Origin of the sequence: Streptomyces corallincola (assembly GCF_019104725.1) — a bacterium.
Taxonomy (GTDB): Bacteria; Actinomycetota; Actinomycetes; order Streptomycetales; family Streptomycetaceae; genus Streptomyces; species Streptomyces corallincola.
Window position 1 is genome coordinate 1 of record NZ_JAHRXF010000004.1, and the last position, 56,794, is coordinate 56,794.

Genomic DNA, 56,794 nt, shown 5'->3' on the forward strand with positions numbered 1-56,794 from the left:
GAGGGGGGGGGGGGGGCGGGGGGGGGGGGGGGGGGGTTGTTTCCCGGGGCGGCCACCGCCCGCGTCCGTCAGGACCTCACACGGCCGTCGGCCGCAGCCGCGGGGTGTCCTGCGCCGGGGTGTCCGCCGTGTTGGTGCCGGTGCCGTTCAGAGCGCTGCCGGTGCGCCACTTCGCCCAGTCCAGATTCCAGTCGCCGAAGCCGTTGCCGAACGGCTCCATCGTGTCGCCGTTGGAGTTGACGACCCGGACCACGTCGCCGGGGCGCACGTGGTCGAAGAACCACTCGGCGTTGGCGGTGCTCATCCCGACGCAGCCGTGGCTGACGTTGGCGTACCCCTGGGAGCCGACCGACCAGGGCGCCGCGTGCACGTACTCCCCGGACCAGGTGACCCGTGTCGCGTAGTAGACCGGCAGGTCGTAGGAGTCGGAGCTGCCCTCGGCGATGCCGACGGTGGTCCCGCGCATGCGTACGAAGGACTGCTTCTCCAGGACGACCTTGACGCCGTTGCGGGTCTCGAAGCCGGCCTTGCCGGTGGTGACCGGGATCTGCTCGACCTGCTGCCCGTTGCGGTAGAAGGTGAGCTGGTGGGCGGAGGCGTCGGTGACGGCCTCGACGCGGTCGCCGGTGGTGATCCTCAGGTCCTTGGACTTGCCGCCCCACAGCCGGTCCCCGACCTTGACGCCGTCGAGGTTGGAGTGCACCTGGACGGTGGCGTGGGCGGGCCAGTAGTCCTTGGGGCGGTAGTGCAGTTCCTTGTCGCTGACCCAGTACCAGGAGCCCTGCACCACCGGGGTGGAGTCCACCCGCAGGGCGCGTTCCACCACGGCGCGCTGCGCCTTGTCCTTGACGGGCTCGCCGAGCATGGCGGTGACGGGCTGGCCGACGCCGTACTCCCCCGCCTCGGGGCCGAAGGTGACGGCGAGCCGCTTGGTGGTGGCGGGCTTGGTGGTGTCGAAGACGATGACCTTACGGCCGGGGGCGCCGTCTTCGTCCTCGGTGCTCACCGCGACCGTGTAGTGGGCGTCGGCGGCCAGCGGGGAGGTGCTGTGCCAGCGGCTGCCGTCGGCGGAGAGTTCGCCCGCGACACGGCGGCCCGTGGCGTCCTGGGCGGTGACGTCCGTGATCCGGCCCTCGCCGCTCTTCGCGGTGATCTCCAGGGGCTTGTCCGGGTCGGCCGGTTTCCCCGCCTCGGTGGGGCCGCTGAACGAGATCTGGCCCGCCGCGTCGAACGGCTTGGCCGACAGGGGGTCGCCGTCCGCACCGCAGCCGGTGACACCGGCGCCGAGGGCGGTCACCAGCAGGGCGCAGCCGAGGACGGCGCGGGTCCGCGGGGTCTGATTCATGTGATCAAGCTATGAGACGGAGACCTTACCGGCGCGGTACGTACCTCGTACGAGGTACCGACACGGCGGCCGAACGCACGAGCCCGGACCCTCCTGGCGGAGGGTCCGGGCTCGCGGTGTGCGCCGTGCGTGTGGCCGGGTCGCGTGCTACTGGGTGCGGTTCTCACCGCGGTAGTACTCGAAGACCCAGCCCCACAGGCCGACCCCGATGACGGGGGCGGCGAAGTAGATCAGCCACCAGCCGATCGCGATGCTGAGGAAGGCGAGCGCGCCGCCGATGCCCAGCATGAGCGGCTGCCACGAGTGCGGGCTGAAGAAGCCCAGCTCGCCCGCGTCGTCCGCGACGTCGGCCTCCTTGTCGTCCTGCGCTCCGGCGTCCACCCGCCTGGCCGTGAAGCCCAGGTAGAAACCGATCATGATGCACAGGCCGAAGGCCAGGAAGAGAGCGGTGGTACCGGCCGGCTCCTTCGACCAGACGCCGTAGACGGCCGCCATGATCAGGACGAAGAGGCTCAGCCAGACGAACATCCGGCCCTGGATCTTCACTTGCCGACCTCCTTGGTGGCCGTCTTGGCGTCGCCGTGACCGGCGTGCTCAAGCTGCTCCAGGGCGGCGATCTCCGGGTGGTGCAGGTCGAACGCCGGGGATTCGCTGCGGATACGGGGCAGGGTGACGAAGTTGTGGCGCGGGGGCGGGCAGGAGGTCGCCCACTCCAGCGAACGGCCGTAGCCCCACGGGTCGTCCACCTCGACCGGCTTGCCGTACTTGGCCGTCTTCCAGACGTTGTAGAGGAACGGCAGGATCGACAGGCCGAGCAGGAACGAGCTGATCGTGGAGATCGTGTTCAGGGTGGTGAACCCGTCGGCCGCCAGGTAGTCGGCGTACCGGCGGGGCATGCCCTCGGCGCCCAGCCAGTGCTGGACCAGGAAGGTGCCGTGGAAGCCGATGAACAGCGTCCAGAACGTGATCTTGCCGAGCCGCTCGTCGAGCATCTTGCCGGTCCACTTCGGCCACCAGAAGTGGAAGCCGGAGAACATCGCGAACACGACGGTGCCGAACACCACGTAGTGGAAGTGCGCCACCACGAAGTACGAGTCGGAGACGTGGAAGTCCATCGGCGGCGAGGCCAGGATGACACCGGTCAGACCACCGAAGGTGAAGGTGATCAGGAAGCCGGTGGCCCAGAGCATCGGTGTCTCGAAGGACAGACTGCCCTTCCACATCGTGCCGATCCAGTTGAAGAACTTCACGCCGGTCGGGACCGCGATGAGGAACGTCATGAAGGAGAAGAACGGCAGGAGCACACCGCCGGTGACGTACATGTGGTGCGCCCACACGGTCACGGAGAGACCGGCGATGGAGATGGTGGCCGCGATCAGACCCATGTAGCCGAACATCGGCTTTCTGGAGAAGACCGGGATCACTTCACTGATGATGCCGAAGAACGGCAGGGCGATGATGTACACCTCTGGATGGCCGAAGAACCAGAAGAGGTGTTGCCAGAGCAGGGCCCCGCCGTTGGCGGAGTCGAACACATGGGCACCGAACTTGCGGTCCGCCTCCAGGGCGAACAGCGCGGCGGCCAGCACCGGGAAGGCCAGCAGCACGAGCACACCGGTCAGCAGCACGTTCCACACGAAGATCGGCATGCGGAACATCGTCATGCCGGGGGCGCGCATGCAGATGATGGTGGTGATGAAGTTGACCGAGCCGAGGATCGTGCCGAAGCCGGAGAAGGCCAGACCCATGATCCACATGTCGGCGCCGATGCCGGGGCTGCGGATCGCGTCCGACAGCGGGCTGTAGGCGAACCAGCCGAAGTCGGCCGCACCCTGCGGGGTGAGGAAGCCGCCCACGGCGATGAGCGAGCCGAACAGGTAGAGCCAGTAGGCGAACATGTTCAGCCGCGGGAACGCCACGTCGGGCGCGCCGATCTGGAGCGGCATGATCCAGTTCGCGAAGCCCGCGAACAGCGGGGTGGCGAACATCAGCAGCATCACGGTGCCGTGCATCGTGAACGCCTGGTTGAACTGTTCGGCCGACATGATCTGCAGGCCCGGACGGGCCAGCTCGGCGCGCATCAGCAGCGCCATGACGCCGCCGATCAGGAAGAACGCGAACGACGTCGCCAGATAGAGCGTGCCGATCGTCTTGTGGTCGGTGGTCGTCAGCCACTTCACCACGACACTGCCGGGCTGCTTGCGCCGGACCGGGATCGCGCCCGGTTCCTCAGCGGCGGCGGCACCCTGAGGTTCGTTGAGGATGCTCACAGGTTCTTCGTCTCCCGGTTCTTCTCGTGCGGCGTCTGCGCGATGCCGGCGGGAATGTAACCGGTCTGCCCCTTCTTGGCGAGGTCCTTGAGGTGCTGCTCGTAACGCTCCGGGGAGACGACCTTCACGTTGAACAGCATCCGGGAGTGATCGACACCGCACAGCTCGGCGCACTTGCCGAGGAAGGTGCCCTCGTGGTTCGGGGTCACCTGGAAGGCGTTGGTGTGACCCGGAATCACGTCCTGCTTCATCAGGAACGGCACCACCCAGAAGTCGTGGATGACGTCACGTGAGGTCAGGATGAAGCGGACCGTCTTGCCCTTGGGCAGCCACAGCGTCGGACCGGGGTTGCCGGTCTGCGGGTTCCGGGTGGCCGGGGTGCCGACGTCGTAGACGCCGCCCGCGTTCGCCGGGAACTGGTCCTTGAACCGGGTGGGGATGGTGTCCAGGTTCGGGGCGGTCTTGGCGTCGCCCGTCGAACCCGGCACGTTCTCGATGTAGTTGAAGCCCCAGCTCCACTGGAAGCCGACCACGTTGACCGTGACGTCCGGCTTCTTTTCGAGGGAGAGGAGCTTCGACTCGTCCCGTGCGGTGAAGTAGAACAGCACCGCGATGATGATGATCGGGACCACCGTGTACAGGGCCTCGATGGGCATGTTGTACCGGGTCTGCGGAGGTACCTCGACCTTGGTGCGGCTGCGCCGGTGGAACACGACGCTCCACAGGATCAGGCCCCACACCAGCACGCCGACGGCGAGCGCGGCAGCCCAGGACCCCTGCCACAGGGAGAGGACGCGGGGGGCCTCTTCCGTGGTGGGGGTGGGCATACCAAGGCGGGGGAAGTCCTTGTATGTGCAACCGGTAGCGGTCGCCAGGACCAGGCCCGCGGTCATTGCCTGCAGCAGCTTCCGCCGCATCGGGCGCCGCGGCGAGCGGTCGGAGCCGTTGGGACTCACGTAGCGCCTTCCCGAGAGTCTCGCCCGCGCTGTCGGCTGCGGCCTTCTCGCTGGTCGGTCGCCGCCCTGCGTCGGGCAGGGGTTTGGATGTTTATGCGGACCAAACCCTAGCCGACGCCCTCCGGGGGTTCGCGGGGAGGGGGGCATACGCGCCGCGGGTCAGCCCGAAGGGGTGGGTTTGGGCGGAGGACTCCCCGGATTCCCTCCCGACCTTGGCCGCTTTCCCCGGTCGGCGCGCGGGCGTTCGGGACCCGCGGGGTCCCCGGCGCGCGCGGAGGGCGGCCCTCCGCATGGTCCCGGCGGGGCGGAGAACTACCGTTGCCGGGTGCCCTACTTCGACGCCGCCTCCGGCGCTCCCCTGCATCCCGTGGCCCGTCAGGCCCTGTTGGCCGCCCTGGACGACGGCTGGGCCGACCCGGCGCGGCTGCACCGGGAGGGCCGCCGGGCGCGGCTGCTGCTGGACGCGGCGCGCGAGGCGACGGCGGAGGCGGTGGGCTGCCGGGCCGACGAGGTGGTGTTCACACCGTCCGGGACCGCCGCCGTACACAGCGGCGCGGCGGGCGCGTTGGCCGGGCGGCGGCGCGTCGGACGCCACCTGATCGTGTCAGCGGTCGAACATTCCTCGGTACTCCATTCGGCGGAGGCGTTCGAGGCGGCGGGGGGTACGGCGGTCCGGGTGCCGGTGGACCGGGCCGGGCGTGTCACCCCGTCGGCGTACGCGGAGGCCCTGCGCGCGGACACCGCGCTGGCGTGTCTTCAGTCCGCCAACCACGAGGTGGGGACGGTCCAGCCGGTCGCGGAGGTGGCCGAGGTGTGCCGGGCGGCGGGCGTGCCGCTGCTGGTGGACGCGGCCCAGTCGCTGGGCTGGGGGCCGGTGGAGGGCGCCTGGTCCCTGCTGGCGGCGAGCGCGCACAAGTGGGGCGGGCCGCCCGGTGTGGGGGTGCTGGTGGTGCGCAAGGGGGTCCGGTTCGCGCCCCCCGGCCCGCTGGACGAACGGGAGTCGGGCCGGGCGCCGGGCTTCCCGAACCTTCCGGCGGTGGTCGCCGCCGCCGCGTCGCTGCGGGCGGTGCGCGCGGAGGCGGCCCAGGAGGCGGTACGGCTGCGGGAGCTGACGGAGCGGCTCCGGGCGCGGGTGCCGCTGCTGGTGCCGGACGCGGTGGTGGTCGGCGATCCGGAGCACCGGCTGCCCGGCATCGTCACCTTCTCCTGTCTGCACGTGGACGGGGAGGCGCTGCTGCACGCCCTGGACCGGGCGGGGTTCTCGGTGTCCTCCGGGTCGTCCTGCACGAGCAGCACCCTGACGCCGAGCCATGTCCTGAAGGCGATGGGGGTGCTGAGCGAGGGCAATGTGCGGGTGTCGCTGCCGCCGGGGACGAGCGGTGAGGACGTGGACCGGTTCCTCGCGGTGCTGCCGGACGCGGTGGCGGGGGTGCGGGCGCGGCTCGCGGGCGCGGACGTCCCGGCCCCGGTGACGGAGCCGGGTCCGGCGGGGCTGGTGGTGGACTCCCTGGGCAAGCGGTGCCCGATCCCGGTCATCGAGCTGGCCCGGGTGTTCCCGGAGGTCCCGGTGGGCTCCACGGTGCGGGTCCTCGCGGACGACGAGGCGGCCCGGCTGGACATCCCGGCGTGGTGCGCGATGCGGGGCCAGGAGTACGTGGGCGAGGAGGCGGCGGAGCGGGGCGCGGTGTACGTGGTGCGGCGGGTGAGCTGACGGGGCGACCGGCCGCCGGGGTGCGGGTGCGGGTGCGGAACCCGCGGGTCCCGCACCCGGCGCCGGGTCAGCCGAGGTGGACGCGGACCTCGTCGGCGGCGTCGTCGCCGTACGCCTTGGTGAAGCGGTCCATGAAGTGGCCGCGGCTGAGGCGGTACTCCTGGGTGCCGACGGTCTCGATGACGAGGGTGGCGAGCATGCAGCCGATCTGCGCGGCGCGCTGGAGGGTGACGCCCCAGGCGAGCCCGGAGAGGAACCCGGCGCGGAACGCGTCGCCGACACCGGTCGGGTCGGCCTTGCGGTCCTCCTCGGCGCAGCCGACCTCGATCGGGTCCTCGCCGCTGCGCTCGATGCGGACACCGCGCGAGCCGAGGGTGGTGACCCGGTGTCCGACGCGGGAGAGGATCTCGGCGTCGGTCCAGCCGGTCTTGGCCTCGATGAGCCCCTTCTCGTACTCGTTGGAGAAGAGGTAGGTCGCCCCGTCCAGCAGTATCCGGATCTCCTCGCCCTCCATGCGGGCGATCTGCTGGGAGAAGTCGGCGGCGAACGGGATGGCGCGCGAGCGGCACTCCTCGGTGTGCCGGAGCATCGCCTCGGGGTCGTCGGCGCCGATCAGGACGAGGTCGAGGCCGCCGACGCGGTCCGCGACCGTCTTCAGCTCGATCTGCCGGGCCTCGCTCATCGCGCCCGTGTAAAAGGAGCCGATCTGGTTGTGGTCGGCGTCCGTGGTGCACACGAAGCGGGCGGTGTGCAGGGTCTCGGAGATGCGCACCGACTCGGTGTCCACGCCGTGCCGGTCCAGCCAGGCGCGGTACTCGTCGAAGTCGAACCCGGCCGCGCCGACCAGGATCGGGCGGGTGCCGAGCTGGCCCATGCCGAAGGCGATGTTCGCGCCGACACCGCCCCGGCGCACGTCCAGGTTGTCCACCAGGAACGACAGCGAGACCGTGTGGAGCTGGTCTGCGACGAACTGGTCGGCGAACCGGCCGGGGAAGGTCATGAGGTGGTCGGTGGCGATGGAGCCGGTGACTGCGATGCGCACGAGGGCGTTCTCCTGCGGGGGAGGCGGATTGACAGTTCACGCTACCCGCTCGGCGCGGCTCCCCGAAGCCCGACGCGGGCCGGGCCCTGCTCGGGCGCCGGCCGGGTGCCGGCCGGACGATGGCGGGGTGCGGCGGCAAAACTACCCGATAGTAGCTCTTTCTTCGCGCCCGCCCGCGTGCCTACGGTGCCGTCATGACGAACCTCGACGCCCGTACGCCCGCTCCGGCCGATCTGGAGGGCGATCTCGCCTCGCTGCGCGGTGACTGCGCCCGGATGGCACCCCGCTGGCCGTCCCGCCACGACCGGGAGACCGCCGGGTCACCGGCGCCGCTCACCGGGGTGACGGTGCCGGACCGGTCGGCGCGGCTGCTGGACTCGATGTCCGACTACGGCGACTGAGCAGCGCGGGAACCTCACGAGGGCCCCCGGGGAGCCCGGGGGAACCGCTCGCCCGTCCGGCACGTCCCAACTCCGTCCCCCGCGTGGGGGCGTGGGACACGACGCGGTGAGGAGCGATGCGGTGGACACCGAACGGGCCGAGGGTGCCGGAGAGCCGGAGGAGCGGGCGGGGAGCGACGCCCCGGTCGCCGGGGGCGGGCGGCGGCGGTCGCGCACGGCCGTCCTGTCGGTGGCGACGGCGGTCCTGCTGGTCGGCGGCGGGGGCGCCTACCTCGCCACGGCCGACGGACCGCACGACCAAACCTCGGCGGCGGGCGCGTCCGGCTCCACTCCCCCGCCGCTCACCCTCGACGACGGCACGGGCGGCGGCACGGGCGCTGGTACGGACGGCGGTGCGGGCGGCTTCGCCCCCGGTGAGCCGAACCCGTACGGCCGGACGTACACGGCACCCGGCACGCTGCCCGCCGGACCCGACCGGGCGGCGGTGTACGCCCCGCGGGGCGATGTCGGCCGGGACGCGGTGTTCCGGCTGGCGAAGGCGCTCGGCGTCGAGGGCACCCCGGTGGACGAGGGCACGTCCTGGCGGATCGGCGGCAAGGACGGTACGGGTCCGGTGCTGCGGGTGGACCGGACGGCCCCCGGCGCCTGGACGTACTCCCGTCTCTCCCCCAGCACCGACAACTGCCGCAAGGTGACGGCCTGTCTCCAGGACCCCGGCGGACCGGCCGCCGACCCGGTGGACGAGGGCAGGGCCCGCGCGGTCGCCGCCCCGGTGCTGGAGGCGCTCGGCCAGCGGGGCGCCCGCGTGGACGCGAGCGCGGTACAGGGCGCGCAGCGGGTGGTGAACGCCGACCCGGTGGTGGACGGGCTGCCCACCTACGGCTGGACGACCGGGCTGACGGTGGACCGGAAGGGCGCCCTGGTCGGCGGCCACGGGATGCTGTCGGTGCCGGTGAAGGGCGCCACGTATCCCGTGCTGAGCGCGCGGAGGACGCTCGCGCTGCTGAACGCGCGGGAGACCGGCCCGACCGCGTCACCCCCGGTGGGCGCGCCGGGCCACCGGATGGGCATCGGCGGCTGCGCCGAGCCCGTACCGCTGAAGGACCGGCTGGAGCAGCCGTGCGGCACCGGCCCGTCGGGGAGCGCGGCGGCGTCCGCCACGACGGTGACGAAGGCGGAGTTCGGGCTGGCCGCGCACGCGGTGTCCGGGCGGCTCGCGCTGGTGCCGTCCTGGCTGTTCCACGCGGGCAGCGGCAGCGAGGCGTTCACGATGACGCACCCGGCGGTGGACCCGGCGTACCTGCGCGGACCGTCCGTGCCGTCCGGGCGGCCCACGCCGTCCGGCGACCCGGGCACCCGGCTCTCGGACACCAGGGTCGAGGGGTACGGCGTCCAGGGGCGCGAGCTGACCGTACACTTCACCGGCGGCGCGTGCACGTCGTACGCGGCCCGGGCGCGGGAGAGCGGCGGGCGGGTCACGGTGCGGGTCACCGGCAGGTCCGCGCCCGGCACCTGTATCGCCCTCGGGGTGCTGCATACGAAGACGGTGCGGCTGGACGCGCCGCTGGGCGGGCGGAAGGTGGTCGGCACCGACGGCGACGCGGTGCCGGAGGCGAAGCCGGGCCCCGTGGAGCGTACGGCCCGCTGAACCGGCGTACACGAAGGGCGGCGGCCCCCCTCGCAGGGGGCCGCCGCCCTTCGGTGTGCGCGCGGACCGGGTGATCCCGGCCGGGACGACTAGCTGAACGAGTCGCCGCAGGCGCAGGAGCCCGTCGCGTTCGGGTTGTCGATGGTGAAGCCCTGCTTCTCGATGGTGTCAACGAAGTCCACGGTGGCGCCGCCCAGGTAGGGGGCGCTCATGCGGTCGGTGACGACCTCGACCCCGCCGAAGTCCTTCACGACGTCGCCGTCGAGCGAACGCTCGTCGAAGAAGAGCTGGTAGCGCAGGCCGGAGCAGCCGCCGGGCTGGACGGCGACGCGCAGCGCCAGGTCGTCCCGGCCTTCCTGGTCCAGCAGGGCCTTGACCTTGGACGCGGCGGCGTCGGTCAGGATGATGCCGTCGGTGACGGTGCCGGTCTCGTCCGATACGGACATCTACATCTCTCCCGGTGTGTACGGAGACTGCTTTACCGACCAGTGCAACCGGTGCGTTCGCGGATTCATTCCGGGCCGGATGTGAGCGTGGTCGCGTTTTTCTCTTCTACCGCTTTCATGCTCGCACATGCCCGCGGGGGACGACAGGGCGACGGTGGCCGGGTGCCGGGCGGCGGGACGCGGATCACATGCGGGGCATCCGGCATCGTCAAAGTGACGTGAAGCGGTTATCATAGATAGCGTCAGTTAGACGAAAACTAGAAAGGGTGCGTGTCGTGACCACCGCCCCGCAACAGGACCTCGACGTGTCGCCGAGTCCGCTCGCCCTGCTGCTGCTCGGCCGTGAGGCCGACCCGAGGAGCGAGCGCGGCGTCGAGTGCCCCGGTGACCTGCCCTCGCCGTCCGATCCGGATCTGGTCGCGCGCGCCCGCGCCGCCAAGGAGAAGCTCGGGGACAAGGTCTTCGTCCTCGGCCACCACTACCAGCGCGACGAGGTCATCCAGTTCGCGGATGTCACGGGCGACTCCTTCAAGCTGGCCCGCGACGCGGCGGCCCGCCCGGAGGCCGAGTACATCGTGTTCTGCGGTGTGCACTTCATGGCCGAGTCGGCGGACATCCTCACCTCCGGCGACCAGAAGGTCGTCCTGCCGGACCTGGCGGCCGGCTGCTCGATGGCCGACATGGCCACGGCCGAGCAGGTCGCCGAGTGCTGGGACGTGCTCACCGAGGCCGGGATCGCGGACCGGGTGGTCCCGGTGTCGTACATGAACTCCTCGGCGGACATCAAGTCCTTCACCGGGCGGCACGGCGGCACCATCTGCACCTCCTCCAACGCCGAGCGCGCCCTGAACTGGGCGTTCGAGCAGGGTGAGCAGGTGCTCTTCCTGCCCGACCAGCACCTGGGCCGGAACACGGCGGTGCGGGACCTCGGCATGTCCCTGGAGGACTGCGTGGTCTACAACCCGCACAAGCCGAACGGCGGGCTGACCGCCGAGGAGCTGCGGGCCGCGAAGATGATCCTCTGGCGCGGACACTGCTCGGTGCACGGCCGGTTCAGCCTGGAGTCGGTGAACGACGTGCGCGAGCGCGTGCCGGGCGTGAACGTCCTGGTGCACCCGGAGTGCCGCCACGAGGTCGTCGCCGCCGCCGACTACGTCGGTTCGACGGAGTACATCATCAAGGCGCTGGAGGCGGCCCCGGCCGGTTCCAAGTGGGCGATCGGCACCGAGCTGAACCTCGTCCGCCGACTGGCGAACCGTTTCGCCCCGGAGGGCAAGGAGATCGTCTTCCTGGACCGGACGGTCTGCTTCTGCTCCACCATGAACCGGATCGACCTGCCGCACCTGGTGTGGACCCTGGAGTCGCTGGCCGAGGGCACCCTGGTCAACCGCATCGAGGTGGACCCGGAGACGGAGAAGTACGCCAAGCTGGCGCTTGAGCGGATGCTGGCGCTGCCGTAGCCGGTTGCCGGTGCCGGTCGGGGCCGGTCGCCCAGAACGCCCACGAGCCCGTGGGTCCGGATCGCTCCGGGCCCACGGGCTCGTGTCGTACGGGGCTCACCGAGTACGGCCGCGCCCCGGCGGGGTCAGACCCGCGCGGGCTCCGCGCCGTCCTCGGAGCCGGACTCGGCCTCCGCCGTGTCATCGGACCCGCGCTGCCCGGGCACCGGGGTGCCCTGCCTGGCGGCGCGCTTCCCGGCACGGCGCTCCTTGCGCAGCTCCAGCATCGCGTAGAGCGTCGGCACCAGCAGCAGGGTGAGCACGGTCGAGGAGATCAGACCGCCGATCACCACCACGGCCAGCGGCTGGGCGATGAAGCCGCCCTCGCCGGTGACGCCGAGCGCCATCGGGAGCAGGGCGAAGATGGTCGCCAGCGCGGTCATCAGGATCGGCCGGAGCCGGTGCCGCCCGCCCTCGATCACGGCCTCGACCACGCCGTACCCCTGGGAGCGGTACTGGTTGATCAGGTCGATCAGCACGATGGCGTTGGTGACGACGATGCCGATCAGCATCAGCATGCCGATCATCGCCGGGACACCCAGCGGGGTGCCGGTGGCGACCAGCAGACCGATGGCGCCGGTGGCGGCGAACGGGATGGACACCAGCAGGATCAGCGGCTGGGCCAGCGAGCGGAACGTCGCCACCAGCAGCAGGAACACGATGGCGATGGCCGCGAGCATGGCCAGGCCCAGGTTCTTGAACGCGTCGCCCTGGTCGGAGGTGACACCGCCGATCTCGGCCGTGGCGCCCGCCGGGAGCTTCAGCGCCTTGATCCGGGACTGGAGCTGGGTGCTGACCGCGCCGGTGTTGTCACCGGTGGGCCGGGCGGTGACGGTGGCCGCGCGCTGCCCGTCGATCCGGGTCATGGAGACCGGGCCGTCCACGACCTTGACCGTGGCGATGTCCCCGAGCTTCACCGGGCCGAGGCGCAGCGCCCTGAGCTGGGCGACGGTGGTGGCGGGCTTCGGCGACGTGATGACGATGTCGCGCTCGGTGTCGTCCAGGACGGCCGTGCCGACGGTCGTACCGCGTACGGCCTGGGTGACGGCCGCGCCGAGGCGGGCGTTGTCGAAGCCCGCGGCGGCGGCCTTGGCGGTGCCGGTGACGGAGACGCGCGGCACGCTCTGCGACAGGTCGCTGGAGACGTCGGCGACGTCGTCCAGCCCGGCCACGGTGGCGCGGACCCGCTCGGCGGCCTCCGCGAGCGCCTTGGGGTCGGCGGACTTCACGACGACGCTCAGGTTCTGGCTGCCGAAGCCGCCGCCCGCGGAGACGGTCGTGGTCCCGGCGCCCTTCAGCGTCCGCAGACCGTCCTCAAGGCGCCGCTCGACGCGGTCGTAGTCGGCCGCGTTCTTGAGCATGACCTGGTAGGACGCCTGGTTGGTGTCCGTGCCGCCGCCGAAGGCGGCCATGAAGCCGGAGGAGCCGACGGTGACCTGGTAGTCCTTGACGCCCTCGGTGGAGGCGAGCAGCTTCTCGACCCGCCGGGCCTGGGCGTCGGTGGCGGCGAGGCTGGTGCCGGGCTTCAGCTCCTGCTTGACCGTCAGCACCTCCTGGTCGCCCTGGTCGAAGAAGTTGGTCTTCAGCAGGCCGGACATGCCGAACGTGACGACGAGGACGACGAGTGCGATGAGCACACTGGTCAGACGGCGCCGGGTGGCGAACCGGAGCACCGGCACGTAGAAGCGCTGGAGGCGGCTGCGCGACTCCTTCTCCTCGGCGCGGCGGCGGGCCTCCTCGGCGTCCTCCGGAGTGCCCTTGGGGGCGCGCAGGAACCAGTACGACAGCACGGGCACGACCGTCAGCGACACCACCAGCGAGGCGAGCAGGGCCGCCGTCACGGTGATGCTGAACGAGCCGAACAGGGCGCCCACCATGCCGCCGACCAGGCCGATCGGCAGGAACACGGCGACCGTGGTGAGGGTGGAGGAGGTGACGGCTCCGGCGACCTCGCGGACCGCGCCGAGAATGGCCTCCTTGCGCTCCTCGCCGTAGCCGAGGTGCCGTTTGATGTTCTCCAGGACGACGATCGAGTCGTCCACGACCCGGCCGATGGCGATGGTCAGCGCGCCCAGGGTGAGCATGTTCAGGGACAGGCCGCGCGTCCACAGCACGATCAGCGCCAGCACCACCGACAGCGGGATGGAGACGGCGGTGACCAGCGTGGAGCGGACCGAGGCCAGGAACACCAGGATGATCAGGACCGCGAAGAGCAGACCGAGCGCGCCCTCGGTGGTGAGGCCCTTGATGGACTTGGAGACCGCCGGGCCCTGGTCGCTGACCACGGTGATCCGCGCGCCGGAGCCGAGGTCCTGACGCAGCTCGGGCAGCTTGTCCTTGACCGCGTCGGAGATGCTGACGGCGCTGCCGTCGTGGTCCATCGTGACGGCGACGGAGAGGCTGGGACGGCCGTCGGTGCGGGTGAGGGAGTCGGCCGGGGCGGGCCGCTCGGCGACCGTGGCGACCGAGCCGAGCCGGACCGGCTCGCGCACACCCTGCCCGGTGACCATCAGGTCCTGGATCTGCTTCAGCGAGGTGTAGCCGCGGCCGACCTGGACGGTGCGGTTGGCGCCGCCCTCGTCGAAGGAGCCCGCCGGGACGGTGATCCCGCCGGTCTTCAGCGCCTCCCCGAGCGCGGCGGCGGGCACGCCCGCCTTCGCCAGCTTCGCGTCGTCGGGGGTGACGGTGACCTGGAGGTCGCGTACGCCGGTGACCTGGACGCGGCCGACGCCGTCGATGTCCTTCAGGGTGGGCACGACGGTGGTGTCGAGCCGGTCGGCCAGCGCCTGCTGGTCCTGGCCGGAGGTGACGGACAGGACGACGGTCGGGATGTCGTCGGTGGAACCGGAGACGACCTGCGGGTCCACCCCCTGCGGAAGCTGGTTGCGGGCCCGGTTCACCGCCTGCTGGACGTCACCGACGATCGTCTTGGAGTCGTTGCCGTAGTCGAAGGACGCCATGATCACGGCGTTGCCCTCGCTCGCGGTGGACGTCACGCCGCTGACGCCGTCCACGGCCCGGAGGCTGTCCTCGATGGGCTCGACGACCTGCTTCTCGACGACGTCGGGGGCCGCGCCCCGGTACGGGGCGATCACCGACACCATCGGCAGGTCGATGGTGGGCAGCAGCTGCTGCTTGATCTGGGGTATCGCGATCAGCCCGAAGACGAGCGCGATGAGCGACATCAGGCCGATCAGGGCCCGTTGCGCGAGGCTGAATCTCGACAGCCAGGACATGGGTCAGGACATCCTTCGGAGGGGCGGGCGGGAGCCGCGGCGGAACGCACGGCACGGCCACGGGGCGACCGCGGACAGCGGCCACCCCACACACCCTGGTCCATCCCGGACGGCCGATCCGTAGGCCGCAGGTCCCGTTCCTGACCGCCGCCCTACTCCGCGCGCAGTACACGCGGGGTGGAGAGGGGGCGTACGGAGGAGGGGGGAGGGACCGTACGCCCGGGCGATCAGTCGGTGCGCGGGCGGACGAGGCCGGACTCGTAGGCGATGACGACCAGCTGGGCGCGGTCGCGGGCGCCGAGCTTGGCCATCGCCCGGTTGACGTGCGTCTTCACGGTGAGCGGGCTGACTTCGAGGCGTTCGGCGATCTCGTCGTTGGAGTGTCCCCCGGCCACCTGGACCAGCACCTCGCGCTCCCGGCCGGTGAGGGTGCCGAGGCGTCCGGCGCGCTCGGGGTCGGGTCCGTCGCCGTCGTCGCCGCGCGCCAGGAAGCGGGCGATGAGGCCCTTGGTGGCGACCGGGGAGAGCAGGGCGTCTCCGGCGGCGGCGACCCGGATGGCGTTGAGCAGTTCCTCGGGTTCGCTGCCCTTGCCGAGGAAGCCGGAGGCGCCCGCGCGCAGCGAGGAGATCACGTAGTCGTCCACCTCGAAGGTGGTCAGGATGACGACCCGTACGGCGGCGAGCGCCGGGTCGGTGCCGATCTGCCGGGTGGCGGCGAGGCCGTCGGTGCCGGGCATCCGGATGTCCATCAGGACGACGTCCGGGGCCTTCTCCTTCGCCAGCCGGACCGCCTCGGCGCCGTCGGACGCCTCTCCGACGACCTCCATGTCGGGCTCGGAGTCCACCAGTACCCGGAACGCGCTGCGCAGCAGCGCCTGGTCGTCGGCGAGCAGGACACGGATGGTCACGCGGTCTCCCCCGGTGCGGTGGTCGTACGCCCCTTGACCGGCAGGATCGCATGGACCCGGAAGCCGCCGCCGTAGCGGGGTCCGGTGGTCAGGGTGCCGCCGAGGGCGCCGACCCGCTCGCGCATCCCGAGCAGTCCGTGCCCGCCGCCGGTGCCGGGTGCCGCGTCCGCGCCCGCTCCGTCGTCCAGTACGGACACCTCGATGTGCGGGCCGACCCGGACCACGCTGACCTCGGCGCGGGCGTCGGTGCCCGCGTGCTTGCGGACGTTGGTGAGGGCCTCCTGCACGATCCGGTACGCGGCCAGGTCCACGGCGGCGGGCAGGTCGGTGCCGTGGTCGGCGCGGGCCACCTCCACGGGGAGCCCGGCATTGCGGAACGTACCGGCCAGGTCCTCCAGGCGGTCCAGGCCGGGGGCCGGTTCGGTGGGCGCCTCCGGGTCGTCGGACTGCCGCAACAGGCCGACGGTGGCGCGGAGTTCCTCCAGCGCGGACCGCCCCGCCGCACGTACGTGGGCGAGCGCTTCCTTCGCCTGGTCGGGCCGCTTGTCCATCACGTGTGCCGCGACCCCGGCCTGTACGTTGACCAGCGCGATGTGGTGGGCGACCACGTCGTGCAGGTCCCGCGCGATCCGCAGCCGCTCCTCCGCGACCCTGCGCCGCGCCTCCTCCTCCCGCGTCCGCTCCGCGCGTTCCGCCCGCTCCCGGATGGCGCCGACCACCGCCCGGCGGCTGCGCACCGCGTCCCCCGCGGTCGCCCCGATACCGGTCCAGGCGACCAGGGCCAGGTTCTCCTGCGCGTACCAGGGCAACGGCCCCGCCAGCATCGCGGTCGCGGTCAGCACGGCCATCGTCAGCAGGCCGACCCGCCAGGTGGTCGTACGGTCCGTGGTCGCGGCGACGGTGTACAGCGCGACGACGGCCGACATCGCCACGGGCGCGCGGGGATCTCCGGTCACCGACTCCACGACGGCCAGCGTCCCGGTGAACGCCAGCACCGTCTTCGGCGCCCGCCGCCGGAACACCAGCGCCGCCGCCCCCAGCACCATCAGCACCAGCGCGAGCGGGTCGGGCACCCGCACCCCCCACGCCACCCCGTTCGCCCCTCTGGGCACCACGAACGAACCGGCGACCATGCAGACGAGCACCCCCGCCGCGATCGCCGCGTCCAACGCCAGCGGGCGCACGGTGAGTCGCTGCCTGATCCGGTCGAGGGGGGTCACGCTGTGCAGCGTACGGCGCGAGGGCTCCCCGGGAACGCGCGACCGGTCACGGTCGGCCCGCACCTGAACGCACGCGAGGTGGGGCCGCGCGACCGGCCGGAGCGGGCCCCCGCGGTTCAGCCGGGGATCAGGCCGTCGTCGCCGAGCATGTCCCGGACGTCGTCCAGGGACGCGTCCGGGGCCGGAAGGATCAGCTCGGAGGGTTCGAGGGAGTCGTCGGGGAGGGGGACGCCGAAGGAGCGGACCGCGTCGAGGAGGGCGCCGAGGGTCCGGCGGAAGCCCTCCTCGTCCCCGCTCTCCACCTCGGCGAGCAACTCGTCGTCCAGCGCGTTCAGCTCGGGAAAGCGGGAGTCGTCCAGTTTCACCTGGCCTTCCCCCATGATCCGTACGATCACTTCGCCTCGCCCTCCTCGGCTACTGCTTGTCGAACCGGGGAGCGTCCTGCGCCTTCCCCTCGCCACCCTCGATGGCCTGCTGCGGGGACCCTCCGGCCAGCTCGGCCTTCATGCGCTGGAGCTCCAGCTCCACATCCGTACCACCGCTGAGCCGGTCCAGCTCGGCCTGGATGTCGTCCTTGGCCATGCCGGAGGGGTCGTCGAGGGCGCCGGAGGCGAGGAGTTCGTCGATGGCACCGGCCCGCGCCTGGAGCTGGGCGGTCTTGTCCTCGGCGCGCTGGATGGCGAGGCCCACGTCGCCCATCTCCTCGGAGATGCCGGAGAACGCCTCCCCGATCCGGGTCTGCGCCTGGGCGGCGGTGTAGGTGGCCTTGATGGTCTCCTTCTTGGTGCGGAAGGCGTCCACCTTGGCCTGGAGCCGCTGCGCCGCGAGGGTGAGCTTCTCCTCCTCGCCCTGGAGGGTGGAGTGCTGCGTCTCCAGGTCCGTCACCTGCTGCTGGAGCGCGGCACGGCGGGACAGCGCCTCGCGGGCGAGGTCCTCGCGGCCGAGGGCGAGCGCCTTGCGGCCCTGCTCCTCCAGCTTGCCGGACTGGGACTGGAGCTGGTTGAGCTGAAGCTCCAGACGCTTGCGGGAGGTGGCGACGTCGGCCACGCCCCGGCGGACCTTCTGCAGCAGTTCGAGCTGCTTCTGATACGAGTAATCGAGGGTCTCGCGCGGGTCCTCGGCCCGGTCAAGGGCCTTGTTCGCCTTCGCGCGGAAGAGCATCCCCATACGCTTCATGACACCGCTCATGGGCTTCGCGCGCCCCCTTCTGACCGTCCTACCGGCTCACAGCTCCTGCGACAGAACCCACAGTACGGGCCCTGACTCCATTACCGCACTGTTCGGGGACCGATGCGCTCATCCCCGAGGACGACTGTGCGACCTCGCCCCTCCCGCGTGAGGAGGAGGCGGGCCCCGGCGGGTACCGCCCGGACCCGGTGGAGGCGTCCGCGTCGTCCCCTCTGTCCCTTGTAGACGCGCGGCGTTGCCGGATCGTTCCCCGCCGCGCCGGGGTCCACGCGGGGAAAGCCCGTACCCTTGGTGTTTGTGTTCCGAAGCCGTGCCAAGGATGAGAAGGCCCCCGCCGACAAGGCCCAGGTGACCGACTCCAAGCAGACCCGCGACCCGCAGGCCCCGAAGGGCAGGCCCACGCCCAAGCGCAGTGAGGCCCAGTCCCAGCGGCGGAGCGTCGCCCAGACCCCGACGAACCGCAAGGACGCCGCCAAGCGCCAGCGGGAGGAGCGCCGTCAGGCGCTGGACCGGCAGCGCCAGGCGCTGGCGTCCGGCGACGAGCGGTACCTCCCGGCCCGCGACAAGGGCCCGGTCCGCAGGTTCGCGCGCAACTGGGTGGACTCCCGGTTCAACGTGGCGGAGTTCTTCCTGCCACTGGCCGTGATCATCCTGGTGCTGAGCGTGGTGAAGATCGCGCCGATCCAGAACATCGCGCTGCTGCTGTGGCTGATCGTGATCGTCCTGATCGTGCTGGACGGCGTGGTCAGCGGCATCCGGCTGCGCAAGCGCCTCACCGAGCGCTTCCCCGACCAGAACCGGCGCGGCGCGGTCGCGTACGCCCTGATGCGCTCCCTCCAGATGCGGCGGCTCCGGCTGCCGAAGCCGCAGGTCAAGCGCGGGGAGAAGTTCTGAGCGCGGACGCGTTCACGGGGGGTGCCGTGTCGGCCTGGCTGGACCGCGTGGGCGGTCTGCGGGATGTCGTACGGCAGGAACTGGTGGCCCGGCAGCTGGACGAACAGCTCGCCGGGCGCTTCCCCGTGGGGCAGCGGCTGCGGGTGCTGGACGTGGGGATGGGCCAGGGCACGCAGGCGCTGCGGCTGGCCCGGCTCGGGCACCGGGTGACCGGGGTCGAGCAGGACGCGACCATGATCGGGGCGGCGCGTACGGCGCTGGCCGCCGAGCCGGAGGGCATCCGCGAGCGGGTGCGGCTGGTGCAGGGTGACGGCCGGGACACCGGGGTGCACTTCCTGCCGGGCAGCTTCGACGTGGTGCTCTGCCACGGCGTACTGATGTACGTCGAGGAGCCCGATCCGATGGTGGCCGGGCTGGCCCGGATGCTCGCCCCCGGCGGTCTGCTGTCGCTGCTGGTGCGCAACGGCGACGCGCTCGCCCTGCGCCCCGGCCTCTCCGGCGACTGGGCGGGCGCGCTGGCCGCCTTCGACTCCACCTCCTACCGCAACCGGCTCGGCCTCGACGCCCGCGCCGACCGGCTGTCCGCGCTGACCGCGACCCTCGCGGGCATCGCCGCGCCGCTGCACGCCTGGTACGGCGTACGGGTGCTCAGCGACACGGCGCCGGACGACGCGGAGATCCCCGCCGACCTGGAGACGCTGCTGGCCGCCGAGGAGCGGGCCGGGCGCACCGATCCGTACCGGGGTGTGGCGGCGCTGCTGCACCTGTGCGGGGTGCGGGGCTGACGGACGGGCCCCGACGACGGCTCCCCGCTGCGGGAGCCCGCGCGGCCCGTTCGGGCGTATCCGGCGGGCCGGGGGCCGGGGCGCGGCCGAGACTCGGGGCATGGACGCTTCCCGTACCCCCTTCGGCGTGCGGTGGCGTGCCGCGGCCCCCGTGTTCGTGAGTGCCGTACTGCTGGCCGGGCTGACCGGGGCGTGCACCGCGCCGCTGCCGAAGGCGGACGCGGCGGTGGCGGACGCGGCGGAGGATCTCCAGGCGCGCTATCTGCGGGTCGTCGAGGAGGTCCTGCCGTCGGTCGTGCAGATCCAGGCGAGCCGGGACCTGGGCTCCGGGGTGGTGTTCGACGGGCAGGGGCACATCGTCACCAACGCGCACGTGGTCGGGGACGAGAAGACGTTCCAGGTGACCACGGCCCACAGCGAGCAGCCGCTGACCGCGCGGCTGGTGTACTCCTACCCCGAGCAGGATCTCGCGGTGATCAAGCTGGACCGGGTTCCGGCGGGGCTGCGCGCGGCGCGGTTCGGGGACTCGGCGAAGGTGCGGGTCGGGCAGATCGTGCTGGCGATGGGGTCGCCGCTCGGGCTGTCGTCCAGCGTGACCCAGGGGATCGTCTCCGCGACCGGGCGGACGGTCAGCGAGAGCGGTGACGACGGGGGTACCGGCGCGACCATCGCGGACATGGTGCAGACCTCCGCCGCGATCAACCCCGGCAACAGCGGGGGCGCGCTGGTGGACCTGGACGGGCGGGTCATCGGCATCCCGACGCTCGCCGCGACCGATCCGCAGCTGGGCGGCAGTGCGGCGCCGGGTATCGGGTTCGCCATCCCCGGCTCGTTGGTGAAGACCGTCGCCGATCAGATCGTCCGTACCGGGCGGGTCGTGGACTCCGGGCGCGCGGCTCTCGGGGTCACGGTCCGCACGCTCGTGGACGCGGAGTACCGGCCGGTGGGGGTGGCCGTCGTCACGGTCCGGCCCGGTGGACCGGCCGCCGTCGCGGGGCTCCGGGCCGGGGACGTCGTCGTCCGCCTCGGGGACACACCCGTCACCAGTACGACCGCGCTCGCGGAGGCGCTCGCGGCGGCGAAGCCGGGGCAGCGGGTCGCGGTGACCTTCCGGCGGGGCGGGGCGGAGAAGACGGCACAGGTGACCCTGGGCGAGCAGTGACGCCCCGCCGGGGCCGACGGGGTCTCCCCCGTACGGGCCACGACGGCCGGTCGCGGCTGCGCCGATCCCGCCCCCCGCGGCTCACGCGCGTGGGCCGCGGGGGGATCGGGGGGGTTACGACGCGTCGGCGTGCAGGCTCATGGGGCCGTAGATCTCGTCGGTCTCCTCGTAGAGGCGGACCTGGTCGGCGCCGCCCTCCTGGAGGGCCTTCCAGTGTTCGCCGATCCAGGATTCGGCGTCGCCCTGGGTGGTGAACTCCTCGGGCTCGACCGCGGGCCGGACCTCTGTCCCGTCGGCCTTCTCGAACCGCCACGTCCATGCCGTCGTCATCCGGACCTCCTTTGATCCAACTCGTGCTGGCAGGGTATGCGCTCGGGGCCCTCCGGGGGGCGCGAAGGGGCGGCGGGCCGGTGGACAGGCGAAAATCGGTCCGTGGAAGTGACTCTGCTCGGCACCGGTGCCCCCGCGGGACTGCCCCGCCCCGACTGTCCCTGCGCGGTCTGCGCGACGGCACACGGCCCGGACGCGCGGGCGGCGACCGCGCTGCTGGTGGACGGCACGCTGCTGCTGGACCTGACACCGGGCGCGGCGTTCGCGGCGGCCCGGTCGGGGCGTTCGCTCGGCGGGGTCCGGCACGTGCTGCTGTCCCACCCGCACGACGGCCCGGCCGTGGAGGTCCCGGCCGGGCTGCCGCAGCCCGCCCGTGTACCGGACGGCCGTGAGCTGGCGCTGCTGACGGGGCACCGGGTGCGCGCGCTGGCGATGGACGCGGGCGGCACCGGTTACGCGGTGACCGGCCCGGACGGCAGCCGCCTGCTGTACCTCCCGCCGGGCGGCTCCCCGGCGGGCCTGGCGGAGACGGCGGCCGAGCCGTATCACCTCGTCCTCGCCGACGTCACCGGCCGCCCCGACGCGCTGGCCCGGCTGCGCGCCGTCGGCGCGGCGGGCCCGACCACGGACGTGGTCGCCGTCCACCTCGACCACGACGTGCCCCAGGGCCCGGAGGTGCGCCGCCGCCTCGCGGCGGCGGGCGCCCGCGCCGTCCCGGACGGTACGACGCTGACGGTCGGTGCCTACGAGGACGTACCGGACGTGCCGCGCCGCACCCTGGTGCTGGGCGGTGCCCGCTCCGGCAAGTCCGCCGAGGCGGAGCGGCGCCTCGCGGCCTTCCCCGAGGTGCTGTACGTGGCCACGGGCGGTACCCGCGGCGGGGACACCGAGTGGGCGCACCGGGTGAGCGCCCACCGCGAACGCCGCCCCGCCTCCTGGCGTACGACCGAGACCACCGACCTCGTGCCCCTGCTCACCGGGACCGGTCCGCCCCTGCTCATCGACTGCCTCTCCCTCTGGCTGACCGACGCGATGGACGCGGTCGGCGCCTGGGACGACGCGGAATGGGCGGGCGGCGGTGAGAAGAAGCTCCGTGAGCGCGTCCGTGAACTGACGGACGCCGTCCGCACCACCCGCCGCACCCTCGTCGCCGTCTCCAACGAGGTCGGCTCCGGCATCGTCCCCGCCACCCCGTCGGGCCGTCGCTACCGCGACGAACTGGGGCGCCTGAACGCGGAGTTCGCGGGCGAGTGCGAGGAGGTCGTCTGGGTGGTCGCGGGGGTGGCGGTGGTGGTCCGGGGCGGCTGAGGCCGACGGTCACGGGCGGGCGGGAGGTCAGGCCCTGCGGGCGACCACCCGGTACCCGTTGGAGAGGGCCGAGTGCCGGGCCAGCGGAGCCAGCGCCGCGTCCAGCAGCCGGGCCGGCCCCCGCAGGCCCCGCATCCCGGCGGGACCGGACAGCACGGCGCCCGTCAGGTCGTACGGGACGTGCGCGCGGGCCCGGTCGATGACCCGTACCGTCCCGCCGAGTCCCTCCAGTTCGGCGCAGAGGTTGTCGAGGGGGATGAGGTGGAGGTGCCGGGGCTGCCCCCATCCCGGCCAGTGGGCGCCGAGCAGCGCGCCGAACGCCGAGCGCGGATCGGGGAGTTCGACGACGAGGTGGCCGCCGGGCCGCAGCACCGCGAGCGCGGCGCGGAGTTCCGTGCGCGGGTCGGGGGCGTGCTGGAGGTGGCGGAAGAGGGAGACGACGTCGTAGCGCCGCCGGAGCCGGGCGGCCGTGCCGGGGGTGCTGAGCCAGCCCCGGTGCGCCTCCTCCACCCGCCCTTCCAGCAGGGCCTGTTCGACGCGGGCGGTGGGGTCGAGCCCGTCGAAGCTGGTGTAGGGGAAGAACTCCCTGGCCGCCTCGGGGAATCCGCCGAGCCCGGTGCCGACGTCGAGCCAGCTCTCCGGCTCGCGCAGGGCCGACAGGGCGTACGCGGCGGCGCGTTGATGGCGTCGTACGGCGCGGGCGGTGCGGACCCGTGTGGCGAGGTCGTCGAGCTGCCGGGCGTAGACGTCCCGGTGGTAGAAGGCGAGGCCCTCCGCGCTGAGCCGGGGGTTCTGGAAGACGTGCCCGCAGCCGTCGCACCGGTCGAGCGTGAACGCGCCGGGCCGCTGGCGCAGCGGGTCACCGGTGCGCAGCCGGGTCCGCAGCCGGTCGCCGCCGCACCAGGGGCACGCCGTCCGGCGGGGTTCGAGGAAGGGGTCGGCGGGGTCGGCGGGCCGTGCGGGCGGGCCGATCCGGGGCCCGGCCGGGGCGGTGGCCCGCGGGGCGGGGGGCGAGGGCTGCATGGCGGCTCCCTGTGCGACGTCGCGGCGACATTGCGCTGCAAACCGGAACGTAAGGGATACCGAACGCGGGTGCAACGACGTGGTGACCGCGTGGTGCCGGTGTGGCGCGGAACCGTTCGCGCGCGGGCGGTACTGTTCCGCGAATGAGCAGCCTTGACTTGGACGACTTCACGGATCTGATCGAGCGCCCGGACGGTGGTGTGCGCCGTGACGCCGAGGCCCGGCGCGAGCGCCAGGTCGTGCCGCCCGGCGCGCTCGGCCGCCTGGACGAGCTGGGCGAGTGGCTGTCCGCCGCGCAGGGCTCCGTACCCGTACGGCCGGTCGAGCACCCCCGTGTACTGCTGTTCGCCGGTGACCACGGGGTCGCCGGACTGGGCGTCTCGGCCCGGCCCGCCGGGAGCGCGGCCGTTCTGGTGCGCGCGGTGCTGGAGGGCGTGAGCCCGGTGTCGGTGCTGGCCCGGAGCCTGGACGTGCCGGTACGGGTCGTGGACCTGGCCGTGGACTGCCCGCCGGAGGACCTTCCGGCGGACGTCGTACGGCACCGGGTGCGGCGCGGCAGCGGCCGGATCGACGTGGAGGACGCGCTGACCGCCGAGGAGGCGGAGGCCGCGTTCCGCGCGGGCGTGGCGGTCGCGGACGAGGAGGCCGACTCGGGTACGGACCTCGTGGTGCTCGGCGACCTCAGCGTGGGCGGCACCACGGCGGCGGCCGTGCTGGTGGCCGCGCTGTGCGGCACGGACGCCTCGGTGGTGACCGGGCGGGGCGGCGAGGCGATCGACGATCTGGCGTGGATGCGCAAGTGCGCCGCGATCCGGGACGCGCTGCGCCGGGCCCGCCCGGTCCTCGGTGACCAGTTGGGACTGCTCGCGGCGGTCGGCGGCGCGGACCTCGCGGCGATGACCGGGTTCCTGCTCCAGTCCGCCGTGCGCAAGCTGCCGGTGATCCTCGACGGTGTGGTGGCCGCCGCGTGCGCGCTGGTCGCGCAGCGGGTGGCGTTCCGGGCGCCGGACTGGTGGCTGGCCGGGCACGACAGCGGCGAGCCGGGCCAGGCGAAGGCGCTGGACCGGATGGCCCTGGAGCCGCTGCTCCAGCAGGGCGTGCGGATCGGTGAGGGGGTCGGCGCCCTGCTGGCCCTCCCCGTGGTCCGCAGCGCGGCGGCCCTCTCGGCGGACATCCCGGAGAAGCCGGCCCCCGCGGAGGAGCACACGGAGGAGCCCACCGAGAAGCCCGCCGAGGAACTTCCCGGGAAGCTCCCGGCCGACGCCGACGGGGCCGAACCCACCGCGGAGTCCGCCCCCTCGGACGAGCCCGGCACCGGCGGCCCCACCGCCTAGCGCGGTCGCGGCACCGGCCGCCGACCGGAGCCGCGCCCCGCTCGCCGACGCCCCGCCGCGCGGAGGTTCACCGGCGAGGGCAACCCCCATATGATCTCCCCTCATGGGAGATGCCCGATTTGCCGTGGACACGCAGAGCACACCGGAGCGGGGCGGGGGCGCGGCCTCCCGGCGGGCGTACGTCCTCGCGTTCTGGTACCTACGCGCCGTGGCGTTCGTCAACTTCCTGAGCGCGGTGTGGGTCTCGCTGGGCCAGGACGTGCGTCGGCACAACCAGGAGAACCTGTTCACGCCGTATCTGCTGACGGCCGGTTTCGCCTCCGGTGTCTTCACCGTGTTCCTGGCGATCACCATGCGCCGCCGCAAGCGGGCCGCGTGGATTCTCAACCTCGTGCTCAGCGGCGTGTTCCTGGCGCTGTTCGCGTTCGCCATGAGCTTCGCGGAGATCCGCAGCCACCCGCAGAACTGGATCTCCCTGGCGCTCACCGCGGGCTTCGTGGTGACCCTGCTGGCCGGGCGCCGGGAGTTCTACGCCAAGGGCGACCGGTCCAACCCCCGGCTCGCGGTGAGCGTCGCGGTGGGCGGCGGACTGGTCGCCTCGCTGCTCGCGGGGCTGCTGATCACGGTCACCAACCAGGCGCCGGACGCGGCCCGTTCGACGTTCTGGGAGCGCTGGCACTACGGCACCCTGCGGCTGATCACGGTCGCCGCCGACGAGGCACGCTTCCCCGGCATCGCCCCGCCGAACTGGGCCAACGTCGTGGTGAACGTGCTCAGTACGGTCCTCGTCCTCGCCGTGTTCTACGCCGCGTTCCGCTCCCGGCGCGCCGTGGACCCGCTCACCGAGGAGGACGAGAAGCTGCTGCGCGAGCTCCTGGCCCGGCACGGCGAGCGTGACTCGCTGGGCTACTTCGCGCTGCGCCGGGAGAAGAGCGTCGTGTGGTCCCCGACCCGGAAGGCGGCCGTCGCGTACCGCGTCGTCGGCGGGGTCAGCCTCGCCTCCGGCGATCCGCTCGGCGACCCCGAGGCGTGGCCCGGCGCCATCGCGCCCTGGCTGGCCGAGTCCCGCGCGCACGGCTGGATTCCCGCCGTGATGGGCGCGGGCGAGGAGGCGGGCACGGTGTACGCCCGGCACGGCCTGGACGCCCTGGAACTCGGGGACGAGGCGCTCGTGGACGTGGCGGAGTTCACCCTGGAGGGCCGGGCGATGCGGACCGTCCGGCAGGCGTACAACCGGGTGCGGCGGGCCGGGTACCAGGTGCGCATCCGGCGCCACGCGGACATCCCCGCCGAGGAGATGGCGGCTCTGGTGGAGCGCGCCGACGACTGGCGGGACGGCGCCACCGAGCGCGGGTTCAGCATGGCGCTGGGCCGTCTCGGGGACCCGGAGGACGGGCAGTGCGTGATGCTGGAGTGCACCGACGGGGAGGGGCGGCTGCGGGCGCTGCTGTCCTTCGTGCCGTGGGGTCCGCACGGCCTCTCGCTGGACCTGATGCGCCGTGACCGGGACAGCGACAACGGGCTGATGGAGTTCATGGTCATCGAGCTGCTGCAACGCGCCGGGGAGACCGGCACCACCCAGGTCTCCCTGAACTTCGCCATGTTCCGCTCGGTGTTCGAGCGAGGCGGGCGGCTCGGCGCCGGGCCGGTGCTGCGGCTGTGGCGGTCGCTGCTGAGCTTCTTCTCCCGCTGGTGGCAGATCGAGTCGCTGTACCGGGCGAACGCGAAGTACCGGCCCATCTGGGAGCCCCGGTTCCTGCTGTTCGAGAAGAGTGCCGACCTGCCCCGCATCGCCCTCGCCTCGGCCCGCGCGGAAGGCTTCCTGGAGGCGCCGGGCCTGCCCAAGTGGCTGCACCGCAGGCATCTGGAGACGCACCGCTGAGCCACCGCCCGGGGCATCCTGCCGCTCAGTGCCCGCCGGGCAGCCGGGCCGGGGCCGGGTCGGGCTTGCCGCCCAGCCAGTCCTGGAAGGCGCGGCGCGGGCCCGCCCAGCGGCGGTCGTGGTGGTAGGCGCGCAGCAGGGCGCGGGCCCGGGCCCTGGGGCGGCGGACGTAGAAGCGGCGGGCCCACGGGGAGCCGGGGCGGGCCAGCCGGACGGCGCCGACCAGCCCGATCAGCGGCACGATCACCCCGAAGATCGCCACCCGGGCCTTGCCCTTGGTGAGCGCGATCAGCGAGAAGCAGAAGTTGACGGCGACGTTGGCGATGACCGCGCCCCGGTCCTGGAGTTCGTCGGCGGAGAGGTCGTTGACGCCGAACGGGGAGAACCCGGCGAGCAGCAGTCCGACCAGCGCGGCGGTGAGCACGACCACCTCGACGCTCTTGCGGCCGTCCTCGGTCCAGTACACGTCGTTCAGGTGCAGGATCAGCGCGAACTCGTCGAGGACCAGTCCGGCGCCGATGCCGAAGACGACGGCGGCCAGCGCGCCGCCCGCGCCGTGCCGGTCGCTGGCGACCGCGCCGAACCCGCCGACGACGGTGAGGACGACGCCCGGCACCACGTGGTGGATGTGCACCCCGCCCGCCTTGACGTTCCCGAACGGCCCCTTCCCGGCGCGGATCAGCCGGGTGATGGCGCGGGTGACGAGGAAGGTGAGGACGAACGCCCCGAGGGCCAGCAGCAGCGGGAGTTTGCCCGGTTCCAGGATGTTCCGTTCCCACCAGTGCCCCATGCGCGCACTGTATCCCCGGCCGGGGCGCGACGGCCGGTAGCCGGGTCCGGCGGGCCGCCCGGTAGCCTGCGCCGATGCCCGAACCCGCCGCGGACTCCGCACCCTCCCCGCTCGACGGCCCCCGTTTCGCCTTCGGCACCCTGTCGGTGCTGCCCGTACGGGTGACCCGCTGGGACCGGGGAGCGGCGCGCGGCGGGATGCTGTCCGCCCCGCTGGTGGGGCTGGTGGTGGGCGTCCTGGCCGCGCTGCCCGGTGTGCTGCTGCTGGTGCTGGGCGCGGGCCCGTTCCCGGCCGCAGTCGCCTCTGTCGCCGTACCGGCCGTGCTCACGCGCGGGCTGCATCTGGACGGGCTCGCGGACACCGCCGACGGGCTGGGCAGCGGGAAACCGGCCGGGGACGCGCTGCGGATCATGAAGCAGTCGGACATCGGACCGTTCGGGGTACTGACGCTGGTACTGGTGCTGCTGGGTCAGGTCGCCGCGGTGACCCGGCTGTACGAGGGTTCGTGGGCGCGGGGCGCGCTCGGGGTGGTGGTGGCGGCGGTCGCGGCCCGGCTGGCGCTGACCCTGGCCGCGCGGACCGGGGTCCCGGCCGCCCGTCCGGAGGGGCTCGGCGCGGTGGTCGCCGGGGTGGTGCCGGTGCCCGGCGCGGTCGCGGTGGCGGCGGGGTGCGTCCTGGCCGCCGGTGCGGCGGGCACGGTCCTCGGGGTGCCCGGCGCGGTGCGGGCGGCGGGCGCGGTCGTCCTGGCCCCGGCCGCCGCCGAACTCCTGCTCCGGCACTGCGTCCGCCGCTTCGGCGGAGTCACCGGCGACGTGTTCGGCGCGCTGGCGGAGACGGCGGGGACGGCGGCGCTGGTGGTGCTCTGCCTGGGCGGCGGCTGAGGAGCCGTACGGCACACCGGGTACGAAGGTGCCGCGCGCACCCCGGTCCGGGATGCGCGCGGCGGTCAACTCGCCTGTGGCTTACGGGAGTTTGAGGGTGAGCCCCGACTGGAGCAGCCCCGGCTCCGCCCACGCCGAGCGCTTGCCCGCGTAGGCCGTGCCGAAGGTGGTGGTGCCGAGCAGTTGCTGCTGCTTGGTGCCCTCGGGCACGGTCACCGGGATCTGGGTCCCGGTGGGCGCGGTGACGGTGACCGTGCCGCCGATCCGGTAGGCGGTCACCTTGCCGGTGTCGAGCGCGGTCTGCCAGGCGGCCCGGTTCTGGAACTCGGCGCCGATGGCGCTCTGCCGCAGATTGACGATCGGGGTGTTGGCGGCGAACAGCGCCTGGTAGTCGGTGAGGACGCGGTCCAGCACCGGGTAGAGCAGCCGGTCCTCGGCCAGGTTGGACTGGTGGGCGTAGTGCGGGCGGGGGTCGTTGGACAGGACGTGCCCGAGGTCGGTGCGGGCCTCGGCGGGCACGATGGCGTCGGTGTACCCGGTGGCCGTGTCCAGTGGCCGGTCCAGGCAGGTGGAGGCGGGGTTGTTCTCGCAGATGCCGCTGCCGCCCTGGGACTTCGCGGTGTAGATCCAGTTGTACTCGTCGGCCATCTCGGCCCGGGTGCCCGTGTTGTAGTACACGTTCATCGGGTAGCGCGGCACGGTGAGGGCGCTGGTGCCGACGGTGCGCTGGGCGGATTCGCGGGAGTTGTCGGACGCGGCCCACTTGACCCCGTTGGAGGCGAGCGCCGGGCCGAGGTTGGGGTTGTCCTGGGGCTGCTGCGGGAGGGTCCTGAGGCCCGAGTGCTCACCGGTGACGAGTTCGGTGCGGTCGGTGCTCAGGCCGTTGCGGGCGGCCCAGTCGTTGTTCTGGGAGATCTCGGCGGAGACGTCCGCGCGGGTCACCCACTTGACGGAGCCGTCCGGGTTCTTCTGGCACACCCACGGCACCACGGAGGTGTCCTGGACGCAGCCCAGGAACATGTGGGTCCAGGTGTGGTTGATCCAGCGGTACTTGGCCTTGTCCTTCAGGAGCTGGTCGGCCAGCGGGTCCTTGCCGCCGTGCTCGGTCTTCCACTCCTCCCCCGCGCCCGCGTTGAACGCCAGGTCCAGGGTGAGGCCGTGGTCCTGCTGCCACTGGGCCGCGTACTGCGCGTCGGCCGGGGTCATCCGGATCGGGTTCTCGGCCTCGTTGTCGCCGCCCGCGCAGTCCACGTCGCCGGGGGTGCAGTCGCGGTCGGGGTCCCAGCGGGCGTCCGAGGCGAACAGGTCGTCCACGTGCACGGCGAAGTAGTTGCGGTCCTGGCCGAGGTGGACGCCCTGGGTCAGCCACTCGACCATGCCGCGCGCCAGCACCTGGAACTGCCGCTGGTTCTGGTTGTAGGCGAACGTGACGACCAGCTCGCGGCGCCCGTCGTGGGCGTACTCCCCGAGCAGGCTGCCGCTCCCCCGGCCGCCGGGCACGGGGGTGTCCACATAGCTGGTGTAGCCGGTGCGGGGCTGCGCGACGAAGCCGTAACTCTCCTGCACCGTCGGCGAGTTGTCGTCGAAGGTGAAGCCGCCCGCCAGATAGCCGAACGGCCCGGACCGTCCGGCGGCGGTCACGGTCGCCTCCCGCCCGTCGAGCGAGCCCGCGTAGCCGTTGCTGTCGGTGTAGTCGAGCCCGACCTCCGGGTGCGCCCAGGTGTAGGCGTCCACCTGCGGAATGGCGTACGTCCGCTCGTACGCCTCCAGCGCCGTCTGCTCCGCCGAACCCGCCCCGAACGGCGCCTCGTTGGGCAGCACCACGCCCTGGAACTTGGCGCGCGGCCGACCCCCGACGGTGTCGCTGAGGAACGCGGCGTTGACGGTGGGCCGGACGGAGTCGGTCAGGTCCACGGTGGTGTAGGGGACCCCCTCCCCCTTGAGCCGCGCGGCGATCGCCCCCACCGACGGACCGCCGTCGTCCACCACCAGCACGCGCAGGTCGATGCGCGGATCGGTGGCGGCCGACGCGGGCGGGGCGGCCAGCCCCAGCGCGACCAGTCCCGCTGCCGCCGCCGTGACGGCGGGCGCTCTCAGGCGCCTGACGCGGTGTGCCATGTCGGAATCCTTTCCCCCCAGCCGACCTCTGTGACGAACGCACGGAGAATCGGTGGACATCATGCGAATCGGCGGACGGACCGCCCACCGGAACCCGAAGTGTGTCCCAGCCCGCCGGGCCGGTGCGGCCGGAAAAGATCGGGAGGCCACGGTCGGGTGAACACCCGCAAGCACGAGCGAACGGGGGGACGCGCGTAGTCTCGTTCCGGGTGTTCGCCGACACGGTGAAGGCCCCGGTGGCCAACCGCTTCCCGCTCTGGACCTAGGGTCGGCCTCCGGGCCCCGGTCGAGCCCACCCCTCATCGGCCACAGCGAACTTCACATCGGAAGCGAGATCTCACCACCGTGACTGCTCTGACTCTCAGCACCTCAGCGGCGCCCGGCCTGCGGGCCGACGCGATCGTGATCGGTGTCGCCAAGGGCTCCGCGTCCAGGTCCGGGGACCTGGTCGTCGCACCGGGCGCCGAGGCCGTGGACAAGGCGTACGACGGCAAGCTGGCCGACGTCCTGGAGACCCTCGGTGCCTCGGGTGCCGAGGGCGAGCTGACCAAGCTGCCCGCCCCGTCCGGCTTCAAGGCCCCGCTGGTGCTCGCGGCCGGCCTGGGCACCGCCCCCGTCAAGGGCGGCGAGTGGGACGCCGAGGCGCTGCGCCGCGCCGCCGGTACCGCCGCCCGCGCGCTCACCGGCTGCAAGAAGGCCGGGTTCGCGCTCCCCCTGGACGCCACCGGCGCCGTCGCCGCGATCGCGGAGGGCGCGCTGCTCGGCGCGTACTCCTTCGACACGTACAAGGAGACCGGCAAGAACGCCAAGGCCAAGGCGGACAAGGCGCCGCTGGCCGAGGCCGTCCTGCTGGGCGCCAAGCCGCGCGACAACGCCCACAAGGCCGCGCTGGCCCGTGCCGTCGCGGTCTGCGAGGAGCTGAACCGCGCCCGCGACCTGATCAACATGCCGCCCAACGACCTCACCCCCGCGGCCTTCGCCGCGGTGGCGCAGGGCGCGGCCAAGGAGCACGGCCTCAAGATCCAGGTGCTCGACGAGAAGGCCCTGATCAAGGGCGGCTACGGCGGCATCATGGGCGTCGGCCAGGGCGCCACCGCCACCCCGCGCCTGGTCAAGCTGTCGTACACGCACCCCAAGGCCGACAAGCACCTCGCTCTGGTCGGCAAGGGCATCACCTACGACTCGGGCGGCATCTCCCTGAAGCCGGCCGGTCACAACGAGACCATGAAGTGCGACATGAGCGGTGCCGCCGCCGTGTTCGCCGCCGTGGTCGCCGCCGCCCGGCTGGGCCTGAAGGTCAACGTCACCGGCTGGCTGGCGCTGGCCGAGAACATGCCGTCCGGCTCCGCCGTGCGCCCCGGTGACGTGCTGCGCATGTACAGCGGCAAGACCGTCGAGGTGCTCAACACCGACGCCGAGGGCCGTCTGGTCATGGCCGACGCCCTGTGGGCCGCCTCGCAGGAGAAGCCGGACGCCCTGGTGGACGTCGCCACCCTCACCGGCGCGATGGTTCTCGCCCTGGGCAGCCGCACCTTCGGTGTCATGGCCAACGACGACGCGTTCCGCACCGCGCTGTACGAGGCCGCCGAGGAGGTCGGCGAGCCCGCGTGGCCCATGCCGATGCCGGAGCACCTGCGCAAGGGCATGGACTCCTCCGTCGCGGACATCGCCAACATGGGCGAGCGGATGGGCGGCGGTCTCGTCGCCGGTCTCTTCCTGCGCGAGTTCGTCGGTGAGGGCATCACCTGGGCGCACCTCGACATCGCGGGCCCGGCCTTCAACGAGGGCGGCCCCTTCGGCTACACCCCCAAGGGCGGCACCGGTTCCGCGGTGCGCACCCTGGTCCGCCTGGCGGAGCTGACGGCGGAGGGCCTGACGGCCTGACCCGGAAGTCCCGCGATTGCCCGCAGCGCCGATGAGGCCTGCGGGCAATCGCATGCCCACCCGACCGCGCCGGCCTCCCGGCGAGCGGCGCGCGGCGCACCACCCGGTCCGCACCGGCACCCCGCGGCTCCGGCACGGCCGGAGCCCCCGTACCCCCGCGGAGTGGGACGCCTCACACACCGGCCCGGCGTCTCGCCCGCCCCGAACAAGTGCAAAGATGGAGCCCGGCAGGACAGGGCCCCACCGAAGGGCCGAAGCATCAAGCGGCCGGACACCAGCCGCCGCCCGGTCATTGGAGACCGGAGGCGCACATGCATGGAGGACGTGACGTGGCGAACGACGCCAGCACCGTTTTCGACCTAGTGATCCTCGGCGGTGGCAGCGGTGGTTACGCCGCGGCGCTGCGCGGGGCCCAGCTGGGCCTGGACGTCGCCCTGATCGAGAAGGACAAGGTCGGCGGCACCTGCCTGCACCGGGGCTGCATCCCCACCAAGGCCCTGCTGCACGCGGGCGAGATCGCCGACCAGGCCCGCGAGAGCGAGCAGTTCGGCGTCAAGGCCACCTTCGAGGGCATCGACGTCCCGGCCGTGCACAAGTACAAGGACGGCGTGATCTCCGGCCTGTACAAGGGCCTCCAGGGTCTGATCGCCTCGCGCAAGGTGACGTACATCGAGGGTGAGGGCCGACTGTCCTCCCCGACCTCCGTCGAGGTGAACGGCCGCCGTGTGGAGGGCCGTCACATCCTGCTGGCGACCGGCTCCGTGCCGAAGTCGCTGCCGGGCCTGGAGATCGACGGCAACCGGATCATCTCCTCCGACCACGCCCTGGTCCTGGACCGCGTGCCGAAGTCCGCGATCATCCTCGGCGGCGGCGTCATCGGCGTGGAGTTCGCCTCCGCGTGGAAGTCCTTCGGTTCCGAGGTGACCGTCATCGAGGGTCTGAAGCACCTCGTCCCGGTCGAGGACGAGAACAGCTCCAAGCTCCTGGAGCGCGCGTTCCGCAAGCGCGGCATCAAGTTCAACCTGGGCACCTTCTTCTCGAAGGCCGAGTACACCCAGGACGGCGTGAAGGTCACCCTGGCCGACGGCAAGGAGTTCGAGGCCGAGGTGCTGCTCGTCGCCGTCGGCCGCGGCCCGGTCTCCCAGGGCCTCGGCTACGAGGAGCAGGGCGTCGCGATGGACCGCGGCTACGTCCTGGTCGATGAGTACATGCGCACCAACGTGCCGACCGTCTCGGCCGTCGGCGACCTCGTCCCCACCCTCCAGCTCGCGCACGTCGGCTTCGCCGAGGGCATGCTCGTCGCGGAGCGGCTGGCCGGTCAGAAGGTCGTCCCGATCGACTACGACGGCGTGCCGCGCGTGACGTACTGCCACCCCGAGGTCGCCTCCGTCGGCATCACCGAGGCCAAGGCCAAGGAGATCTACGGCGCGGACAAGGTCGTCGCCCTGAAGTACAGCCTGGCGGGCAACGGCAAGAGCAAGATCCTCAACACCTCGGGCGAGATCAAGCTCGTCCAGGTGAAGGACGGCGCCGTGGTCGGCGTCCACATGGTCGGTGACCGGATGGGCGAGCAGGTCGGCGAGGCGCAGCTCATCTACAACTGGGAGGCGCTGCCCGCCGAGGTGGCCCAGCTGGTGCACGCCCACCCGACGCAGAACGAGGCGCTCGGCGAGGCTCACCTGGCCCTGGCCGGCAAGCCCCTGCACGCCCACGACTGAGCCTCCGGCCGGACGACGACACAGACTTCCGCAATTCGTTAAGGAGCAACCGAAACCATGCCGGTTTCCGTAACCCTTCCGGCGCTCGGCGAGAGCGTCACCGAGGGCACCGTCACCCGCTGGCTGAAGGCCGAGGGCGAGCGCGTCGAGGCCGACGAGCCGCTGCTTGAGGTGTCCACCGACAAGGTGGACACCGAGATCCCCTCGCCCGCCGCCGGTGTCCTGGCCTCCATCAAGGTCGCCGAGGACGAGACCGTCGAGGTCGGCGCCGAGCTGGCCGTCATCGACGACGGCACGGGCGCGCCCGCCGCCGCCCCGGCCCCGGCCGCCGCGGAGGCCCCCGCCCCGGCCCCGGAGCCCACCCCGGCCCCCGCCGCCGAGGCCGCCCCCGCCGCCCAGGCCCCCGCGCCCGCCGCCGAGGCCCCGGCCGCCCCGGCCGGTGGCGCGCAGGGCACCGACGTGGTCCTGCCCGCGCTGGGCGAGTCGGTCACCGAGGGCACCGTCACCCGCTGGCTGAAGTCGGTCGGTGACTCCGTGGAGGCCGACGAGCCGCTGCTGGAGGTCTCCACCGACAAGGTGGACACCGAGATCCCCGCGCCCACCGCCGGTGTGCTGCTGGAGATCGTGGTCGGCGAGGACGAGACCGCCGAGGTCGGCGCCAAGCTGGCCGTCATCGGCGCCCCCGGTGCCGCCCCGGCCGCCGCTCCGGCTCCGGCCGCCCCCGCCCCGGCGCCCGCCGCCGAGGCCCCGGCCGCGCCTGCCCCCACCCCGGCCCCCGAGCCGACCCCGGCCCCGGCGCCCGCCCAGGCACCGGCTCCGACCCCGCAGCCGCAGGCCGCGGCTCCCGCCGCCGCTCCCGCTCCCGCTGCCCCCGCCGCTGAGGCCCCCGCTCCGGTCGCCGCCCAGGCGAGCGACGAGGGCGCCTATGTGACCCCGCTGGTGCGCAAGCTCGCCGCCGAGAACGGCGTGGACCTGTCCACCGTCAAGGGCACCGGCGTCGGCGGCCGTATCCGCAAGCAGGACGTGCTCGCCGCGGCCGAGGCCGCCAAGAGCGCCGCCGCCCCGGCCCCGGCCGCCGCTGCCGCCCCGGCGAAGAAGGCCCCCGCGCTGGAGACCTCCCCGCTGCGCGGCCAGACCGTCAAGATGACCCGCATCCGCAAGGTCATCGGCGACAACATGGTCAAGGCCCTGACCGAGCAGGCCCAGCTCTCCTCGGTCGTCGAGGTGGACGTCACGCGGCTGATGAAGCTGCGCGGCCGGGCGAAGGACTCGTTCGCCGCCCGCGAGGGCGTCAAGCTCTCCCCGATGCCGTTCTTCGTGAAGGCCGCCGCCCAGGCGCTGAAGGCCCACCCGGTCATCAACGCCCGGATCAACGAGGCCGAGGGCACGATCACCTACTTCGACACCGAGAACGTCGGTATCGCGGTGGACTCGGAGAAGGGCCTGATGACCCCGGTCATCAAGGGCGCCGGTGACCTCAACATCGCGGGTATCGCCAAGGCGACCGCCGACCTGGCGGGCAAGGTCCGCGCCAACAGGATCACCCCGGACGAGCTGTCCGGCGGGACCTTCACCATCTCCAACACCGGTTCGCGCGGTGCCCTGTTCGACACGATCATCGTGCCTCCGAACCAGGTCGCCATCCTCGGCATCGGTGCCACCGTGAAGCGCCCCGCGGTCATCGAGACCGAGGAGGGCACGGTCATCGGCGTCCGCGACATGACGTACCTGACCCTCTCCTACGACCACCGTCTGGTGGACGGCGCCGACGCGGCCCGCTACCTGACGGCCGTCAAGGCGATCCTGGAGGCCGGCGAGTTCGAGGTCGAGCTCGGCCTGTAACCGCCCCTCCTGGCAGCGCGGGATGCCCCCGTCCGGAACTCCGGGCGGGGGCATCCCGCGTTCCCGGCCCGCCCACGGGGCATCGGTGACCCTGTGTGCGCCTTGTCTCACCTGGACGAAAGCGCCCGCGCGCGCCCTGTCCGGGCCGACGGGCGGCCGTATTGTCTAAGCGTCAAACCCGGCCCTGAAGGAGCCCCCATGACCGCGCCCGTCGTCCACTCGCTGCGCGAACAGATCCGCGAGCACATCGTGGAGGGGATCGTCAGCGGGCGCTGGCAGCCGGGGGAGCGGATCGTGGAGCGGCGGATCGCCACGGAGCTGGAGGTCAGCCAGACTCCGGTGCGCGAGGCGCTGCGGGAGCTGGAGTCGCTCCGGCTGATCGAGTCGGCGCCGAACAAGGGCGTACGGGTGCGGAATCTGACGGCCGCCGACCTGGAGGAGAGCTATCCCGTCCGGGCGGGCCTGGAGGCCATCGCGGCGGAGCTGGCGGCCCAGCGGCTCGCGGAGGACTGCTCGGCCCTCCAGCCGCACGTCCTGGCGCTCTACGAGGCCGACCGCGACGCCGACGGCACCGGCCAGGTCCGGCACACCGTGGGCTTCCACCGCGAACTGGTCCGCGCCGCCGGGAACTCGGTGCTGCTGCACACCTGGGAGGGCCTGGGCATCGAGGTGTTCACGGCGCTGTCCATCCGCTGGCTCGGCACGGTGCAGCAGTCGTACGCCGAGGAGCACGAGGAGCTGGTGCAGGCGTTCCAGCGGCGGGACCCCCGGATCGCGGAGCTGGTGAAGGCGCACGTCCTGGGCTGCGCGCCCCGCCCCGACCTGGCCTGAGCATCCCCCCGCCCACCTGCGAAAACCAGGGAAAATCACGGCACCGCGTGCCCTTTCCCAAGGCACCGGGTGCCTACTTTTCTCAGATCGAGAGCTTTTGCCCTGGAACCCTTTGATCGATCATCGATCAGGGGGATACAGTCCTCGACGGACTTCCACCGAGGTCCGCTGCCCTGTCCTGCCAAAGACTCAAGGGCAACCCCGAACCCTTAACGATGAGGGAACCCCCTTCGACTGAGGAAGGCGGCGACATGACCGACCCCTACGCCATCCAGCCGAGCGCGCTCGACCAGCTCCCGGACCGTGACCCGGAGGAGACCGCCGAGTGGCGGGCCTCCCTGGACGCCGTCGCACGGGAGGCGGGCCCGCACCGCGCCGCGTACCTGATGCGCCGCACGCTGGAACGGGCGGAGGCGGGCGGCGTCGCGCTGCCGAAGCTTCTGGAGACGGACTACGTCAACACCATCCCCACCGCCGCCGAGCCCGCTGCGGACGGCGACGAGGCGATGGAAGCCCGGATCACCGCGTGGAACCGCTGGAACGCGGCGGCGATGGTGACCCGTGGCGCGCGGTACGGCGTGGGCGGCCACATCGCCACCTTCGCCTCGGCGGCCTGGCTGTACGAGACCGGCTTCAACCACTTCTTCAAGGGCAAGGAGGGCGACGGCTCCGGCGACCAGATCTACGTCCAGGGCCACGCCGCCCCCGGCGTCTACGCCCGTGCCTTCCTGGACGGCCGCCTCACCGAGGCCCACCTCGACAACTTCCGCCAGGAGGCGGGCGGCAACGGCCTCCCGTCGTACCCGCACCCGCGCCGCCTGCCCTGGCTGTGGGAGTTCCCGACGGTGTCGATGGGCCTCGGCCCGCTCTCCGCGATCTACCAGGCGCGCTTCAACCGCTACCTGACCAACCGCGGCATCAAGGACGTCTCCGCCTCGCACGTGTGGGCGTTCCTCGGTGACGGCGAGATGGACGAGCCGGAGTCCACGGCGGCCCTCTCGCTCGCCGCCCGTGAGGGTCTGGACAACCTGACCTTCGTCATCAACTGCAACCTGCAGCGCCTCGACGGCCCGGTCCGCGCCAACTTCAAGATCGTGCAGGAGCTGGAGGCCCAGTTCCGGGGCGCCGGGTGGAACGTCGTGAAGACGCTCTGGGGCACCGCCTGGGACGAGCTGTTCCGGCTCGACACCACGGGCGCCCTGGTCCGCCGTCTCCGCCAGGTGCCGGACGCCCAGGTGCAGACGTACCAGACGCGCGACGCGGCCTACATCCGCCAGGACTTCTTCGGCGCCGACCCGGAGCTGGCCGCGATGGCGAAGCTGCTGAGCGACGACAAGATCCTGGAGTGCTTCCACCTGTCGCGCGGCGGCCACGAGGCCCGCAAGGTGTACGCCGCCTACCGCGCGGCGGTGTCCTTCAAGGGCGCGCCGACCGTGGTCCTGGCCCAGACGGTCAAGGGCCACACCCTCGGCGAGGGCTTCGCCTCGAAGAACGCCAACCACCAGATGAAGAAGCTCTCGGTGGACGAGTTCAAGGCGATGCGCGACCTGCTCGAACTGCCCATCAAGGACAGCGACTTCACCGACGGCCTGGTCCCCTACGGCCACCCCGGCGCCGACTCCCCCGAGGTCCGCTACCTCCAGGAGCGCCGCGCGGCCCTCGGCGGTCCGGCCCCGGCCCGCCGTACGCACCCGCTGGCCCCGCTGCCCGCGCCGTCGGAGAAGGCGTTCGCCTCCTTCGACAAGGGCTCCGGCTCGCAGAGCGTCGCCACCACGATGGCCTTCGTCCGCCTCGTCAAGGACCTCGTCCGCGACAAGGAGACCGGCAGGCGCTGGGTGCCGATCGTCCCCGACGAGGCGCGCACCTTCGGCATGGAGAGCCTCTTCCCGTCCCTCGGCATCTACTCGCCCAAGGGCCAGACGTACGAGCCGGTGGACCGCGACCAGCTCATGTACTACAAGGAGGCCAAGGACGGCCAGATCCTCAACGAGGGGATCACCGAGGCCGGTTCGATGGCCGACTTCATCGCCGCGTCCACCGCGTACGCCACCCACGGCGAGGCGATGATCCCGTTCTACATCTTCTACTCGATGTTCGGCTGGCAGCGCACGGCCGACCAGATGTGGCAGCTCGGCGACCAGCTCGGCCGGGGCTTCCTGGTCGGCGCCACCGCCGGGCGGACCACGCTGACCGGCGAGGGCCTCCAGCACGCCGACGGCCACTCCCCCGTCATCGCGGCCACCAACCCGGCCGCGCTGAGCTACGACCCGGCGTTCGCGTACGAGATCGCGGTCATCGTCCGCGAGGGTCTGCGCCGGATGTACGGCGAGGCGCTGCCGGGCGAGGACCAGAACGTCTTCTACTACCTGACGGTCTACAACGAGCCGATGCCGCAGCCCGCCAAACCGGCCGCCGCGCACATCGACGAGGGCATCGTCAAGGGCCTGTACCGCTTCAACACGGCGGAGTCCGCGGGCCTTTCGGTCCCGGCCAACGCACCGCGCCTGCAACTGCTGGGCTCGGGTACGGCGATCCACTGGGCGCTGAAGGCGCAGCGGCTGCTCGCCGAGGAGTGGGGCATCTCGGCCGACGTGTGGTCCGCGACCTCCTGGGGCGAGCTGCGCCGGGACGCGCTGGAGGCCGACGAGGCGCTGCTGCGCGGCGAGGAGCGGGTGCCGTTCGTGCGCCGCGCGCTGGCCGGTGCCGAGGGCCCGGTCCTCGCGGTGTCGGACTACATGCGTCAGGTGCCGGACCAGATCGCGCAGTGGGTCGAGCAGGACTGGTCCTCGCTGGGCGCCGACGGCTTCGGTCTGTCGGACACCCGTGACGCGGCCCGCCGCCACTTCGGTGTGGACGCCGAGTCCATCGTCGTCGCGGCCCTGGCCCAGCTCGCCCGGCGCGGCGAGGTCAAGGCGACGGCCGTGAAGGAAGCGCGCGAGAAGTACGGGCTGTAACACCCCGGCCCCTGGAGAAAGGGGGTCCGGTGTGGTCCTCGGGGACCGCACCGGGCCCCCTTTCTCCGTGTCCGGCCGGGCATCATGGGCGCATGCGTGCCGCCCGGCTGATCAAGATGGTTCTGCTGCTCCAGGCCCGGCCCGCCATGACCGGCGCCGAACTGGCCGCCGAGCTGGAGGTGTCGGAGCGTACCGTCGCGCGGGACGCGCAGGCGCTCTCCGAGGCCGGGGTCCCGGTGTACGCGGACCGGGGCCGGGCGGGCGGTTACCGGCTGGTCGGCGGGTATCGCACCCGGCTGACGGGGCTGGCCCGCGACGAGGCGGAGGCGCTGTTCCTGAGCGGGGTGCCGGGCGCGCTGCGGGAGATGGGGCTGGCGGACGTGGCGTCGGCGGCCCGGCTGAAGGTGTCGGCGGCGCTGCTGCCCGCGCTGCGGGACGCCCCGGACAGCGCGGCCGGACGCTTCCACCTGGACGCGCCGGGCTGGTTCCACGAGCCCCGCACGCCCGAGCCGCTGCCCCGGATCGCGGAGGCGGTGTGGGGCGATCTGCCGCTGGGGGTGGTGTACCGGCGCGGACGGGCGTGCGCGGAACGGGAGTTGGAGCCGTACGGCCTGGTGCTGAAGGCGGGCGTCTGGTATCTGTGCGCGCGGGTCGCCGGGGCGGACGCCTTCCGTACGTACCGGGTGGACCGGTTCGAGGCGGTCGCGGTGCGCTCCGGGCGGTTCGTACGGGACCCGGAGTTCGACCTGCCCGCGTTCTGGGCGGCGCAGGCGGACCGGTTCGCCCGCTCGCTGCTGCGCGCCGAGGCGGTCGTCCGCCTCTCCCCCGGCGGCGTGCGGGCCCTGCCGCGCGCGGTCGGCCCGCGGGCGGCCCAGGAGGCACTGGACGGCGCGGGGGCACCGGACGCGGAGGGGTGGGTGCGGGTGGTGGTGCCGGTGGAGTCGGAGGAGGTCGCGCACGAGCAGCTGCGGCTGCTGGGCCCGGAGGTGGAGGTACTGGGCCCGGCGGCGCTGCGGGAGCGGTGCGCGGCGGACGCGCGGCGGCTGGCGGCGCGGTACGGGGGCGGCTGATCCCCGCGGGGGCCGCGTACGGGGTCCGGGAGACGCGTGCGGGGTCCGGGGGCCGCGTGCGCGGTGAGGGAGATCGTGTGACGAACCGCCGCACTCCGCGTGCGCCCGTCCGGCCGAGGCCCGATGCTGGTGTGCGTGATGGACGAGACGGAGTTCTGGGAGCTGATCGACACCAGCCGCGAGGCCGCCGGGGGCGACCCCGAGGACCAGGCGGACGCGCTCGTGGACCGGCTGCTCCAGCTCGACCCGGAGCTGGTCCTGGACTTCGCCCGGCATTTCGAGGCCCGCTACAACCGTGCCTACCACTGGGACCTGTGGGGCGCGGCCTGGGTGCTGCTGGACGGGGCGAGCGACGACGTCTTCGACTCGTTCCGGTGCTGGCTGATCGGTCAGGGCCGGGAGGTCTTCGAGGGCGCCCTGCACGCCCCGGACTCCCTGGCGGAGCTGCTGGCGGAGTTCGACGAGGAGATCGACGGGGACGGCGAGGAGCTGGGGTTCGCGGCCGACGAGGCGTACGAGGAGCTGACCGGCACGGTCGCCCCGGATCTCGGCATCGCGCCCGCCCCGCCGGAGCCGGAGGGCACCCCGGTGGACTTCGAGGACGACGCGACGCTGGCCGAGCTGTACCCGCGGCTCACCTCCCGGTTCCGGGACTGACGGCGGCGGCGGCGGGCGTTCCGTGTCCGGTGTCCGCGGGGTCGTGCGCGACGGCCGGGGAGCTGACGGGAGAGGCGGCCGGGGCGGTGCGGGCCGGGCTCGCGGAGACGGGCGCCTTCGGCTCGGCGGTGCCGGTGACCGTACGGCCCTGGAGGCGGGCCGCCTGCTGCCGGATCTCCGGGAGGCGGGCGGTGAGGGCGGCGCCGGGGCAGCTGGTCATGTACCCGTCCTGGTGTCCGGCGACGGCGGGCAGGGTGGCACCGGTGCCCGCCTTGAAGCGGCTGAGGTCGTTGCTGGAGACGAGGTGCGCGGTGGAGCGGGGGTCCACGTCGGCGAGGCCCAGTTTCCAGGCGGCGACGGCGGCGATGGCGTCGGTCATGGCGCGCGGTACGGGCACTCCGGAGGTGAAGGTGCCGAGCGCGGCGATGCCCGCCGTACGGTGGTTGAAGCCCTGGGTGTGGGCGCCGGTGACGGCCCGGTCCACACCGCCCGCGCGGCCCTCGTAGACGGTGCCGCAGCGGTCCACCAGGAAGTTGTAGCCGATGTCGTCCCAGCTGCGGGGGCCGGTCTGGCCGGTGTAGAGGGCGCGGATGATGCGGGGCGCGTCGGCGCAGTCGTACCCGTTGGGCGAGTCGGTGTGGTGGACGAAGACGGCGACCACCTTGTCGTCGTAGCGCGGCGGGGGCTGGCTGGGCAGGACCGGGGCGGTGGCGAGCCAGACGGACCGGGGCACGATGCGCGGCCGGGGCGCCGGGTGGGCCGGTGCCGGGACGGCGGCGGGGCGGGCGAGGGGGACGGCGGCGGGGCGCTCGACGCCGCGCGCGCACAGGGCGAGCGCGACGACGGCGGCCAGGCCGGGCAGGCACCCCAGCAGCACCAGCAGCGCTCCGGGGACCCGCACGGTCCCCTGCCGCCGCGCCGCCGGCGATCTTCGGAAGACACGCATGATGCTCACTGTCGGGCGGCGCGGCGCGGCCCGCGATGTGTGATCTGCCACCTGGTGGAACCATCGGCCGGGTGGCGGACGTTTGGGGACATAGGGAGTTCTCCGGCCGTCGTGCGGTCCCGGAGGGCGCCCCGTCCGATCGTCGGGGCCGTGGGTCCCGGTCCGTCCAGGGGCGCCCCGAGCCCGTTCCGGGCGTCCGAGTGAAAGGCGGCTCCGTGGATCTGCTCGATCTGCTGCTCGCGCTGGTGATCCTGCTCTACGCGGCGTCCGGGTACCGGCGCGGCCTGCTGGCGGGCTGTCTGTCGCTGGCCGGGTTCGTGGGCGGCGCGGCCGTCGGGGTGTGGGCGCTGCCCTGGGTGATGACGCTGGTGGAGCGCGGCACCACGCAGGCGACGGTGCTCGCGGTGGTGACGGTGCTGGTGCCGGGCATGGTGGGGCACGAGCTGGCGGGACGGCTGGGGCTGCGGCTGCGCAGTCAGCTGGACCGGGCGGGCCGGGGTCCGCTGCGGGTCGTGGACGGCATAGGGGGCGCGGCGGCCAACGCGGTCGCGGTGCTGCTGGTGGCGTGGGTCGCGGCGAGTGTGCTGGCCGCCTCCTCCTCCCCGCTGCTGTCCACGGCGATCCGGAACTCCTCGCTGCTGGGGGCGGTGCAGCGCACCATGCCGGAGACGACCCCGGTGTGGTTCTCGCGGGCCACCTCGGCGCTGACCGAGGCGGGGTTCCCGCAGGTGTTCAACCCGTTCGAGAACGAATCGACGGCGCAGGTGGCGCGGCCCACCGGGGACAGCGTCACCCCGGCCGCGACGGCCGCCGCGCAGCGCAGCACGCTGAAGATCGAGGGTGCGGCCGGTGACGAGGGGCGGGAGGGCAGCGGTTTCGTCTTCGCCCCGCAGCGTGTGATGACCAACGCGCACGTGGTGGCGGGCATCGCGCATCCCACGGTGCGGGTCGGCGGGGTCGGGCAGTCGTACGCGGCCCGTGTGGTGCTGTTCGACCCGAACCGGGACGTGGCCGTGCTGTACGTCCCCGGTCTGCGCGCGCCGGTGCTCCGCTTCGACACGGGCGCGGCGCGCGGCGACTCGGCGGTGGTCGCCGGGTATCCGCAGGACGGCAGCCTCGATCTCCAGGCGGCGACCGTCGCGGGCCGGGTGGAGGCCACCGGCCAGAACATCTACAGCGACCGCACGGTCACCCGCGAGATCTACTCCATCCGCTCCACCGTCCGCCCCGGCAACTCCGGCGGCCCCCTCCTCACCACCGAGGGCCGCGTCTACGGCGTCGTCTTCGCCCGCTCCACCTCCGACGCGGAGACGGGGTACGTCCTGACCGCCGACGAGGTCGCCGCCGACGCGAGCCGGGGCGCGACGGCGACGGTTCCGGTGGACACGGGGCGGCTGATCACGTCGTAGCGAAAACGCCCCGCGGGCTCGGAGGGCTCGGAGGGCTCAGACGGAACGCCCCATGAGCACGTCGTCCACGTAGTCGCCGCCCACACGGAACTCACCGGGGAGCACGCCCTCGACGGCGAAGCCCTCCGACTCGTAGAGCCGCCGGGCGGGCGTGTTGTGCCCGAGGACGCGCAACGTGACCCGCCGCGCCCCCCGCCGCCGCGCCTCCTCCAGCGCCCCCCGCAACAGCGCCCGCCCGGCACCCCGGCCGCGCGCCGCCTCGGCCACGGCGAACCCCTGGATCTGCCGCACATGCGCGTTGGACGCCAGCCGCGTCGGCGGCACCAGCCGGACATACCCGGCCACCCGCCCGTCCACCTCCGCGACCAGATGGTCCACCGGCTGATGCCGTGCGTCGAAGAACGGCGGATACGGCGGCCTCGGCTCCGGCAGCACCGCGTGCAACGGCGACCACACCTCCCGGTCGAGCGCGGCAAGCACGGCTTCGTCTTCCTGACGGGCGTGGCGTATGAGCGGTGCTGACATGGCGGTCACTGTAGGGCCTGTCTTCAAACTCGCCTCGTCGTCCGGAGGACGGCCCCGCGGCGTCCGGTGCGTGCTCTCGGCGTGCCGGCCGTGATCCCTCGTACTGGGCCGTACTCGGGGTCGCGGCCGGTGCGGCGAGAGGGCGTGCCGGGCGTCGCGGGGCAGAGGGGAGTGTGAAGACAGGCCCTGGTCGGCCTGGGCGGCGTCCGGGGGCGTGTCGGTCGCGTGCGGCTGATCGCTTTCGGCGCGAGGGGGAAGTATGGGGCGCATGGAGCGTTCACGAATCGTGGTGGCCGGGGCGTCCGGGTTGATCGGTGGGGCGTTGGTGCGGTCGCTGGCCGCAGACGGGCATGAGGTGGTGCGGTTGGTGCGGCGGGAGCCGCGTGGGGCGGACGAGGTGCGGTGGGACCCGGAGCGGCAGCGGGTGGACACGGCCGGGCTGGTGGGCTGTGACGCGGTGGTGAACCTGGCGGGCGCGGGGATCGGGGACCGGCGCTGGACGCCGGAGTACAAGCGGCTGATCCGGGACAGCCGGGTGCTCGGCACGGCGGCGCTCGCGGAGGCGGTGGCCGCGCTGGACACCCCGCCGCGTGTCTTCGTGAACGGCAGCGCGATGGGCTTCTACGGCGACACCGGGGACCGCGCGGTGGACGAGGACGCGCCGCCCGGTGACGGTTTCCTGCCCTCGGTGTGCGTGGAGTGGGAGGAGGCCGCGCACCCGGCGGCCGAGGCGGGCGTACGGACGGCGTACGCGCGCACGGGTCTGGTGGTCGCGCGCGGTGGCGGGGCGTGGGGGCGGCTGTTCCCGCTGTTCCGGGCGGGCCTCGGCGGGCGCCTGGGCGACGGGCGGCAGTTCTGGTCGTACATCGCCCTGCACGACGAGGTCGCCGCGATCCGCCACCTCATCGACCACGACGGGCTGTCCGGCCCGTTCAACCTGACCGCGCCCGAGCCCCTGACCAACCGTGAGGTCACCGAGGCGATGGCGCGGGTGCTGCACCGGCCCGCCCTCTTCCCGGTGCCCGCCGCCGTGCTCCGTACGGTGCTCGGGGAACTGGCCGGGGATGTGCTGGGCAGTCAGCGGGTCGTCCCCAGGAGGCTGCTGGAGTCGGGCTTCACGTTCGCGTTCCCCGGTATCGACGAGGCGATCCGCGCGGCGCGGTGAGTCGGCGTGAGGGGGGCCGGAGCGGGTCGGGTGGTGGTGACGGGGGCCGAGGGTCCACGCTGCCCCGTCCCCGTACGACCGCCTCCCTGCGACCGGGTGCGGCCCGCTCCGGCCGCACCCGGCCCTCATGCGACCGCCGTGCGACCGTGCCCTGTCGATGCGCGACTGCCCCTGCCCGATCACGGACCTAGTCTCGATCCGAACCTCGATCCGAACTCGGTTATCCCTGGAGCCCGTTGGGGGCAGTACGCCTCCGGCGGCCGTGTGATCACAGGAGGGCCTCGTGCTTGAGCCCGCGAACCGCCAGGTGGACGTCGTCGTCGTGGGGGCCGGGGTCGCCGGACTCGCGGCGGCTCATCGGCTCACCAGCGCGGGAGTGACGACCGTAGTCCTGGAGGCCGCCCCCTGCGCGGGCGGCCGGATGGCGACGGAGAAGGTGGACGGCTTCCGGCTCGACCGCGTCGGGCAGGTGCTGTCCACGTCCGGCACCGAGCTGGGCCGCACCCCCGGCCTCGGCTCCCTGCCGCTGCGCCCGTACGCGCCGGGCGTCCTGCTGCACCGCGACGGCCGTACGCACCGCGCGGGCGCCCCGGTGAACGCGGGGAGCGCGAGGGGCGCACTTCATGCCGTGCGCGCCCTGGCGAGCGCCCCCAGGGGCGGTACGGCGGTGTCCGGCCGGGGCGGTACGGCCCCGGCGGGGGGCGCGATGGACCAGGCCCGGCTGGGCGCCGCCCTGGGGCGGCTCGCCGCCACCCCGGTGGACCGGCTGCTGGCCCGCCCCGAACTCCCCGCCGCCGAGGCGCTCGCCGCGCGCGGGATTCCGGCCCGCACGGTCGCCGGATTCCTGCGTCCGCTGCTCGCCGCCCTGCTGTCGGACCCGGCGCTGACCTCGTCCAGCCGCGCCGCCGACCTCGCGCTGCGCGCCTTCGCGGGCGGTGGGCTGTGCGTGCCGGAGGGGGGCGCGGAGGCGGTGCCGGAGCTGCTGGCCCGCGCGCTGCCGCCGGGTACGGTCCGTACGGGGGTCCGGGTCACCTCGGTCTCCACGACCGCGGTGGCCACCGCCGACCACGGGGAGTTCCACTGCCGCGCGGTGCTGCTGGCGACCGACGCGCGCGCGGCGGCCGTCCTGCTGCCGGGGCTGCGGGTGCCGGACTTCCACCCGGTGACCGTGGTCCACCACACCACCGACGATCCGGCGCCCGCGTTCGCCGCCGGGCGCTCCCTGCTGCTGGACGCCGACCGGGGCGGTCCGGTCGCGCACACGGCCGTGGTCAGCGCGGTGGACCCGAGCCGCGCCCCGGCCGGGCGGCTGCTGATCTCCTCCACCGTGCTGGGCACCCCGCCGGACGACGTGGACACCGCCGTCCGGACCCACCTCTCCCGTCTCTACGGCACGTCCACGCGCCGCTGGGAGACGCTGGCCGTGCATCACACCCGGGACGCGGTTCCGGCTCTGCGGCCCCCGTACGACCCGCACCGCCCGGTCCGCCTCCTCGCCGGGCTCTACGTCTGCGGCGACCACCGTGACACCGGTGGCCCCGACGGCGCCCTCCACTCCGCCCGCCGCGCCGCCGCCGCGATCCTCTCCGACCTCGGCGCGCACGCCTCCGGCCCCGAGACGGAGGCTCCCCTGCCGAGGGCGGCGTAGGAAGGCCCCCGGCAGGCACCCCGGCCCCCGCGCCCTCCTCAGCTCAGCGCGGCCACCCGCTCCCGGTACCCCCGTGCGGGCGCGCCGTCGCGGTAGGGCTCCAGACGGCGCTCGAAGTCACGGACGTACTCCACCGCGCGGACGGAGCGCATCTCGGCGGCCTGGGCGGCGGCTTCGGCGGCGAGGGCGCAGGCCGCGTCGAGTTCGCCGAGGCCGAGCCGGGCGGTGGCGAGGACGACGCGGCAGAGCAGGCGGCTGCGGGCGTGGCCGGGGGCGCGGAGTTGCAGGGAACGCTCGGCGTACTGCGCGGCGGCACGGAACTGCTGGAGATCGCGGTGGCAGTGCGCGAACTCGTGCGCGAGCTGGGCCTCGTCGAAGGAGCGCGCCCAGTGCGGCACCTCGTCCCCGGGCCGGGCGGCCTCCATCGCGCGCTCGGCACGCACGAGTGCGCCGGTGCACGCCCGCACCTCCCCCATCACCCCGTGCGCCCGCGCCTCGGCCGCGTGCAGCATGGCCTGGACGGCGGCCGTGGCCCCGCTGCCCGCGCCCTGCTGCGCGACCCGCGCCAGCTGCACCGCCTCGCGCCCGTGCCCGAGATGGACGGCCTGTCGGCTCATGGTGACCAGGACGTACGACCCGTAGGCCCGGTCCCCGGCGGCCTGCGAGAGCCGCAGCGCCTGGACGAAGTACCGCTGGGCGAGCCCGTGCGCCCCGATGTCGTACGAGGTCCACCCCGCGAGCCGGGTGAGGTCGGCGGCGGCGCCGAACAGACGGCGGCCGGTGTGTTCGTCGTAGGAGCCGCGCAGCATCGGCTCGCACTCGTGCTCCAGATAGCGGACCAGCGCCTGCCGGGCGTGACCGCCGCCGTAGGCGTCGTCGAGGGTGCGGAAGAGGTCCCCGACCGAGCGCAGCGCGGCGATGTCGCCGCCGGTGACCCGGTGTCCGGGCAGCCGGACGGCGGCCACCCGCGGCCGGGCGGCGCCGGGCAGCAGCGGGTCGGTCGCGCCGCGTGCGGTGGTGGGCCGGAGCTGGGCGGGCACGCGGGGCGCGGGCTCGCGTGCCACCCGGTCGTCGGCCTTGCCGATGAGCCAGTCCCGGCTGGGCACCACCAGCCCGGCCGGGGTGAAGGCGATCTTCCGCAGCTCGGTGTGGCTGCCGGAGTCCTTGCGCCAGAGCCCCGCGACGATCTCGACGGCCTCCTCCGAGGTGGCGGCGAACTCCAGCCCGGCGTAGACGGGGGCGCACGCGTCGAGGCCGAGGTCCTGCGCGGTGAGCCGACGCCCGAGACGGCGCGTGAACACCTCGGCGATCAGGGCGGGCGTGGTGCCGCGGGGCTGCTGGCCGCGCAGCCAGCGGGTCACCGAGGTCTTGTCGTATCTGAGGTCCAGCCCGTGTTCCAGACCGAGCTGGTCCACTCGACGGGCCAGACCCGCGTTGGAGAACCCCGCCTCCGCGATGAGCGTGGCGAGCTGGCGGTTGGGGGTGCGCTGCGCGGGTCGGTCCGTCATCTGCTGTGCGGTCTCCTGCCTTCCGGGCCTGCTGAACTGCCCGGACGCCTGTGAGCAGCCGTAATGGCCTCATGGACGGCGCGAATGTAGCGGAGAGTGAACAAGCGCCCGCACACTTCGTCCGGCATTCATCCGATCGTGTGAGGATTGGCCGCAGGGCTGACGTACTCCGATCGGACGTACAGTGGCGTGGGCGCGCGACGCGCCTGACGTGGGGCCCGGCGCCGGGTCCGCCGTCCGGTCCGCTGAGGGAGGCGCTTGCCGTGAGCGAGTTGCGGTTCGTCCGTATGGGGTTCGGCGCGGACGCCGTGGATTACCAGGAGGCGTGGGACGAGCAGCGCCGGGTGCACGCGGCCCGGTTCGCCGACGAGGTCCCCGACACCGTGCTGCTGGTGGAGCATCCGCCGGTCTACACGGCGGGCCGCCGTACGGCGGAGAGCGAACGCCCGCTGGACGGCACACCGGTGATCGACGTGGACCGCGGCGGCAAGATCACCTGGCACGGCCCCGGCCAGCTGGTCGGCTACCCGATCCAGAAGCTGCCCCGCCCGGTGGACGTGGTCGCCCATGTCCGCCGCCTGGAGGAGGCGCTGATCCGCACCTGCGCCGAGTACGGCGTCGAGACCAGCCGCGTCGAGGGGCGCAGTGGGGTCTGGGTGCTGGGCGACCCGGTGGAGCGGCGGGCCGCGCTGGGCGGCCTCTCGCTCGACTTCGACCCCCGGCTGGCCGACGACGAGTTCGACCCGCGCCTCAACGGCCCGGAGTACGCGCCGTCCAACGCGGGCCAGCGCCGCGAGGACCGCAAGATCGCCGCGATCGGCATCCGCGTCGCCAAGGGCGTCACCATGCACGGCTTCGCCTTCAACGTGAACCCGGACAACCGCTGGTTCGACCGGATCATCCCGTGCGGCATCCGGGACGCGGGCGTCGCCTCGCTGGCGAACGAGCTGGGCCGGGACATCGGCGTGGAGGACGTGCTGCCGGTGGTCGAACGGCACCTGCGGGACGTCCTCGGCGACGCGGACCTCAGGCCGCGCGAGATCGACCGGGCGGCCGTCTGACCCGGAACACCCGCCCCTGCCCCGGAGACCCGCCCCACCCGCGGGAATGCCACCTGCGGCAGTGGGGTTGGCCTCCCCGACAGGACTCCGTAAACACGGGCGTACGCTGGTGTACGCCGAAGATTCGAAGACAACTCACGCAATCAGCAGGGAGCCGGCCGTGTCCGCAGTCGCACCCGACGGACGCAAGATGCTGCGCCTGGAGGTCCGCAACAGCCAGACCCCCATCGAGCGCAAGCCCGAGTGGATCAAGACCCGGGCGAAAATGGGTCCCGAGTACACGAAGATGCAGAACCTCGTGAAGAGCGAGGGCCTGCACACGGTCTGCCAGGAAGCCGGCTGCCCGAACATCTACGAGTGCTGGGAGGACCGCGAGGCGACCTTCCTCATCGGCGGCGACCAGTGCACCCGGCGCTGCGACTTCTGCCAGATCGACACCGGCAAACCCGAGGCGCTGGACCGCGACGAGCCGCGCCGCGTGGGCGAGTCCGTGGTCACGATGGACCTGAACTACGCCACGATCACCGGTGTCGCCCGCGACGACCTGGAGGACGGCGGTGCCTGGCTGTACGCGGAGACCGTGCGCCAGATCCACGCGCAGACCGCCGAGCGCCCGGCCGGGCGTACCAAGGTCGAGCTGCTGGCCCCCGACTTCAACGCGGTCCCGGAGCAGCTCGCGGAGGTCTTCGGCTCCCGCCCCGAGGTCTTCGCGCACAACGTGGAGACGGTGCCGCGCATCTTCAAGCGCATCCGCCCCGGCTTCCGCTACGAGCGTTCGCTGAAGGTCATCACCGAGGCCCGCGACTACGGCCTGGTCACCAAGTCCAACCTGATCCTCGGCATGGGCGAGACCCGCGAGGAGGTCGGTGAGGCGCTGCGCCAGCTGCACGAGGCGGGCTGCGAGCTGATCACCATCACGCAGTACTTGCGCCCCTCCGTACGGCACCACCCGGTCGAGCGCTGGGTGAAGCCGCACGAGTTCGTGGAGCTGAAGGAGGAGGCCGAGCAGATCGGCTTCTCCGGCGTCATGTCCGGCCCGCTGGTCCGCTCCTCGTACCGCGCGGGGCGGCTGTACCAGATGGCCGTCGAGAAGCGCGGCGGGTTCGTGGCCACGCAGGCGGTCTGACTCCCCGGTCCGGGAGTCACGCCCGGCGGGCGGTCCCGTACGGCGGCACGCCAGCCGTGTGAACTCCCGCACAAGTAACTACCGGCCAGTAGTGGCCGATTCGGCGCGGCCCCGGCCGTCCTCGCAGATGAGGGCGACGACCGGGGCCGCGTCGGCGTTCCGGGGCCGACAGGGGCCGCCCGGCAAGGATTCATGGGCGTTTGACCGGTCGGTCACGTCCTGGTAACACCAGTCAGTGACTCTGGAATCACGTTTCGTGGATCACCCGCCCCGAGGGGAACCTGGATCATGCAGGCCGTGCCGGTCCGTGCCACCGCCATCCCGTCGTTCACCGACACTCTCCGCGCCGTGGAGTCGCTGCTGATGAGCAGCGGCCAGCGCACCGCCCGCCGCAACGCGTGGACCTCCGTGCAGGAGGACCGCCGCCGCGCCAAGGACCGGGTGGAGACCGAGCGCGTGCTCGACCGGGCGGCCGTACGCCCCTGAAACCGCGCGGCTCGTCCGCCTCCGCCCGCCCGGCCGGGCACTGCCGTCGAAGGCACTCCCGGCGACACGTAGACTTCCTGGCATGGCGAGGAAGGAAAACGCGGCTGATCCCGCGAACGCAGGGCGACTGAAGCAGATCGCTCTCACGTACAAGATGACCCGCAAGATCGACAAGTTGATCGGTCTTGTTCTCGCGGGCGTCGGACTCGGCACGCTCGCGGTCTTCCTCGTGGTCGGCTTCCTGGTCGGCCACCCGGTCTATCTGGGCATCGCCGGTCTCCTGGTGGGCCTCCTCGCCGCCGCGATCGTGTTCGGCCGCCGTGCCGAGCGGGCCGCGTTCGGGCAGATGGAGGGCCAGCCGGGCGCGGCCGCGGCGGTCCTGGACAACATCGGCCGGGGCTGGACGACGACTCCGGCGGTGGCGATGAACCGCAGCCAGGACGTGGTGCACCGGGCGGTCGGCAAGGCCGGTATCGTCCTGGTCGCCGAGGGCAACGCGAACCGGGTGAAGAGCCTGCTGGCCGCCGAGAAGAAGAAGATGAACCGGGTCGTCGCGGACGTCCCCGTGCACGATGTCATCGTCGGCACCGGCGAGGGCCAGACCGAGCTGAAGAAGCTCCGCACCACCATGCTGAAGTACCCCCGCGTGCTGACCGGCCCCCAGGTGACCACCACCAACGACCGGCTCCGCGCGATGGGCGACCTGATGAAGAACATGCCACTCCCCAAGGGCCCCATGCCCAAGGGGATGCGCATGCCGAAGGGCCCGAACCGCTAGCCGGTCGGTCCAGCCGTACGACAAGGGGCGCCCGGATCATTCCGGGCGCCCCTTGTCGTTGCCGGTCGGACGGGGAGCGGCGGCGAGCCCCCGCTCGGGAAGCCCCGGCTCGGGAAGCCCCCTCTCGGGAACCCCGGAGCCGCCGGGCCCCGTGTGCCTCAGACCCGTACCTCCACCGTCTGTGCCAGCCGGTCGTGGAGGCCGCGGCCGTCGCGGTCCCAGATGAGGGCGGGGACGGCGAGGCAGAGCAGGACGGTACGGAGCAGGGCGCGGGCGGGCTGGACGGTGCCGGTGCGCAGGGCGACGACACGGATGCCGAAGAGGCGCTTGCCGGGGGTGGAGCCGAGGGTGCCGACGGTGAGGACGCTCAGCACGAAGAAGACGAGCAGCGTCCAGTTGCTGGTGTCGTGCCCCTTACCGTGCGTGATCAGGCCGTATGCGATGAGCACGCACAGCGCCCAGTCCACGGCGAGTGCGCCGAGCCGTCGGCCGGGGCGGGCCAGTGAGTTCGGCCCGTCCTCGGGCAGCCCGAGCTGACGGCCCCGGTAGCCGAAGTCGGCCCCGGCGTCCTCCATCGCGGCACGCGGGCCCGAGAGCCACGATCCGATTGCTTGCCTGTTGTCCACCCGTCCACGGTAACCGGCCGGAAATCCGGGTAGGCGCGCAGGGGTGTGGCGGGGCCGCACCGGTCGGGCGGCCGGTTAACTTCTGTGAAACAAACGAGTCACGCCCGAGAAATCACCCGTCCCTAGGGTCGAGGGCACCGTGGGCCACCGCACTGGCCGCACGCACGATCTACCACCCCGGCGGCACGGTCGGGAGTAGGAGGAGCTGGATGTTCCAGAACGCCGACGAGGCCAAGAAGTTCATCGCGGACGAGGACGTCAAGTTCGTTGACGTCCGCTTCTGCGACCTGCCGGGCGTGATGCAGCACTTCACGGTGCCCGTCGAGGCGTTCGACCCGGACGAGGAGCTGGCCTTCGACGGTTCGTCGATCCGTGGCTTCCAGGCGATCCACGAGTCGGACATGGCGCTGCGCGCCGACCTGTCCACGGCCCGTGTCGATCCCTTCCGCCGCGACAAGACGCTGAACGTCAACTTCTTCATCCACGACCCGATCACGGGCGAGCAGTACTCCCGCGACCCGCGCAACGTGGCGAAGAAGGCGGAGGCGTACCTCGCCTCGACCGGTATCGCGGACACCGCGTACTTCGGTCCGGAGGCGGAGTTCTACGTCTTCGACTCGGTGCGTTTCGCCACCTCCGCGAACGAGTCCTTCTACCACATCGACTCCGAGGCGGGCGCCTGGAACACCGGTGCGCTGGAGAACAACCGGGGTTACAAGGTCCGCTACAAGGGCGGCTACTTCCCGGTGCCGCCGGTGGACCACTTCGCGGACCTGCGCGCGGAGATCTCCCTGGAGCTGGACCGGGCGGGCCTGAAGGTCGAGCGCCAGCACCACGAGGTCGGCACGGCCGGTCAGGCGGAGATCAACTACAAGTTCAACACGCTGCTCGCCGCCGCGGACGACCTCCAGCTCTTCAAGTACATCGTGAAGAACGTGGCCTGGCGCAACGGCAAGACCGCGACCTTCATGCCGAAGCCGATCTTCGGTGACAACGGCTCGGGCATGCACGTCCACCAGTCCCTGTGGACCGGCGGCTCTCCCCTCTTCTACGACGAGGCCGGTTACGCGGGCCTGTCGGACACCGCCCGCTACTACATCGGCGGCATCCTCAAGCACGCCCCGTCGCTGCTGGCGTTCACCAACCCGACGGTGAACTCGTACCACCGCCTGGTTCCGGGCTTCGAGGCGCCGATCAACCTGGTGTACTCGCAGCGCAACCGCTCCGCCGCGATGCGCATCCCGATCACCGGCTCCAACCCGAAGGCCAAGCGCGTCGAGTTCCGCGCGCCCGACTCCTCCGGCAACCCGTACCTCGCCTTCTCCGCGCTGCTCCTCGCGGGCCTGGACGGCATCAAGAACAAGATCGAGCCGGCCGAGCCGATCGACAAGGACCTCTACGAGCTGGCTCCCGAGGAGCACGCCAACGTGGCCCAGGTCCCCACCTCCCTCGGCGCCGTCCTCGACCGCCTGGAAGCCGACCACGAGTTCCTCCTCCAGGGCGACGTCTTCACGTCCGACCTGATCGAGACGTGGATCGACCTCAAGCGCACCACCGAGATCGCCCCCCTCCAGCTCCGCCCGCACCCGCACGAGTTCGAGCTGTACTTCGACGTGTGACAGAGGGCGCCGCTGAGCGCCCGCGCACTCGTGGTGAGGGCCGCCGCCCCGGTCTCCGGGACGGCGGCCCTCCGTCGTGTTCGGTGACCCGGGGGTCAGCCCACGACCACTACGACCACGGGTGTGTTGCCGTAGTTCCAGTTGTTGTAGAAGCCGCTGCGGTTGTAGAAGTTGTTGTAGTAGCAGTTGTTGCCCCACCAGCCGCCGCCGTTGTAGCAGCCGCGGTTCGTGGTGGTCTGCTGGGGTGCGGCCGAGGCGGTGCCGGCCACGCCCACCGCTGCTCCGCCGGCCAGCAGCACGCCGACGGCCGACAGTGCGGCAAGACGCCGCTTCGCACGATGTGCATTCATCGAACTGCCCTCCTTCCATCCTCCCGGTACGGCTCGCGCCGGTACGGGACGGATGGCCGCGGGACCGGAGCGATCTGCCCGGCGCGGTCGTAGGTGTTGCCGCATGGATGGGGGATGCAGGGCACGGGATCGCCCCGGTACGGCCGGGGAATGTCACCATTGGCACACCCTGCGGCGCGGCTCTCAATTGATGATGCTAGCCGTCCGGGGAGCACCCGGCATCCGGACGGATCAACCCCGCCGTACGCCCAGGAAACACGCCCCGACCAGGGGATTTCGGCACCTCGCCCCGAGTGCGGATGTCGCAGCCCCGGCCGTACAACCATCCCGGCCTCCCGTGGGTCCCGGTCACGGGAGATGATCTCCCGTCCGGTCCGGGTGAGAGAGGTTGGCACGGCATGTCCGAGCAGACGGAGAAGTCCGAACAGGACGACTGGGAGCGCGAGTTCGATCTTCGGTGGGCGAAGTCCGCCCCGTACAAAGAGCCTTCGGCGCGCGCCCGCATGCTCGCCGCCCGCTGGCGCGACAACCCGCCCGACCCGGCCCCCTTCCGCGCCGCCCCCGATCACCGCCCACCACGCCGTTCCTCCTGGCTCTCCACCGCCCTCGTGCTCGGCAGCATCCTCGCCCTGATAGCCCTCCTCGGCTACGCCCGGTCACTCGGGTGGTACTGAGCGGTGTCCGGCATGCAGACGCGGCAACGGCTCGCGCACGAACACGGGGCCCGACTCGCCGCCCGACTGTCGGTCGCCGTGGCCCAGGGACACGTGGGTTCCGACGACCCGCTCGACACGTACACCGCAGACGCCTGCGCCGTAGAGCTGAGCACCCCTCTCGACTGGCTCGGCTTCGACGCCGGTGCTCGTGCCCCGTGGGCCCACATCCCACCGGACACTCCGTACGCCCCCTCGCCCACCGCCCTCCTGCGCGACGCCCCGCTGCCCGACACGGGTACCGCCTGGCTCGCCCTCGCACTCTGCAACCACGACGGTCGGCTCCGCGAACGCGCGGTCCGGGCCGGCGCCGGGCACCCGGCGCTGGCCCCGCTGCTCGTCGTACGGTGTGCCGACTGGGCGGAGCCCGTGCGGGAGGCCGCTCGCGCGGCGCTCATCCCGGCGGTGGACGCCACGGTGGTCATCGGTATGGCCTCCCTCCTTCTACGGCTGTCCCTGCGGCTGCGCGGCGACTTCGCCGTTCCGCTGCTCGACGGCGTCCTGCGCCACACGTCCCTCTCCGACTGGTCCGCGCTGCTCCGCTCCCCCGACCCCGCCGTGCGCCGGTTCGCGTACGGCGTCGCGCTGGACGAAGGGCTGCTCACGCCCGTGGAGCTGGCCCGCGCGGCGGCCGGTGACGACGACCCGGTCGTCCGGGACCGGTGTGCCGACGCCGCCGTGGCAAAGGCGGGAGTGGCAGACGCCGATGCCGTGCTGGGCCCACTGCTCGGGGCGAGCGCGACGCAGGCAAGGGCCGCGGGGGTTTCGGCGCTGCGGCGGCTGGGGCGGCCGGACGCGGCGGTGCCGTATCTGGCGGACCGGGCGGCCCTGGTGCGGGCCTGCGCCCGGTACGTGCTGCGGCAGTACGGGCGTGATCCGCTCACCTGGTACCGGGCGCGGTGCGCCGACCCCGCGGACCCGACGCTGGAGCCGGGTGCCGTGATCGGTCTCGCTGAGTGCGGGGTCAGGACGGCGGACGCGGAGACGCTGCGGGCCCTGCTGGACCACCCCAGCACGGGCGTCCGGAGCCGGGCGGTGGCGGGTCTGCGCGCGCTGGACGTGAACGACATATCACTTATGCGCGCGCTGCTGGACGACCCGGCATCCGGTGTCGTACGCGAGGCCACCCTCGCCCTGCTGCCGTCGGCGGCACTGCTGCCCGAGCCCTGGCTGCTGGCGCGTCTGGCGCCGGGGCGGCCCCGGTGCGTACGGGTGTCGGCGTACCGCCTGCTGTCCGCCCAGGGTCCCGAGGCGGGGCTGCGGGCGGCGCGGGAGTTGGTGGAGGACGCGGACGCGCGGCTGCGGAGGCATGCGCAGGCCCGGGTGCGGCCGCCCCGCCGTGGTGGGGGGACGTGAGCCCTCCGGTACGACCAGCCCTTGAGCGGAGCTTTGCTGTGCCCTGGGTTGTCCGGGGCCGCCCAATGGGAGTCGGTGGGTGCACACTGGCAGTGGGACGAGTGCGTGACTGCGGGGTGATGCAGATGCGAAGCCGCTTCAGGAG

The 56,794-nt window shown here is 73.0% G+C and carries 49 protein-coding genes (1 of these 49 cut by a window edge); 29 read left to right on the top strand and 20 right to left on the bottom strand.

Annotation, left to right across the window (positions count from 1 at the left end):
• Positions 1 to 76 precede the first annotated feature (76 nt).
• From KUM39_RS04325 to ctaC, 4 genes are all read right to left on the bottom strand, one after another.
• Positions 77 to 1,345, bottom strand: coding sequence for a L,D-transpeptidase (locus KUM39_RS04325; RefSeq protein WP_217784020.1), 1,269 nt, complete (start codon positions 1,343 to 1,345; stop codon positions 77 to 79).
• A 147-nt stretch (positions 1,346 to 1,492) separates the two neighbouring features.
• Positions 1,493 to 1,891 carry a cytochrome c oxidase subunit 4 gene (locus KUM39_RS04330; protein WP_217784021.1) on the bottom strand — a complete coding sequence of 133 codons (399 nt, stop codon included), beginning with the start codon at positions 1,889 to 1,891 and terminating at the stop codon, positions 1,493 to 1,495.
• Positions 1,888 to 3,615: an aa3-type cytochrome oxidase subunit I gene (ctaD, locus tag KUM39_RS04335; RefSeq protein ID WP_217784022.1), complete on the bottom strand. Its 1,728-nt coding sequence runs from the start codon at positions 3,613 to 3,615 to the stop codon at positions 1,888 to 1,890. Before ctaD ends, KUM39_RS04330 begins: the two co-directional genes overlap by 4 nt.
• Positions 3,612 to 4,571, bottom strand: coding sequence for an aa3-type cytochrome oxidase subunit II (gene ctaC, locus KUM39_RS04340; protein ID WP_217784023.1), 960 nt, complete (start codon positions 4,569 to 4,571; stop codon positions 3,612 to 3,614). Before ctaC ends, ctaD begins: the two co-directional genes overlap by 4 nt.
• A gap of 325 nt (positions 4,572 to 4,896) precedes the next feature.
• Here ctaC and KUM39_RS04345 point away from each other — a divergent pair, with 325 nt between their 5' ends.
• Positions 4,897 to 6,282, top strand: a complete 1,386-nt coding sequence (locus KUM39_RS04345) for a cysteine desulfurase/sulfurtransferase TusA family protein (RefSeq protein ID WP_217784024.1) — start codon at positions 4,897 to 4,899, stop codon at positions 6,280 to 6,282.
• Positions 6,283 to 6,349: 67 nt separating this feature from the next.
• On the opposite strand, the gene KUM39_RS04350 is transcribed toward KUM39_RS04345, so the two are convergent.
• Positions 6,350 to 7,324: a carbohydrate kinase family protein gene (locus tag KUM39_RS04350; RefSeq protein WP_217784025.1), complete on the bottom strand. Its 975-nt coding sequence runs from the start codon at positions 7,322 to 7,324 to the stop codon at positions 6,350 to 6,352.
• A 194-nt stretch (positions 7,325 to 7,518) separates the two neighbouring features.
• Here KUM39_RS04350 and KUM39_RS04355 point away from each other — a divergent pair, with 194 nt between their 5' ends.
• Positions 7,519 to 7,725, top strand: a complete 207-nt coding sequence (locus KUM39_RS04355; protein WP_217784026.1) for a hypothetical protein — start codon at positions 7,519 to 7,521, stop codon at positions 7,723 to 7,725.
• Positions 7,726 to 7,846: 121 nt separating this feature from the next.
• On the top strand, positions 7,847 to 9,373 hold the full coding sequence (locus KUM39_RS04360) for a flagellar basal body-associated FliL family protein (RefSeq protein WP_217784027.1): 1,527 nt from the start codon (positions 7,847 to 7,849) through the stop codon (positions 9,371 to 9,373).
• A gap of 89 nt (positions 9,374 to 9,462) precedes the next feature.
• Here the strand turns inward: KUM39_RS04360 and KUM39_RS04365 are convergent, their stop codons facing one another.
• Positions 9,463 to 9,819, bottom strand: coding sequence for a HesB/IscA family protein (locus tag KUM39_RS04365; protein ID WP_217784028.1), 357 nt, complete (start codon positions 9,817 to 9,819; stop codon positions 9,463 to 9,465).
• Positions 9,820 to 10,094: 275 nt separating this feature from the next.
• On the opposite strand from KUM39_RS04365, the gene nadA reads away from it, so the two are divergent.
• On the top strand, positions 10,095 to 11,279 hold the full coding sequence (gene nadA, locus KUM39_RS04370; protein ID WP_217784029.1) for a quinolinate synthase NadA: 1,185 nt from the start codon (positions 10,095 to 10,097) through the stop codon (positions 11,277 to 11,279).
• Positions 11,280 to 11,404: 125 nt separating this feature from the next.
• On the opposite strand, the gene KUM39_RS04375 is transcribed toward nadA, so the two are convergent.
• The 5 genes from KUM39_RS04375 to KUM39_RS04395 all read right to left on the bottom strand — a co-directional run bounded on the left by KUM39_RS04375 (position 11,405) and on the right by KUM39_RS04395 (position 17,870).
• Positions 11,405 to 14,554: an efflux RND transporter permease subunit gene (locus KUM39_RS04375; protein WP_217784030.1), complete on the bottom strand. Its 3,150-nt coding sequence runs from the start codon at positions 14,552 to 14,554 to the stop codon at positions 11,405 to 11,407.
• Between the two features lie 227 nt (positions 14,555 to 14,781).
• Entirely contained in the window at positions 14,782 to 15,462 is a 681-nt protein-coding gene (locus KUM39_RS04380; RefSeq protein WP_217784031.1) for a response regulator, read from the bottom strand.
• A complete protein-coding gene (locus tag KUM39_RS04385; RefSeq protein ID WP_217784032.1) occupies positions 15,459 to 16,682 on the bottom strand; it encodes a sensor histidine kinase in 1,224 nt (407 codons plus the stop codon). The genes KUM39_RS04380 and KUM39_RS04385 overlap by 4 nt, the downstream gene beginning before the upstream one ends.
• A gap of 116 nt (positions 16,683 to 16,798) precedes the next feature.
• Entirely contained in the window at positions 16,799 to 17,077 is a 279-nt protein-coding gene (gene pspAA, locus KUM39_RS04390; RefSeq protein WP_217784033.1) for a PspA-associated protein PspAA, read from the bottom strand.
• 19 nt (positions 17,078 to 17,096) lie between these two features.
• On the bottom strand, positions 17,097 to 17,870 hold the full coding sequence (locus tag KUM39_RS04395) for a PspA/IM30 family protein (RefSeq protein ID WP_217784034.1): 774 nt from the start codon (positions 17,868 to 17,870) through the stop codon (positions 17,097 to 17,099).
• A 297-nt stretch (positions 17,871 to 18,167) separates the two neighbouring features.
• Here KUM39_RS04395 and KUM39_RS04400 point away from each other — a divergent pair, with 297 nt between their 5' ends.
• The 3 genes from KUM39_RS04400 (at position 18,168) to KUM39_RS04410 (ending at position 20,711) form a co-directional block, all read left to right on the top strand.
• The gene (locus tag KUM39_RS04400) at positions 18,168 to 18,764 is read left to right on the top strand and encodes a DUF3043 domain-containing protein (RefSeq protein WP_217784035.1); all 597 of its coding nucleotides are present in this window, start codon (positions 18,168 to 18,170) and stop codon (positions 18,762 to 18,764) included.
• Positions 18,765 to 18,847: 83 nt separating this feature from the next.
• Positions 18,848 to 19,549: a class I SAM-dependent methyltransferase gene (locus tag KUM39_RS04405; RefSeq protein WP_217784224.1), complete on the top strand. Its 702-nt coding sequence runs from the start codon at positions 18,848 to 18,850 to the stop codon at positions 19,547 to 19,549.
• A gap of 100 nt (positions 19,550 to 19,649) precedes the next feature.
• Entirely contained in the window at positions 19,650 to 20,711 is a 1,062-nt protein-coding gene (locus KUM39_RS04410; RefSeq protein ID WP_217784036.1) for a S1C family serine protease, read from the top strand.
• 114 nt (positions 20,712 to 20,825) lie between these two features.
• Here KUM39_RS04410 and KUM39_RS04415 read toward each other — a convergent pair whose 3' ends face one another.
• Positions 20,826 to 21,041 carry a hypothetical protein gene (locus KUM39_RS04415; protein WP_217784037.1) on the bottom strand — a complete coding sequence of 72 codons (216 nt, stop codon included), beginning with the start codon at positions 21,039 to 21,041 and terminating at the stop codon, positions 20,826 to 20,828.
• A 102-nt stretch (positions 21,042 to 21,143) separates the two neighbouring features.
• Here KUM39_RS04415 and KUM39_RS04420 point away from each other — a divergent pair, with 102 nt between their 5' ends.
• Positions 21,144 to 22,349 carry a bifunctional adenosylcobinamide kinase/adenosylcobinamide-phosphate guanylyltransferase gene (locus KUM39_RS04420; protein ID WP_217784038.1) on the top strand — a complete coding sequence of 402 codons (1,206 nt, stop codon included), beginning with the start codon at positions 21,144 to 21,146 and terminating at the stop codon, positions 22,347 to 22,349.
• 27 nt (positions 22,350 to 22,376) lie between these two features.
• On the opposite strand, the gene KUM39_RS04425 is transcribed toward KUM39_RS04420, so the two are convergent.
• Complete coding sequence (locus tag KUM39_RS04425) at positions 22,377 to 23,372, bottom strand: class I SAM-dependent methyltransferase (protein ID WP_217784039.1); 996 nt, start codon at positions 23,370 to 23,372, stop codon at positions 22,377 to 22,379.
• A 143-nt stretch (positions 23,373 to 23,515) separates the two neighbouring features.
• Here KUM39_RS04425 and cobT point away from each other — a divergent pair, with 143 nt between their 5' ends.
• Positions 23,516 to 24,706: a nicotinate-nucleotide--dimethylbenzimidazole phosphoribosyltransferase gene (gene cobT, locus KUM39_RS04430; RefSeq protein WP_217784040.1), complete on the top strand. Its 1,191-nt coding sequence runs from the start codon at positions 23,516 to 23,518 to the stop codon at positions 24,704 to 24,706.
• A 103-nt stretch (positions 24,707 to 24,809) separates the two neighbouring features.
• Positions 24,810 to 26,588, top strand: coding sequence for a phosphatidylglycerol lysyltransferase domain-containing protein (locus KUM39_RS04435; RefSeq protein WP_217784041.1), 1,779 nt, complete (start codon positions 24,810 to 24,812; stop codon positions 26,586 to 26,588).
• A gap of 25 nt (positions 26,589 to 26,613) precedes the next feature.
• On the opposite strand, the gene KUM39_RS04440 is transcribed toward KUM39_RS04435, so the two are convergent.
• Positions 26,614 to 27,378: a hypothetical protein gene (locus KUM39_RS04440; RefSeq protein ID WP_217784042.1), complete on the bottom strand. Its 765-nt coding sequence runs from the start codon at positions 27,376 to 27,378 to the stop codon at positions 26,614 to 26,616.
• Between the two features lie 74 nt (positions 27,379 to 27,452).
• Between KUM39_RS04440 and KUM39_RS04445 the strand changes: the two genes are divergently transcribed.
• On the top strand, positions 27,453 to 28,259 hold the full coding sequence (locus KUM39_RS04445; protein WP_217784043.1) for an adenosylcobinamide-GDP ribazoletransferase: 807 nt from the start codon (positions 27,453 to 27,455) through the stop codon (positions 28,257 to 28,259).
• Positions 28,260 to 28,340: 81 nt separating this feature from the next.
• Here KUM39_RS04445 and KUM39_RS04450 read toward each other — a convergent pair whose 3' ends face one another.
• Positions 28,341 to 30,377 (bottom strand): hypothetical protein, encoded by a 2,037-nt coding sequence (locus KUM39_RS04450; protein WP_217784044.1) that lies wholly within the window; start codon positions 30,375 to 30,377, stop codon positions 28,341 to 28,343.
• A 345-nt stretch (positions 30,378 to 30,722) separates the two neighbouring features.
• Here KUM39_RS04450 and KUM39_RS04455 point away from each other — a divergent pair, with 345 nt between their 5' ends.
• The 7 genes from KUM39_RS04455 to KUM39_RS04485 all read left to right on the top strand — a co-directional run bounded on the left by KUM39_RS04455 (position 30,723) and on the right by KUM39_RS04485 (position 41,333).
• Entirely contained in the window at positions 30,723 to 32,261 is a 1,539-nt protein-coding gene (locus KUM39_RS04455; protein ID WP_217784045.1) for a leucyl aminopeptidase, read from the top strand.
• Between the two features lie 329 nt (positions 32,262 to 32,590).
• Positions 32,591 to 33,979, top strand: a complete 1,389-nt coding sequence (lpdA, locus tag KUM39_RS04460) for a dihydrolipoyl dehydrogenase (protein ID WP_217784046.1) — start codon at positions 32,591 to 32,593, stop codon at positions 33,977 to 33,979.
• A 57-nt stretch (positions 33,980 to 34,036) separates the two neighbouring features.
• Positions 34,037 to 35,821, top strand: coding sequence for a 2-oxoglutarate dehydrogenase, E2 component, dihydrolipoamide succinyltransferase (sucB, locus tag KUM39_RS04465; protein ID WP_217784047.1), 1,785 nt, complete (start codon positions 34,037 to 34,039; stop codon positions 35,819 to 35,821).
• Positions 35,822 to 36,019: 198 nt separating this feature from the next.
• Complete coding sequence (locus tag KUM39_RS04470) at positions 36,020 to 36,652, top strand: GntR family transcriptional regulator (RefSeq protein ID WP_217784048.1); 633 nt, start codon at positions 36,020 to 36,022, stop codon at positions 36,650 to 36,652.
• A 251-nt stretch (positions 36,653 to 36,903) separates the two neighbouring features.
• Entirely contained in the window at positions 36,904 to 39,606 is a 2,703-nt protein-coding gene (gene aceE, locus KUM39_RS04475; protein WP_217784049.1) for a pyruvate dehydrogenase (acetyl-transferring), homodimeric type, read from the top strand.
• A gap of 92 nt (positions 39,607 to 39,698) precedes the next feature.
• Positions 39,699 to 40,676, top strand: coding sequence for a helix-turn-helix transcriptional regulator (locus KUM39_RS04480; RefSeq protein ID WP_217784050.1), 978 nt, complete (start codon positions 39,699 to 39,701; stop codon positions 40,674 to 40,676).
• Between the two features lie 138 nt (positions 40,677 to 40,814).
• A complete protein-coding gene (locus tag KUM39_RS04485) occupies positions 40,815 to 41,333 on the top strand; it encodes a DUF4240 domain-containing protein (protein ID WP_217784225.1) in 519 nt (172 codons plus the stop codon).
• Here the strand turns inward: KUM39_RS04485 and KUM39_RS04490 are convergent.
• Positions 41,311 to 42,279, bottom strand: coding sequence for a peptidoglycan recognition protein family protein (locus KUM39_RS04490; protein ID WP_217784051.1), 969 nt, complete (start codon positions 42,277 to 42,279; stop codon positions 41,311 to 41,313). The two genes, KUM39_RS04485 and KUM39_RS04490, sit on opposite strands and share 23 nt — an antisense overlap.
• A 215-nt stretch (positions 42,280 to 42,494) precedes the next feature.
• Between KUM39_RS04490 and KUM39_RS04495 the strand changes: the two genes are divergently transcribed.
• Positions 42,495 to 43,688 carry a MarP family serine protease gene (locus tag KUM39_RS04495; protein ID WP_217784052.1) on the top strand — a complete coding sequence of 398 codons (1,194 nt, stop codon included), beginning with the start codon at positions 42,495 to 42,497 and terminating at the stop codon, positions 43,686 to 43,688.
• A 36-nt stretch (positions 43,689 to 43,724) separates the two neighbouring features.
• Here the strand turns inward: KUM39_RS04495 and KUM39_RS04500 are convergent, their stop codons facing one another.
• A complete protein-coding gene (locus tag KUM39_RS04500) occupies positions 43,725 to 44,213 on the bottom strand; it encodes a GNAT family N-acetyltransferase (RefSeq protein WP_217784053.1) in 489 nt (162 codons plus the stop codon).
• A 268-nt stretch (positions 44,214 to 44,481) separates the two neighbouring features.
• On the opposite strand from KUM39_RS04500, the gene KUM39_RS04505 reads away from it, so the two are divergent.
• Entirely contained in the window at positions 44,482 to 45,378 is an 897-nt protein-coding gene (locus KUM39_RS04505) for a TIGR01777 family oxidoreductase (RefSeq protein WP_217784054.1), read from the top strand.
• Positions 45,379 to 45,661: 283 nt separating this feature from the next.
• Complete coding sequence (locus tag KUM39_RS04510; RefSeq protein WP_217784055.1) at positions 45,662 to 47,026, top strand: NAD(P)/FAD-dependent oxidoreductase; 1,365 nt, start codon at positions 45,662 to 45,664, stop codon at positions 47,024 to 47,026.
• 38 nt (positions 47,027 to 47,064) lie between these two features.
• Here the strand turns inward: KUM39_RS04510 and KUM39_RS04515 are convergent, their stop codons facing one another.
• A complete protein-coding gene (locus KUM39_RS04515) occupies positions 47,065 to 48,534 on the bottom strand; it encodes an NsdA family TPR-like regulatory protein (RefSeq protein ID WP_217784056.1) in 1,470 nt (489 codons plus the stop codon).
• Positions 48,535 to 48,797: 263 nt separating this feature from the next.
• Here KUM39_RS04515 and lipB point away from each other — a divergent pair, with 263 nt between their 5' ends.
• The 4 genes from lipB (at position 48,798) to KUM39_RS04535 (ending at position 51,985) form a co-directional block, all read left to right on the top strand.
• Positions 48,798 to 49,595, top strand: coding sequence for a lipoyl(octanoyl) transferase LipB (gene lipB / locus KUM39_RS04520; RefSeq protein WP_217784057.1), 798 nt, complete (start codon positions 48,798 to 48,800; stop codon positions 49,593 to 49,595).
• Positions 49,596 to 49,755: 160 nt separating this feature from the next.
• Positions 49,756 to 50,721 carry a lipoyl synthase gene (gene lipA, locus KUM39_RS04525; RefSeq protein ID WP_217784058.1) on the top strand — a complete coding sequence of 322 codons (966 nt, stop codon included), beginning with the start codon at positions 49,756 to 49,758 and terminating at the stop codon, positions 50,719 to 50,721.
• Positions 50,722 to 51,009: 288 nt separating this feature from the next.
• Positions 51,010 to 51,207: an SCO2195 family GlnR-regulated protein gene (locus tag KUM39_RS04530; RefSeq protein ID WP_217784059.1), complete on the top strand. Its 198-nt coding sequence runs from the start codon at positions 51,010 to 51,012 to the stop codon at positions 51,205 to 51,207.
• 82 nt (positions 51,208 to 51,289) lie between these two features.
• Positions 51,290 to 51,985 carry a DUF4191 domain-containing protein gene (locus KUM39_RS04535; protein WP_217784060.1) on the top strand — a complete coding sequence of 232 codons (696 nt, stop codon included), beginning with the start codon at positions 51,290 to 51,292 and terminating at the stop codon, positions 51,983 to 51,985.
• A gap of 158 nt (positions 51,986 to 52,143) precedes the next feature.
• On the opposite strand, the gene KUM39_RS04540 is transcribed toward KUM39_RS04535, so the two are convergent.
• Positions 52,144 to 52,611, bottom strand: a complete 468-nt coding sequence (locus KUM39_RS04540) for an RDD family protein (protein WP_217784061.1) — start codon at positions 52,609 to 52,611, stop codon at positions 52,144 to 52,146.
• A 209-nt stretch (positions 52,612 to 52,820) separates the two neighbouring features.
• Here KUM39_RS04540 and glnA point away from each other — a divergent pair, with 209 nt between their 5' ends.
• Positions 52,821 to 54,230 (top strand): type I glutamate--ammonia ligase, encoded by a 1,410-nt coding sequence (glnA, locus tag KUM39_RS04545; RefSeq protein WP_217784062.1) that lies wholly within the window; start codon positions 52,821 to 52,823, stop codon positions 54,228 to 54,230.
• Positions 54,231 to 54,325: 95 nt separating this feature from the next.
• Here glnA and KUM39_RS04550 read toward each other — a convergent pair whose 3' ends face one another.
• Complete coding sequence (locus KUM39_RS04550; protein ID WP_217784063.1) at positions 54,326 to 54,580, bottom strand: hypothetical protein; 255 nt, start codon at positions 54,578 to 54,580, stop codon at positions 54,326 to 54,328.
• A gap of 398 nt (positions 54,581 to 54,978) precedes the next feature.
• On the opposite strand from KUM39_RS04550, the gene KUM39_RS04555 reads away from it, so the two are divergent.
• The 3 genes from KUM39_RS04555 to htpX form a co-directional block, all read left to right on the top strand.
• Positions 54,979 to 55,254 (top strand): SCO2583/SCO2584 N-terminal domain-containing protein, encoded by a 276-nt coding sequence (locus KUM39_RS04555; RefSeq protein ID WP_217784064.1) that lies wholly within the window; start codon positions 54,979 to 54,981, stop codon positions 55,252 to 55,254.
• Between the two features lie 12 nt (positions 55,255 to 55,266).
• On the top strand, positions 55,267 to 56,649 hold the full coding sequence (locus KUM39_RS04560) for a hypothetical protein (protein ID WP_246619584.1): 1,383 nt from the start codon (positions 55,267 to 55,269) through the stop codon (positions 56,647 to 56,649).
• Between the two features lie 125 nt (positions 56,650 to 56,774).
• A protein-coding gene (gene htpX / locus KUM39_RS04565; protein WP_217784065.1) for a zinc metalloprotease HtpX crosses the window boundary here: on the top strand, positions 56,775 to 56,794 show its 5' end (the start). It continues 901 nt past the right edge of the window; the window shows 20 of its 921 coding nt (coding positions 1-20); it begins with the start codon at positions 56,775 to 56,777; its stop codon lies beyond the right edge, outside the window.

What these genes read in the sequence shown, in the direction of transcription:
- glnA (WP_217784062.1), top strand. Translation starts at nt 52,821, where the DNA reads ATGTTCCAGAACGCCGACGAGGCCAAGAAGTTCATCGCGGACGAGGAC.
- aceE (WP_217784049.1), top strand. Translation starts at nt 36,904, where the DNA reads ATGACCGACCCCTACGCCATCCAGCCGAGCGCGCTCGACCAGCTCCCG.
- KUM39_RS04450 (WP_217784044.1), bottom strand. Translation starts at nt 30,377, where the DNA reads ATGGCACACCGCGTCAGGCGCCTGAGAGCGCCCGCCGTCACGGCGGCG.
- sucB (WP_217784047.1), top strand. Translation starts at nt 34,037, where the DNA reads ATGCCGGTTTCCGTAACCCTTCCGGCGCTCGGCGAGAGCGTCACCGAG.
- KUM39_RS04490 (WP_217784051.1), bottom strand. Translation starts at nt 42,279, where the DNA reads ATGCGTGTCTTCCGAAGATCGCCGGCGGCGCGGCGGCAGGGGACCGTG.
- KUM39_RS04440 (WP_217784042.1), bottom strand. Translation starts at nt 27,378, where the DNA reads ATGGGGCACTGGTGGGAACGGAACATCCTGGAACCGGGCAAACTCCCG.
- KUM39_RS04535 (WP_217784060.1), top strand. Translation starts at nt 51,290, where the DNA reads ATGGCGAGGAAGGAAAACGCGGCTGATCCCGCGAACGCAGGGCGACTG.
- KUM39_RS04355 (WP_217784026.1), top strand. Translation starts at nt 7,519, where the DNA reads ATGACGAACCTCGACGCCCGTACGCCCGCTCCGGCCGATCTGGAGGGC.
- KUM39_RS04560 (WP_246619584.1), top strand. Translation starts at nt 55,267, where the DNA reads ATGCAGACGCGGCAACGGCTCGCGCACGAACACGGGGCCCGACTCGCC.
- KUM39_RS04425 (WP_217784039.1), bottom strand. Translation starts at nt 23,372, where the DNA reads ATGCAGCCCTCGCCCCCCGCCCCGCGGGCCACCGCCCCGGCCGGGCCC.
- KUM39_RS04375 (WP_217784030.1), bottom strand. Translation starts at nt 14,554, where the DNA reads ATGTCCTGGCTGTCGAGATTCAGCCTCGCGCAACGGGCCCTGATCGGC.
- KUM39_RS04500 (WP_217784053.1), bottom strand. Translation starts at nt 44,213, where the DNA reads ATGTCAGCACCGCTCATACGCCACGCCCGTCAGGAAGACGAAGCCGTG.
- KUM39_RS04415 (WP_217784037.1), bottom strand. Translation starts at nt 21,041, where the DNA reads ATGACGACGGCATGGACGTGGCGGTTCGAGAAGGCCGACGGGACAGAG.
- KUM39_RS04480 (WP_217784050.1), top strand. Translation starts at nt 39,699, where the DNA reads ATGCGTGCCGCCCGGCTGATCAAGATGGTTCTGCTGCTCCAGGCCCGG.
- KUM39_RS04470 (WP_217784048.1), top strand. Translation starts at nt 36,020, where the DNA reads ATGACCGCGCCCGTCGTCCACTCGCTGCGCGAACAGATCCGCGAGCAC.
- KUM39_RS04410 (WP_217784036.1), top strand. Translation starts at nt 19,650, where the DNA reads ATGGACGCTTCCCGTACCCCCTTCGGCGTGCGGTGGCGTGCCGCGGCC.
- KUM39_RS04515 (WP_217784056.1), bottom strand. Translation starts at nt 48,534, where the DNA reads ATGACGGACCGACCCGCGCAGCGCACCCCCAACCGCCAGCTCGCCACG.
- KUM39_RS04445 (WP_217784043.1), top strand. Translation starts at nt 27,453, where the DNA reads ATGCCCGAACCCGCCGCGGACTCCGCACCCTCCCCGCTCGACGGCCCC.
- KUM39_RS04435 (WP_217784041.1), top strand. Translation starts at nt 24,810, where the DNA reads ATGGGAGATGCCCGATTTGCCGTGGACACGCAGAGCACACCGGAGCGG.
- KUM39_RS04365 (WP_217784028.1), bottom strand. Translation starts at nt 9,819, where the DNA reads ATGTCCGTATCGGACGAGACCGGCACCGTCACCGACGGCATCATCCTG.
- cobT (WP_217784040.1), top strand. Translation starts at nt 23,516, where the DNA reads ATGAGCAGCCTTGACTTGGACGACTTCACGGATCTGATCGAGCGCCCG.
- KUM39_RS04550 (WP_217784063.1), bottom strand. Translation starts at nt 54,580, where the DNA reads ATGAATGCACATCGTGCGAAGCGGCGTCTTGCCGCACTGTCGGCCGTC.
- KUM39_RS04395 (WP_217784034.1), bottom strand. Translation starts at nt 17,870, where the DNA reads ATGAGCGGTGTCATGAAGCGTATGGGGATGCTCTTCCGCGCGAAGGCG.
- KUM39_RS04485 (WP_217784225.1), top strand. Translation starts at nt 40,815, where the DNA reads ATGGACGAGACGGAGTTCTGGGAGCTGATCGACACCAGCCGCGAGGCC.
- KUM39_RS04530 (WP_217784059.1), top strand. Translation starts at nt 51,010, where the DNA reads ATGCAGGCCGTGCCGGTCCGTGCCACCGCCATCCCGTCGTTCACCGAC.
- KUM39_RS04505 (WP_217784054.1), top strand. Translation starts at nt 44,482, where the DNA reads ATGGAGCGTTCACGAATCGTGGTGGCCGGGGCGTCCGGGTTGATCGGT.
- KUM39_RS04325 (WP_217784020.1), bottom strand. Translation starts at nt 1,345, where the DNA reads ATGAATCAGACCCCGCGGACCCGCGCCGTCCTCGGCTGCGCCCTGCTG.
- KUM39_RS04555 (WP_217784064.1), top strand. Translation starts at nt 54,979, where the DNA reads ATGTCCGAGCAGACGGAGAAGTCCGAACAGGACGACTGGGAGCGCGAG.